Origin of the sequence: Bacillus sp. ILBB4 (genome assembly GCF_035064545.1) — a bacterium.
In the GTDB taxonomy this organism is placed as follows: Bacteria; Bacillota; Bacilli; order Bacillales; family Bacillaceae_H; genus Priestia.
Genome location: NZ_JAIQVD010000011.1, coordinates 1 through 57671, shown reverse-complemented (window position 1 = coordinate 57671; position 57671 = coordinate 1). Strand labels below are relative to the sequence as shown.

General features: G+C 32.6%; 48 protein-coding genes. 27 read left to right on the top strand and 21 right to left on the bottom strand.

Translation table 11 applies throughout. From position 1 onward, the window contains the following. Positions 1-974: 974 nt before the first annotated feature. The 5 genes from LAV82_RS27000 (at position 975) to LAV82_RS26980 (ending at position 6510) form a co-directional block, all read left to right on the top strand. On the top strand, positions 975-2135 hold the full coding sequence (locus LAV82_RS27000; RefSeq protein ID WP_499717339.1) for a S8 family peptidase: 1161 nt from the start codon (positions 975-977) through the stop codon (positions 2133-2135). 373 nt (positions 2136-2508) lie between these two features. Next, positions 2509-3195 carry a DUF1796 family putative cysteine peptidase gene (locus LAV82_RS26995; RefSeq protein ID WP_211079288.1) on the top strand — a complete coding sequence of 229 codons (687 nt, stop codon included), beginning with the start codon at positions 2509-2511 and terminating at the stop codon, positions 3193-3195. 419 nt (positions 3196-3614) lie between these two features. Further along, positions 3615-4706 carry a non-hydrolyzing UDP-N-acetylglucosamine 2-epimerase gene (gene wecB / locus LAV82_RS26990; protein WP_116299296.1) on the top strand — a complete coding sequence of 364 codons (1092 nt, stop codon included), beginning with the start codon at positions 3615-3617 and terminating at the stop codon, positions 4704-4706. Then, positions 4699-5685 (top strand): polysaccharide biosynthesis protein, encoded by a 987-nt coding sequence (locus LAV82_RS26985; protein WP_029319771.1) that lies wholly within the window; start codon positions 4699-4701, stop codon positions 5683-5685. The genes wecB and LAV82_RS26985 overlap by 8 nt, the downstream gene beginning before the upstream one ends. Then, positions 5686-6510 carry a dTDP-4-dehydrorhamnose reductase family protein gene (locus LAV82_RS26980; RefSeq protein WP_116299295.1) on the top strand — a complete coding sequence of 275 codons (825 nt, stop codon included), beginning with the start codon at positions 5686-5688 and terminating at the stop codon, positions 6508-6510. A 234-nt stretch (positions 6511-6744) separates the two neighbouring features. On the opposite strand, the gene LAV82_RS26975 is transcribed toward LAV82_RS26980, so the two are convergent. The 4 genes from LAV82_RS26975 to LAV82_RS26960 all read right to left on the bottom strand — a co-directional run bounded on the left by LAV82_RS26975 (position 6745) and on the right by LAV82_RS26960 (position 10411). Next, the gene (locus tag LAV82_RS26975) at positions 6745-6942 is read right to left on the bottom strand and encodes a hypothetical protein (RefSeq protein WP_098622091.1); all 198 of its coding nucleotides are present in this window, start codon (positions 6940-6942) and stop codon (positions 6745-6747) included. A gap of 382 nt (positions 6943-7324) precedes the next feature. After that, complete coding sequence (locus LAV82_RS26970) at positions 7325-7948, bottom strand: DUF1796 family putative cysteine peptidase (protein ID WP_098450060.1); 624 nt, start codon at positions 7946-7948, stop codon at positions 7325-7327. A 202-nt stretch (positions 7949-8150) separates the two neighbouring features. Continuing rightward, a complete protein-coding gene (locus LAV82_RS26965; protein ID WP_499717338.1) occupies positions 8151-9062 on the bottom strand; it encodes an NAD-dependent epimerase/dehydratase family protein in 912 nt (303 codons plus the stop codon). A 131-nt stretch (positions 9063-9193) separates the two neighbouring features. Continuing rightward, entirely contained in the window at positions 9194-10411 is a 1218-nt protein-coding gene (locus LAV82_RS26960) for a glycosyltransferase family 4 protein (protein WP_499717337.1), read from the bottom strand. Positions 10412-10635: 224 nt separating this feature from the next. Here LAV82_RS26960 and LAV82_RS26955 point away from each other — a divergent pair, with 224 nt between their 5' ends. The 3 genes from LAV82_RS26955 to LAV82_RS26945 all read left to right on the top strand — a co-directional run bounded on the left by LAV82_RS26955 (position 10636) and on the right by LAV82_RS26945 (position 14465). Continuing rightward, complete coding sequence (locus LAV82_RS26955; protein WP_499717336.1) at positions 10636-11550, top strand: NAD-dependent epimerase/dehydratase family protein; 915 nt, start codon at positions 10636-10638, stop codon at positions 11548-11550. Positions 11551-11909: 359 nt separating this feature from the next. Next, complete coding sequence (locus LAV82_RS26950) at positions 11910-12635, top strand: glycosyltransferase (protein WP_097813211.1); 726 nt, start codon at positions 11910-11912, stop codon at positions 12633-12635. A gap of 582 nt (positions 12636-13217) precedes the next feature. Next, entirely contained in the window at positions 13218-14465 is a 1248-nt protein-coding gene (locus LAV82_RS26945) for a glycosyltransferase family 4 protein (RefSeq protein WP_499717335.1), read from the top strand. A 43-nt stretch (positions 14466-14508) separates the two neighbouring features. Here the strand turns inward: LAV82_RS26945 and LAV82_RS26940 are convergent, their stop codons facing one another. Continuing rightward, on the bottom strand, positions 14509-15579 hold the full coding sequence (locus LAV82_RS26940; protein ID WP_499717334.1) for a glycosyltransferase family 4 protein: 1071 nt from the start codon (positions 15577-15579) through the stop codon (positions 14509-14511). A gap of 318 nt (positions 15580-15897) precedes the next feature. Here LAV82_RS26940 and LAV82_RS26935 point away from each other — a divergent pair, with 318 nt between their 5' ends. The 3 genes from LAV82_RS26935 to LAV82_RS26925 all read left to right on the top strand — a co-directional run bounded on the left by LAV82_RS26935 (position 15898) and on the right by LAV82_RS26925 (position 17699). Then, positions 15898-16620: a glycosyltransferase family 2 protein gene (locus tag LAV82_RS26935; protein WP_279774279.1), complete on the top strand. Its 723-nt coding sequence runs from the start codon at positions 15898-15900 to the stop codon at positions 16618-16620. Between the two features lie 292 nt (positions 16621-16912). Continuing rightward, positions 16913-17464 (top strand): DUF2642 domain-containing protein, encoded by a 552-nt coding sequence (locus tag LAV82_RS26930; protein ID WP_097813215.1) that lies wholly within the window; start codon positions 16913-16915, stop codon positions 17462-17464. A 16-nt stretch (positions 17465-17480) separates the two neighbouring features. Further along, the gene (locus LAV82_RS26925) at positions 17481-17699 is read left to right on the top strand and encodes a hypothetical protein (protein WP_074684250.1); all 219 of its coding nucleotides are present in this window, start codon (positions 17481-17483) and stop codon (positions 17697-17699) included. Here the strand turns inward: LAV82_RS26925 and LAV82_RS26920 are convergent. Then, positions 17696-18982, bottom strand: coding sequence for a glycosyltransferase family 2 protein (locus tag LAV82_RS26920; protein WP_499717333.1), 1287 nt, complete (start codon positions 18980-18982; stop codon positions 17696-17698). The two genes, LAV82_RS26925 and LAV82_RS26920, sit on opposite strands and share 4 nt — an antisense overlap. Before the next feature lie 377 nt (positions 18983-19359). Here LAV82_RS26920 and LAV82_RS26915 point away from each other — a divergent pair, with 377 nt between their 5' ends. Further along, positions 19360-19794 (top strand): hypothetical protein, encoded by a 435-nt coding sequence (locus LAV82_RS26915; protein WP_097813218.1) that lies wholly within the window; start codon positions 19360-19362, stop codon positions 19792-19794. A 379-nt stretch (positions 19795-20173) separates the two neighbouring features. Here the strand turns inward: LAV82_RS26915 and LAV82_RS26910 are convergent, their stop codons facing one another. From LAV82_RS26910 to LAV82_RS26900, 3 genes are all read right to left on the bottom strand, one after another. Beyond that, positions 20174-20602, bottom strand: a complete 429-nt coding sequence (locus LAV82_RS26910; protein ID WP_074684247.1) for a spore coat protein — start codon at positions 20600-20602, stop codon at positions 20174-20176. 37 nt (positions 20603-20639) lie between these two features. Next, positions 20640-21173, bottom strand: a complete 534-nt coding sequence (locus LAV82_RS26905; protein WP_074684246.1) for a spore coat protein — start codon at positions 21171-21173, stop codon at positions 20640-20642. Between the two features lie 136 nt (positions 21174-21309). Next, a complete protein-coding gene (locus LAV82_RS26900) occupies positions 21310-21534 on the bottom strand; it encodes a hypothetical protein (RefSeq protein WP_223272403.1) in 225 nt (74 codons plus the stop codon). Between the two features lie 292 nt (positions 21535-21826). Between LAV82_RS26900 and LAV82_RS26895 the strand changes: the two genes are divergently transcribed. The 6 genes from LAV82_RS26895 to LAV82_RS26870 all read left to right on the top strand — a co-directional run bounded on the left by LAV82_RS26895 (position 21827) and on the right by LAV82_RS26870 (position 27993). Further along, a complete protein-coding gene (locus LAV82_RS26895) occupies positions 21827-22645 on the top strand; it encodes a YncE family protein (protein WP_499717332.1) in 819 nt (272 codons plus the stop codon). A gap of 584 nt (positions 22646-23229) precedes the next feature. Continuing rightward, on the top strand, positions 23230-23886 hold the full coding sequence (locus LAV82_RS26890; protein ID WP_499717331.1) for a PIG-L deacetylase family protein: 657 nt from the start codon (positions 23230-23232) through the stop codon (positions 23884-23886). Beyond that, positions 23883-25169, top strand: a complete 1287-nt coding sequence (locus tag LAV82_RS26885; protein ID WP_144647161.1) for a glycosyltransferase family 4 protein — start codon at positions 23883-23885, stop codon at positions 25167-25169. Before LAV82_RS26890 ends, LAV82_RS26885 begins: the two co-directional genes overlap by 4 nt. Positions 25170-25184: 15 nt before the next feature. Then, positions 25185-26357: a carboxylate--amine ligase gene (locus LAV82_RS26880; protein WP_074684435.1), complete on the top strand. Its 1173-nt coding sequence runs from the start codon at positions 25185-25187 to the stop codon at positions 26355-26357. A gap of 20 nt (positions 26358-26377) precedes the next feature. Then, positions 26378-27436 carry a phosphotransferase gene (locus LAV82_RS26875; RefSeq protein WP_499717347.1) on the top strand — a complete coding sequence of 353 codons (1059 nt, stop codon included), beginning with the start codon at positions 26378-26380 and terminating at the stop codon, positions 27434-27436. A gap of 173 nt (positions 27437-27609) precedes the next feature. Continuing rightward, entirely contained in the window at positions 27610-27993 is a 384-nt protein-coding gene (locus LAV82_RS26870; RefSeq protein WP_499717330.1) for a hypothetical protein, read from the top strand. A gap of 686 nt (positions 27994-28679) precedes the next feature. Here LAV82_RS26870 and LAV82_RS26865 read toward each other — a convergent pair. Continuing rightward, entirely contained in the window at positions 28680-28811 is a 132-nt protein-coding gene (locus LAV82_RS26865) for a hypothetical protein (protein ID WP_016766729.1), read from the bottom strand. A gap of 519 nt (positions 28812-29330) precedes the next feature. Between LAV82_RS26865 and LAV82_RS26860 the strand changes: the two genes are divergently transcribed. Next, positions 29331-29900 (top strand): kinase, encoded by a 570-nt coding sequence (locus LAV82_RS26860; protein WP_499717329.1) that lies wholly within the window; start codon positions 29331-29333, stop codon positions 29898-29900. A gap of 94 nt (positions 29901-29994) precedes the next feature. Here LAV82_RS26860 and LAV82_RS26855 read toward each other — a convergent pair whose 3' ends face one another. The 3 genes from LAV82_RS26855 to LAV82_RS26845 form a co-directional block, all read right to left on the bottom strand. Continuing rightward, complete coding sequence (locus tag LAV82_RS26855; protein ID WP_499717328.1) at positions 29995-30492, bottom strand: hypothetical protein; 498 nt, start codon at positions 30490-30492, stop codon at positions 29995-29997. A gap of 345 nt (positions 30493-30837) precedes the next feature. Next, a complete protein-coding gene (locus LAV82_RS26850) occupies positions 30838-31323 on the bottom strand; it encodes a C1q-like domain-containing protein (protein ID WP_211079276.1) in 486 nt (161 codons plus the stop codon). Between the two features lie 444 nt (positions 31324-31767). Then, positions 31768-32244: a hypothetical protein gene (locus tag LAV82_RS26845; RefSeq protein ID WP_016766733.1), complete on the bottom strand. Its 477-nt coding sequence runs from the start codon at positions 32242-32244 to the stop codon at positions 31768-31770. A 1394-nt stretch (positions 32245-33638) separates the two neighbouring features. On the opposite strand from LAV82_RS26845, the gene LAV82_RS26840 reads away from it, so the two are divergent. Beyond that, the gene (locus LAV82_RS26840) at positions 33639-34139 is read left to right on the top strand and encodes a hypothetical protein (protein WP_098591091.1); all 501 of its coding nucleotides are present in this window, start codon (positions 33639-33641) and stop codon (positions 34137-34139) included. A 968-nt stretch (positions 34140-35107) separates the two neighbouring features. Here the strand turns inward: LAV82_RS26840 and LAV82_RS26835 are convergent. Next, positions 35108-36028 carry a beta-propeller fold lactonase family protein gene (locus LAV82_RS26835; protein ID WP_499717327.1) on the bottom strand — a complete coding sequence of 307 codons (921 nt, stop codon included), beginning with the start codon at positions 36026-36028 and terminating at the stop codon, positions 35108-35110. A 1150-nt stretch (positions 36029-37178) separates the two neighbouring features. Here LAV82_RS26835 and LAV82_RS26830 point away from each other — a divergent pair. The 3 genes from LAV82_RS26830 (at position 37179) to LAV82_RS26820 (ending at position 40803) form a co-directional block, all read left to right on the top strand. Then, the gene (locus LAV82_RS26830; RefSeq protein ID WP_098526682.1) at positions 37179-37742 is read left to right on the top strand and encodes a class I SAM-dependent methyltransferase; all 564 of its coding nucleotides are present in this window, start codon (positions 37179-37181) and stop codon (positions 37740-37742) included. Positions 37743-38255: 513 nt separating this feature from the next. Next, on the top strand, positions 38256-39599 hold the full coding sequence (locus tag LAV82_RS26825; protein WP_499717326.1) for an FAD-binding oxidoreductase: 1344 nt from the start codon (positions 38256-38258) through the stop codon (positions 39597-39599). Between the two features lie 532 nt (positions 39600-40131). Next, positions 40132-40803 carry a sulfotransferase family 2 domain-containing protein gene (locus LAV82_RS26820; protein WP_499717325.1) on the top strand — a complete coding sequence of 224 codons (672 nt, stop codon included), beginning with the start codon at positions 40132-40134 and terminating at the stop codon, positions 40801-40803. A 2346-nt stretch (positions 40804-43149) separates the two neighbouring features. Here LAV82_RS26820 and LAV82_RS26815 read toward each other — a convergent pair. Further along, a complete protein-coding gene (locus LAV82_RS26815; protein WP_223269033.1) occupies positions 43150-43947 on the bottom strand; it encodes a hypothetical protein in 798 nt (265 codons plus the stop codon). 571 nt (positions 43948-44518) lie between these two features. Here LAV82_RS26815 and LAV82_RS26810 point away from each other — a divergent pair. Next, complete coding sequence (locus LAV82_RS26810) at positions 44519-44770, top strand: hypothetical protein (RefSeq protein WP_029319701.1); 252 nt, start codon at positions 44519-44521, stop codon at positions 44768-44770. Between the two features lie 576 nt (positions 44771-45346). Here LAV82_RS26810 and LAV82_RS26805 read toward each other — a convergent pair. The 4 genes from LAV82_RS26805 to LAV82_RS26790 all read right to left on the bottom strand — a co-directional run bounded on the left by LAV82_RS26805 (position 45347) and on the right by LAV82_RS26790 (position 50236). Beyond that, complete coding sequence (locus tag LAV82_RS26805) at positions 45347-46723, bottom strand: glycosyltransferase (RefSeq protein WP_098526678.1); 1377 nt, start codon at positions 46721-46723, stop codon at positions 45347-45349. Between the two features lie 749 nt (positions 46724-47472). Next, the gene (locus LAV82_RS26800) at positions 47473-48132 is read right to left on the bottom strand and encodes a DUF1796 family putative cysteine peptidase (protein ID WP_499717324.1); all 660 of its coding nucleotides are present in this window, start codon (positions 48130-48132) and stop codon (positions 47473-47475) included. Between the two features lie 368 nt (positions 48133-48500). Next, positions 48501-49235, bottom strand: coding sequence for a hypothetical protein (locus LAV82_RS26795; protein WP_098526676.1), 735 nt, complete (start codon positions 49233-49235; stop codon positions 48501-48503). A gap of 665 nt (positions 49236-49900) precedes the next feature. Continuing rightward, on the bottom strand, positions 49901-50236 hold the full coding sequence (locus tag LAV82_RS26790; protein ID WP_098278561.1) for an SPW repeat protein: 336 nt from the start codon (positions 50234-50236) through the stop codon (positions 49901-49903). A 347-nt stretch (positions 50237-50583) separates the two neighbouring features. Between LAV82_RS26790 and LAV82_RS26785 the strand changes: the two genes are divergently transcribed. Then, a complete protein-coding gene (locus LAV82_RS26785; RefSeq protein ID WP_098526675.1) occupies positions 50584-50928 on the top strand; it encodes a hypothetical protein in 345 nt (114 codons plus the stop codon). 1132 nt (positions 50929-52060) lie between these two features. Here LAV82_RS26785 and LAV82_RS26780 read toward each other — a convergent pair. Together LAV82_RS26780 and LAV82_RS26775 are read right to left on the bottom strand one after the other, a co-directional pair. Then, positions 52061-52705, bottom strand: coding sequence for a DUF4183 domain-containing protein (locus LAV82_RS26780; RefSeq protein WP_499717323.1), 645 nt, complete (start codon positions 52703-52705; stop codon positions 52061-52063). A 227-nt stretch (positions 52706-52932) separates the two neighbouring features. Then, positions 52933-53337, bottom strand: a complete 405-nt coding sequence (locus LAV82_RS26775) for a DUF4183 domain-containing protein (protein WP_098449653.1) — start codon at positions 53335-53337, stop codon at positions 52933-52935. Positions 53338-53708: 371 nt separating this feature from the next. On the opposite strand from LAV82_RS26775, the gene LAV82_RS26770 reads away from it, so the two are divergent. Next, positions 53709-53993, top strand: a complete 285-nt coding sequence (locus LAV82_RS26770; protein WP_016766751.1) for a DUF4183 domain-containing protein — start codon at positions 53709-53711, stop codon at positions 53991-53993. Positions 53994-54552: 559 nt separating this feature from the next. Next, positions 54553-57671, top strand: a 3119-nt coding sequence (locus LAV82_RS26765; protein WP_499717322.1) for a tandem-95 repeat protein, incomplete at its 3' end; no start/stop codon positions are given.

Below are 57671 nucleotides of genomic sequence, written 5' to 3'. Positions count from 1 at the left end.
ATCTGTATAAGCAAAAAGCTCAATTATTATTTGTTTTACTAAAAATGGTTAAATAATCTAGTTCTACTCTACTTATTTAGTCTTATTAAATCATTCTAATTACATAATATTTTTTTAGAGTATTAAAACTTGTTCAAAAACTTGTATTTATATTACATATTATAAAGTGTATAATCCCAAAAGACTAAAAATCCTTATTATGGAACAAAAGAGTTGGAAATAAGTATATATTATACTGAATACACACCTTAAGATAAGAAGTACTATCTAAGAATATTATCTAATTATGAAAAAGTAAGAACCATAATTAAGGTAATTTTTAGTGACATTATAATAAATCAGGTAATTGGAATAAGTTTTCTTCCTAAACCGAAATCTTTTTTTATCACCATAATGTAATTTATATATCTTTCCTCCCAAATTATAAAAACGCACTTTTCCTATATGCTTTTATTATAAAATGTAATTTTTATACATTAATTTAAAAGAGGGCACAATCCTAATTTACTAAAAATAGCCCAGGCAAACTTGATGATTTTTTCTATAATAGTCAATGTAGCATCATTATAAATATAAAGAGGGGGATTAGCCATGAAAAAAGCAAGAAAATCTGTGGGTAATAAAACGAAAATTTTCTTAACATTAACATCAAATAATTCAGGCAAAATTGCCAAGAAGCGTTGAGACATTCAACTAAATTTTATAAGAAAAAAAACAGCTGTCTTCGTTTGAGGATAGTTGTTTTTGTTTTATTGATTTATCCACTCTTTGAGGATCAGTATTTTCACAAACCGAGGTCTACAGAACTGTAATTAAAGAATTCAGTAATACATTGCTTACGAATATATCTTTATACATATTTTAACCTGAATTTATAAATTCAATTAATGTTTTCATAAGTAATACGTTTGTCCAATCCTTTCTAACGGAACATGAATATTCTATAAGTACTCAGTTCTTTAGGAGGGAAATAGATGCTTAGTTGGCTTGTTACTGCCTCATCTCTATTCGTTATTATACTGTTATTTTATACTGTGAAATATATAGTGATACTCTTACAGTTAGATTCTTCAGAATTTACTAAGAACACTCAAATAATCGTTAAGTTTAAAGAAGATGTGTGTGAAGAAACACAGCTAAAAATTCATCATAAGCATAAATGTACAATTTTAGACCACAACAAGGAACTTGACTTTCAAGTTTTACATTCTAAAAGGGATATTAATACACTTATTAAAATTTATAATAAATTAGAAGAGGTAGAATACGCAGAACCAAATCATATGTTGAAAGCCTTCTATACACCCAATGATCCTTTTTTCGCCTATCAGTATGGCCCTCAAAAAGTACAAGCTCCTGATGCTTGGGATGTTACTACCAGTAATGGAAATATAAAAATTGCTATTATAGATACAGGAGTTCAATTAAACCATCCTGAGTTAGCTATTAAGCTTTGGCCTGGTTATAATTTTGTAGAGGGGAATTTAAATCCTAACGATGGTAATGGTCATGGAACTCACGTAGCTGGTATTGCTGGAGCTCTTACAGAAAATAGTTTAGGTATTGCAGGGATAGCTCCTTCAGCATCTATAATACCTGTTCGTGCTCTTGATAACAGCGGAAATGGAACCTTGAGTAATATTGCAAATGCAATTACTTATTCAACAAATGCAGGAGCTAAAGTAATTAATTTGAGTTTAGGCTCTTCTCAAGGATCAATTACTTTAGAGAATGCCATTAATTACGCCTGGAATCAAGGGGTGGTTATTGTAGCTGCGGCTGGAAATGAAGCTTCTAATACACTAACATATCCAGCTGCTTATCAGAACGTAATTGCTGTCGCTTCTACAGATATAAACGATCAAAAATCTGATTTTTCTAATTATGGTACTTGGGTAGAAGTATCAGCTCCTGGTTCAACTATCTTATCCACTTACACAGGAAGTTATTATGCGTATTTAAGTGGTACATCGATGGCCTGCCCCCACGTAGCTGGATTAGCAGCATTATTAGCAGCTCAAGGGAAAAATAATGTACAAATTAAAAATACTATTTTATCTACCTGTGATCCAGTACCAGGCACAGGCTTATATTGGACTTACGGAAGAATCAATGCAAACCGAGCAGTTCATTAACTCTTCTAAATTAATGAAAAAACTATTGGTATATTAAATACCACTACCAATGTGAAAAATATAACATACACTTTTAAAAGCACTGACCTTGCAGGAATATTCAGTGTTTTTATATTTTAGTGTAAATTGAATACTTTATATGAACATGAATCTAGAAATAACTAAACAAATTGCCATCTGAACGTATTTAGCTATGTACCCTAAATTTTAAAATAAGTGGGGGGATAATTTTTAGGTATTTATCCACTTTTCTTAGTTACTTAAGACCTATTAGGATTAAGTTTCTCTAAGTCTGTAGTTACTTTGTCCAAGCAAAAATAAATGATTTAGCATTTACTATAATAGAACTGTTAAAAGTAAAGGGATGATTATATTGAATTTACAGGATATTAGAGGATCTTATGATTTAATGTTAGGGTTAGGCAGCTGGTGTGGTCCCTCTCTTAATTTAAGAAGACATAATTGGAGAAGATTTTCGTTCCCTTTAGACTGGATGATATCTAATTCAATTTCTGATGTGAGTAGATTGCTAAAAAATAGATTTACTGGATTTATGGAGTTTCAAAACTTACAGCGAACTGACGGTTATGCTCATTTTCTCGATGATGGTGTAGCAATCTTTCCTGAAGAAGGAGGAACTGAACCAGTTAATGCTCATTTCATTCATGATACTTACTACAATATCATTTCTGTCCATGATTTCCCTATCATTCCAAACGTGGATTGGACTGTAATGTACCCTTCCTATAAAGAGAAACTCCATCAGCGAATAGCTAGATTTTTGGAGAAAGTCGAAAATAGTTCCTCCATTTTATTTATTAGATGGGGAGCAGCTAGTCCAGAAGAAGCTATAGAATTAAAATCTGTAATATCAGGGTTGACAAAAGGGTCGTTTAATATATTACTCCTTCAGCCGGCAGAGGGACTTAAAAACGTTATTGATATGCATTGGACGATTGATAGGGTCTGTTCTGTTCAAGTACCTATGGATGACCCAAATAATGAACTAGTATGGGATTATGTATTAAACGGAGTAAGTTTGAGTAATTATTGGGATTAGCATTTAAGATAGAGCATATCTTTTTTATGGCCATGATAATGAAGATAAAAAGAAAGAGTCATTATAAAGAAAGACAGCAGAACTTTCTAAAAAGCTTCTGCTGTCTTTCTTTATAATGATTGAATAAATAAATATCCCTTTTAAATTTTTTTATAAGCCCAATATACAACTCTTTTTAACGCTATTTTTAAAGTTTTACAAAAGAATAATAAGCTCTAAAGAAATCCTTATGTTTATACCGCCTTCCTCCCACTTCACTTAAAAAGTTTTATAAATTGGGTAGCTAAGTTTTTATTGGGAAGATTAATAGATTAGCCTATAGCAAGAAACAAGGGTGAGCATATTTTAATAAATAAGGGGGCGAATACGAAATAGAGCAGGTATTTATGCTCAAATAACATGAATAGGGCGTGTATACAATGAAAGTTATGACCATTTTGGGTACAAGACCCGAAATTATACGTTTAAGCCTCATTATCAGAAAACTAGATAATTACGCTACAGAACACATTTTGGTTCATACAGGACAAAATTTTACTGCTTCATTAAGCGAAGTTTTTTTCCAAGAATTAAATGTTCGCCAACCAGATTATGTATTGGCTAACCAACAGCTTACCCTGGGAGAACAGTTATCAAAAATGTACAAAGAGCTAGAAGGTATATTTTTGAAAGAAAAACCGGACAAAATTTTAGTATTAGGTGATACTAATAGTGGTCTAAGTGCGATTTTAGCTGAAAGAATGGGTATACCAGTTATTCATATGGAAGCTGGAAATCGTTGCTTTGACTTAGAAGTGCCTGAAGAAAAGAATCGACGAATTATTGATTCTATTTCAAGTTTCAATCTTCCTTATACTCCCCAAAGTAAAGAAAACTTACTTAGAGAGGGTATCCCCTCTAATCGAATTATTGTTTCTGGAAACCCAATTAATGAAGTTTTAACGTATTACAAATCTAGAATAGAAGATAGTAAGATTCTTAACAAATTGTCCTTAAAAGAAGGAGACTACTTTTTAGTTACAGCTCATCGTGCGGAAAATGTTGATCATGAAGATCGATTACTGGAAATTATTAAAGGGATCAACATGGTGGCCGAATATTACCAAAAAAGAGTCATATGTAGCATACATCCTCGTACAAAGTCTCGAATAGAACATAGTTCACTTGTTAACATTCACCCACTAGTAGAACTTCATAAGCCATTTGGCTTTTTTGATTTTGTAAAACTTGAAAAAAACGCTTACTGTGTCTTGACAGATAGCGGTACAGTACAAGAAGAATGCTGTTTATTTCACGTTCCTACTGTAACCATTCGTAAAACAACTGAAAGACCAGAAACAATTGAATGTGGAAGTAATATGCTTTCAGGAATAAGTGCTGATCAAATTTTAAGCTGTGTCCATGTAATGGTTAATCAATTGAAAAATTGGTACTATCCCGAAGGGTACGGTCATCTAAACGTTTCAGATAAAGTGATTAAAGTAGTATTAGGAGGAATAAAAGGTGTTTGAAAATAAAACTATTTTAGTGACAGGCGGTACAGGTTCATGGGGATACGAATTAGTTAAACAACTATTAACACATAACCCTAAAGAAATCCGCGTTTTTTCAAGAAATGAGTCCAACCAATTCACAATGAAGCAAGAGTTTGACAACCATCCTAAATTAAGTTTCATAATTGGTGATATTAAAGACAGAGAAGCAATAATGGAATCCTGTCAAGATGTGAATTATGTTTTTCACTTAGCTGCTTTAAAGCATGTTCCAGTATGCGAAGATCAGCCTATTGAGGCATTGAAAACAAATGTACATGGAACACAAAATGTAATAGATGCAGCTATAAGTTGCAATGTAGATAGAGTTGTCTATATTTCTACTGATAAAGCATCAAACCCCGCTAACTTCTATGGCTTATCAAAGGCGATGGGAGAAAGGCTAATTATTCACGCTAACACATTAAATACTAAAACTAAATTTGTTTGTATACGTGGCGGTAATGTACTAGGAACAAACGGGAGTGTTATTCATGTATTTAAAAAGCAAATTCAGGAGAAAGGGAAAATCGGCATTACGGACCCGAATATGACCCGCTTCTTTCTAACTTTAGAAGATGCAATAAAACTTGTTTTTAAGGCGACATTTGAAAGTCTGGGCGGAGAAATTTTTGTTATGAAAATGCCTACTTGCAAAATTATTGACCTAGCTAGTGTATTGATAGAGGCTTCTGGTAAAGAAACGATTGAAATTGAAACATTAGGTATACGACCTGGAGAGAAAATACACGAATTACTTTTATCTGAATATGAGAGTACGACCACTGTCACATATGATGATGAATATTTCGTTATTTTACCTCCAATCCATATTGAAGGCTTAAAAGAATATTACGCACCATACACCCTTGTAAACCTAGAAAAATATGATTCAAGTAAAGAAACAATTAGCAAAGAGGCAATTAGAGAAATGTTGCTGAAAGGCGGTTTTATTTAAATGAAATTATTGATTCTTGGTGGAAAAGGAATGGCAGGGCATGTAATCACAAGGTATTTCATGCTAAATTCAAATTATGATGTATCCTATACATCAAGAGATCCTAAGGATAAAAATGGAATTTACTTGGATATAACAAATTTTAAAAGGCTCGAGGAAACTATCGACGCTATAAAGCCAGATATTATTATCAATTGCATTGGAGTCTTAAATGAACACGCAAGTAATAATCCTATGCGTGCTTTTCAAATAAATAGCTTATTACCGCATCAATTAGCTAAATTAATTGAACGTTATCAAGGTAAGTTAATTCATATTAGCACAGATTGCGTATTTTTAGGATTAAAAGGGGATTATACAGAAAACGATTCTCCAGATGGTACATCGGTATATGCTCAATCTAAACAACTTGGTGAAATTGTTGATAATAAGCACCTAACAATCCGTACTTCAATAATAGGTCCTGAACTGAAGGAAGGTGGAATTGGTCTATTTCTTTGGTTCATGAACCAACGGGGAATAATAAAAGGGTATAAAAAAGTTTTTTGGAACGGAGTAACAACCTTAGAGTTAGCTAAGGCCATTGAATTTTTTATAGAAAATAATGTTACGGGATTATATCATCTACATTCAAAGCAAAAGTTATCAAAATTAACATTATTAGAATTGTTTAAAGAAGTTTTTGAGAAGGATGATATTGAAATAATTCCCGACGAGGAAGTAGTATTAGACCGAACAATCATTAGTACCCGCACAGACTTTTGTTACACCCCTCTAGAGTACAGAGAGATGTTAAATGAATTAAAAGAATGGATGTCTAAATAATTCCCTCTAAATAATAGAAATGATAAAGGAAGCCACACTAAAAATGATGTCCTTTTTTATCTCCACCTATTGTTTGAATGTGATTTATTTAAACATTCATTTTTAAATAATTAAATTAAAGGGGTAATAGACAGCCAATTATTTCAAAATGAAGCTAATTAGCTGTCTCTTTTTATAATACCTTATTTGTTGTGTAACTCTTATAATTATAAAAGCTAACTTAGCATAACCCATTCAAAGGGAAGAGCTAGATCTTTTAACTTGTTCAGGAATTACATACACTGTTAAACCATAACGCTCTTTTATTTCAGTTGCAATTTGATCTGCTGTTACTTTATCGTTAAATGCTCCTGTTATTAAGCGGTAACGTTGTTTTTGAGTGGAGTTATTATCATTACTATTATGAGTCTCTTCAAAGCGATTATTATCCATAATACAGCCCTCCTTACTTATAACTAAGGATAAGTTAATTTAAATACTTAGTTACAAACAGATTTATCAGTTGCTCTTTACCATAGTAAGGGCACCCTTAAAAAGCACCCTAACATCCTTAGAAGAGATGCCTTAAATGAAATTGAATAAAAATTCGTTTCAACTTGTCCAATAATCTTCATGGTAATTATATTTAGAGAAAACAATTTATACGGTATAACTGACTTAGAACAAAATAAAGAATAAATTCTATGTATTTACACTAATACCTCGGCACATATCCTCCCTTTAAGTTTAATAATTGCTCTTACTAACAGCAAAACTTCACAATTATATAAAATTACCCTTTTATAATTAGGTAAGAAAAGGCTCCTTCATGTAATTATAAAAGGGTAATATCGGCTAGTATCATCTTCCAATAATGATTGTTTGCATTCCATTTATCATGATTAGGCAGTTCAATAGCACAGACTCTTTGCAGAGACCAACTCTTTTCAACTAAATGGTCCACATCTGTATGATTAATAACAAGAATTTTAAAATCATTAGCAATCATTCCAGATAAGATAGCTTCAAGCTCAGCAGCTTCTTCAAAACTTGCTTCAGTTCTTATAAACAGGATTCTTTGACCTGTAGACAACTTCTCTAAAAAGCGCTGAATTCTTCTATCATATTTTTCTTTAACCTCAGCATAGCCACCTAAATAGGTAAGTGTATTTTTGTCTGTTTTAAAATCATGGTTAAACCCTATATTATAAATTTCATCCCACACTAATAAGTCCCATTGTGATATATATTTTATAATTCTAAGATTCTTTAGATTCAAAAAATCAGCAAATCGGTTCTGTAAGAGAACATTAACATTCTTTAAAGAAGGAGACGAGACCCAATCTAAGATTCCGGAAAACGTTCTTAAGTTGTTATCTTTAAGCTGAAGTGAAGTCAAACACAAATCCCCTAAACTGAAAATAGCGTCGTATTGCCCTTTTATACCTTCTAAATTCATACTATTTTCCCCTTAAAATAAAATTTGTACGAGTCTATATATTATATTAAATGCACAAATCCAAAAAAAGGAAGGGCTAGTAACTACTAATCTAATAAAATAAGCATTCACACAAAGGATTATGGGTGGATCATAGAGAAGCTTTAAGTCAAGTGAGTAAATCGACTAACTATTAAACAATCATATTTATAAATGCCATTGATTATTTTTTTAAAAATGCGTATGTTTCTGCTAAGCCACTAAAGATAGAAACTTGAGACTGCCACTTTAATAGCTTATGCGCTTTTTTACTATCGAGACAGCTATGTTTAATATCTCCAGGTCGTCCTTCCTTATGGCTTATATTAATTTTAGAACCGTGAATCTTCTCAAGCTCCTTTAATAGACGATTCACAGAGGTTCTCTGCGTAGTACTAGCATGAATAACCTCCTGGTGGCCCTTGTCAATAGCAGCTATATTTGCCTGAACAATGTCCTTTACGTAAATAAAATCACGGGTTTGTTCACCATCACCATGAATATTTAGCATGGTTCCTTTATTTAGTCTATCTAAGAATACTGCAACTACTCCTCCTTCACCCTTTGGGGTCTGCCTAGGTCCATATACATTTCCATAACGAAGAATTGTATAAGATAGTCCATATAAATGAGAAAATAGGCGTATATATGACTCGGCTGTTAGCTTAGATAAACCATAATAAGAAATAGGTACTGTAGGGTCCATCTCGGTAATTAAATCTTTTTGCAACTCTCCATAAACAGCTGAAGTGGATGCAAATATAAATTTATCAACAGAAGCATCTCGACAAGCCTCAAGTATATTGATAGTGCCCTTTATATTTACATCAGCATCGTACTGGGGATCATTGATGGATCTTGAAACATCCGCCTGAGCAGCCAGGTGAAACACTATATTTGGCTTTTCCTTGAGAATAATTTGTTTAGTCTGTTTGCTACATATATCTTCAACATGAAGAGTAGCAAGAGGATGTACATTCTCTTGCTTTCCTGAGATCATGCTATCAATTATATGAACTTCGAATCCTTTTATAATAAGTTCTTCCACAAGATGGGAACCAATAAAACCCGCCCCTCCAGTTACTATAGCCTTCATATACTATTCTCTCCCTCTTTAAGTTTCAATAGTATATGTCATCAAAAAGGTCACTGTGTAAGCTCCCTACCCAATACTTCGTTAAAAAGATGAATTAATTTACCTTTGCCGCACTACTAAAAGTTATAAGTTTACTCCCGGTGTGAGAGGACCTTTTCGTAAACGTTTAATACCTTATCAACTGCTTTTTTTTGCGACCAATGATTTAAGGCCCATTCTTGAGCTTTAGCCCCTAAGGAGTCCCTGTATTCTGGGTTTATTAATAAGTTATAAATATTTTCACATAGTGAGTTTGGGTCTCCAGCAGGTGAAATTATTCCTGTTGAACCGTGTTGAACCATTTCTGGTAACCCCCCTGCATCACTTACTATTACGGGTTTTCCAGCAAGTTGCGCTTCAATTACGGATAGGGGCTGATTTTCTATAAGGCTAGGAAGTACAAAGATATTAGCAAGAGATAGTAAAGAAGGAACATCATTTCTGTTGCCTAAAAAAATAACTCTTTTTCCTAACCCTAGTGCTCTGCTTTGAGCTTTTAACTCAGCTTTTTTATCCCCATCCCCCACTATCCAACATACCCACCCTTTTTTTAACTTTTTTAGTTCACTGAGGGCAGATAATAAATGATGAATTCCCTTAATCTCAACCAACCTTCCCGTATAAATAATTACTTGTTGACCAACACGTGAACGAAGACTTGGGGGGTTCTGCATTCGCTGAAGAAAAGAATTAATATCATATCCATAATGAAATACTGTAAGCTTTTGCTCTTGAACCTGAAATTCCTTTATTAAAATATTCTTAAGCCAGTTATTTGCGACCACTGTACAGTCAGCAGACATAGCACCTGTATGCTCAAGCTCATTAAAATACTTACATGCTATATCGGCAGTAGAGGATTTCAAAGTATTTTTAACGTAGTGATTTAATTCGTGGGCCACACAACCGTGTATAGTTGCTACTAATGCTGTTTTTTCAGGTTTTAGCGGGCTAATACAGGCAGTTGACACTACGTCTTGTGTATGAATTAAATCGTATTGATCTATGCATAGGTGAGTAACTCCTTCCATATAGCCCAGACGCTGCTTCTCATAAAATTTAACTACTTCATCTTTGTATAGAAGAGGTTGATTTTTCTCTTTTTGAGCTAACTTTGTGACTAATGAAAGCTCATCTTTAATAAATTCTTGATTTTTATTAACAATATGAACTGATTCATTCCCTGCTCCATGACCAAGCAAGTCTACTTCATGTCCCAATGCTTCAAGTTCTTTTTTTAACTGTTGCATATAATTCCAAACGCCACCTACATGAGGGACTTCCCAAAATGTAGCAAGTAATATTTTCATAAATTTCTCTCCTCTTTTCATAACATCAGCGCTCCCAAATCCCCTTATATATAGGTATTCATGTAGCTAATTAATGTTATAAACTACCATTTTTATTTTAAAAACAATATTTTAATACAGTAGCATAAAGGCTCTAAATGAAAGATTTGGTTTTTTTAGCATACATCTAATATTAAGCTTAATTTAATGGGAAGTTTAAATACATTGGATGGGATGTGGAACTGATGAATGCAAAACATAAATTATTAATTACCGGGGCAAGCGGCTTTACTGGACAACATTCGTGTGAATATTTTTCAAAATTAGACTTGGATATTATAGCCATAACTAACAAGAGAAACTTTTGTCATAAAAAAGTTAAAACAAAACAATGCGATTTACTTAATAAAAAGGGAATAAAAGACCTTATTAAACAAATAAAGCCTGATTATGTTCTCCATTTAGCAGGACAAAATGCGGTAGGTCGTTCATGGGAAGACCCTCTTAATTCCCTTGAAGTGAATGCAATGGGTACAGCATATCTTATTGAGGCTCTCCGACAAGAAGCACCAGCTTCTAAGACAGTTATTGTGAGTTCAGCTCTCCAATTTAATCCAACCTCTATCCCCACTTTTAACCATCCCTATGGCCTAAGCAAAACGATACAATCTATTTTTTCTCAATTTTGGGCTGCCTTATATAATATGCATATTGTTATTGCTAGACCATCAAATTTAATAGGACCGGGATTCTCTACAGGAGTCTGTTCAATTTTTGCCCAGAGGATCGTAAACATGGAAAGAGGGAAAGAAGAAAAATTCTTAAACGTGAGTAATTTAAATAATCGTCTAGATTTTTTAGATGTACGTGATGCAGTGAAAGCTTATAATTGTCTTCTCAAGAAAGGGAAGTCTGGTGACATATATGATGTTTCTTCTGGTAAGAGCCATTCCTTAGGTGAAATTATAAACATATTTAGGAAAACAACGAATATTCCATTTCAAACAAAATTAGATAATCAAAGCCCTATAGTTAATCCTGTTGATCTGCACCCTGTATCTTTATTTGAATTGGGGTGGCAACCAAAAATACCTCTGGAAACTACTATAAAGAACATTGTTGATTTTTATCGTCAACAAGTAGATGGTCTTAATAACTAGAGAAGGAAAAATGGCTACTTTATTAATTAGTCCTTTGATGATTCTTATAAAATCTCTTGTTTGAAATTAATTAAGATTTACTTTAATCGAACCTTTTTCCTTATTCCCACTCGAGGTTGGCATATGAAAGGTGTTTTTTAGAGAGTTTTCATATCATTTAACAAGTTCTTTGCATATTCTAATTAAGGAATTAAATAAGGTAATTTCAGACTAATGGATTCCTTGATATTCCGTAAAGTATATAACTTATAAATTCCATTGCTTAAATTAAAGCTATCATTTTATAAAATTTTGGATTAAGTATGGATAATAAGCAAGTCATATACCCTGAACACAATTTATTTTTTGGAGGGTAAATAATGGGTCCAAAAGTATCAATAATCATCCCTTTTTATAACTGTCCTTACGTAGATCAGGCAATTAAAAGTGCCTTAGATCAGACATATGAAAATATAGAGATAGTGGTAATAGACGATGGTTCTACAAGCTATACGGAAAAAATTATGCCATTTAAAGACAAGATTATTTATATAAGGAAAGAAAACGGGGGAACTGCTACTGCTCTTAACACTGGCTTATTTGTTGCTACAGGCGAGTATATTGCTTGGTTAAGTTCAGATGATTATTTTGTTCCTGCAAAAGTTTCTAAACAGATAGACTTCATGACTAAAAAGAAAATAGACGCCAGTTTTACAAATTTTGATTATATTAACAAAGATAATCAAGTTTTAGTTCCTTGGTGTACTAAACGCTTTACCAATCTTGAAGATGTATATAATGCTTTTCTAACTTATAATGCTATCAATGGCTGTACGATCCTTATAAAAAAGGAAATTTTTGATAAAATAGGGATTTTTTCTCCAGACTTTCGTTATACGCACGATTATGAAATGTGGTTCCGCATGCTTGTGAATGGCTATGAAATTCATTACTTTGATGAATCCCTTACAAAATTTCGCTCACATGAGAATTCAGGAACACGTAAATATCAATCCGAAATGCAAAAAGAGATGAAAATTATTGAATATCATTACCGTCCTCTTTTAAAAAAATATATAAAATCACTTCAGTCAGACCAGTTATAAAGTGTGTATAAGTTTATAATTCTCCATGCCCACAAATACCTATCTCAACCTTATTTAATAAGCTACTTCACTACTTGTTCGAATTATGAATCCTATCTAAATGATTAAAATTCTCCCTTACAAGTAGTGCTACCCCTTATTCTTAGTCTCTTTACACCTATACACATTTAAATTTTGTTACATACATCCCTAATCGAAATATTAAAAGAATAAGCCCCTCCATATCAATTAAAAATTTCTCACATATTATACATTAATGGAAGTCTATATAACTAAGATAAATTTATTTAATCTCATATAAATGTACTAAATCGGATACTATTTTTGGCCTAGTTTTTTAAGAAAGAAGGGAATTAATAATAAATGAAAGACAAAACTACTTCATCATTTGATAAAAATCTTACTGATTTCTTAGATGAGATAAAAACCAAATTGCATCCAGACTATAAAATTCCTGATCCTCAGGTTATAAATATAATTTTTAAATATACTCAGTAAGCTAGTCTAGCTTTCTACAATGTTGTTATAGGTTTGCACACCCAACACCAAAATATATGCAAAACAATTAAGGGATGATTATAAATGAAGATTTTATTGGTTTCCTATTATCCACTCCCCTATACAGGGGGAGTTTGGACGTTTGTATCACTACTCAAAAAATCTCTTGAAGACTTGGGGCATTCTGTCGATATACTCAGCCATACTCCTGATACAACCAAATATCGAATTATAGGGCAAGAATCAGAAATAGAAATTGATGATATTTCTCCTTATATTAAAGAAAAGATCGTAACAGAGATGCCTTCATTACCTATAAACAGCTGGATATATAATGTTGAAATATTTCGTTATAGCTTGGAACTATCAGCAGCATATTATAATCTCCAACAGTATGACATTATTCATGCACTAGATGTAACAGCAGCAAGGGCTATAAGTAGAGTAAAACCTTCACATATCCCCCTTGTTATGAGTGCACTAGGTAACCTATCAAGGGATATTTTCTTTACCCTTAAGACCATGCATCGTAAAAAAACAGATCAACAACTGCAAGATACATTTGAATATCAATACCATAAAACCCTTGAACGTCTAGGATATCAATCTAGTAATTTGATTCATAGTCCTACGCTTTGGATGCGTAATAATATTATAGATAACTTTTCTATTTCCCCGGATAAAATAATGACTTTTTCATACGGATTAGATATTAAAAATTTTCAAGAAGATTCTATGAAATGCCCTATTATTGGACCAAAAAAGGGAAAGAAAATTATCCTATTTATGGGGAGGCTCGTTTATTTAAAGGGTATTCATCATCTACTTGATGCACTTGCGCTTTTAAAAGAGGATAGAGATGATTGGGAATGCTGGATACTCGGAGAAGGAGAATTAAAAGCGGAGTTACAAGAACAATGCCAAAGTTTAGAACTTAGTAACCACGTTAGATTTTTAGGAATCTCTAATGATGTTGCTCATTTTCTCAGAGAGGCAGATATTTTTGTTCATCCTAGTATACATGATACCCAGCCTTATTCTGTCATGGAAGCTCAACTCGCAGGTTTACCGGTTCTTGTAAGCAATACGGCAGGTTTACCTGAAATGGTTGAGATCGGTAGAAGCGGATTAGTTTCCTCTGTTGGAAACATCCATGAACTATATGATCAGTTAAGATATTTACTTGAAAATGATATTCTTCGTAAACAACTGGCTGTCTGTACTAAGGAATGGGCGAAAGAGCGATGGTCTCTTGATACCATGGTTAATAATGTTCTGTCACTGTACAAACAGGCTAAAGGTTTGGAAACAGAAAATGAAAATCCAACTTAAATAAAATACCAGAGCATGTAAGGCTCTGGTATTTTATTTGTTATCATATTCCAAGGGACCTAATCATAGCAATAAAATTTGTACAGTATAATTCCGGACTAAAGTTTATCTTTACATGCTGGAGAGCATTTTTACGTATGTACTCTCTTAATTGAGAATCCATTATCAACTCTTTTGCTTCTTTAACAGCTTCATCAACATTACCTAACGTATAATATTTTCCTGTTTGATTATGAATAATTGAACTTTTTACACCATCAGAGTCTGTTGACAATACGGGACACTTACAGCTCATTGCTTCAAGAAGCGAATAAGGTGCTCCCTCTACTTTAGAGGTAGAGCATAAAAAGCCACCAGATTCACCGATCATTGAAAAATAATTTGCCATTTCATTGTTAGGGACATTTGCGTGAAGCAGAAGATTTGCCTCTAAATTTAATTCTTTAATTAAATTTTTAAATTCAGCTCTTTCTTTTGGTTCACTTATAGTAGGATCTTCAAACATATGTAATTGTATGCCTGAATTATAATTATGAACTAATTCACTGCCTATTTTTAAAAACTCTCTCCAATTCTTATTATCTTCAATTCGTCCAATCCATGCAATATGTGGAGTATGACTTTCAGGTACGGATCGGTATGAAAACTCATTAGTATCAAAACAGTTGTTAAAACTAAAAACAGGGAATGTGGGATAAAGTTCATCTAACAGCTGCATAATGTGAGGGGTTTTAGGGTTAAGGAAACCAGAAGCGTATTTAGTTACAAGAGGCACAGCATTTGTAAGGGCAGCTCTTGCGGTGCTTTTTGGGCCGTATCCTTGTATTTCTATAATCATCTTTCCCCGATAACCTAGTGATTTAAATCTAGGTAAAGCTTGGAAATCTGAAACAATCACAATGAGACTGTAATTTCCATCATCTAATATTTTTTTTATCTCCCTGTCTTCATTTGTTACAAACGTTTGAGTACCATGATCATTTATTGTCTTTTTTCTATTTTCATAATAGAGACAGTGGGCATTAATATTATGTTTCTTAAGAGCCTTACACCTTTGACGATTTAAAGTCTCTACACCACCACTTGGGACATAGAATACAAACAATATATTCATTTCTTACCCCCATTTAATAAATTAATTTAAAAACAAAAATTATAGATTGTATATTAAACCTTAAGATAATAAAGGTCACTCTAATAAATAATATGCATAGATCGAACTGCTCTTTTACTTGGCTTACTAATATTATTAAATTAAAATTTTTATCCACTTTAAATGGTTAGTTAAATTAATCTAACGAATATCTATTTCATATTTAAAATATGTTTCATATCTTAATAAATGTAATGTTATTTAATAAGGTATTGGAGATAAAATAATAATCAAATAGCATATTAATAAGTTTAATGTTATCTGAAAGGAGAATTAAATATGTTAAAAGTATCTGTTATTGTACCTTTCTTCAACTGTCCATTTATTAGTCATGCATTGGATAGTTTACTAAATCAAACCTATAATGATATTGAAATTATCGTGATAAATGACGGATCCACTCAATATAAAGAAAAAATCATTCCTTATTTAGATAAAATTATATATACAGAAAAAGAAAATGGAGGAACAGCAAGTGCTCTAAATGTGGGTATCCAGTTGGCTACAGGAGATTATATATGCTGGCTTAGTTCAGACGATATTTATTATCCCCAAAAGATTGCTCTCCAGGTAGAATTCATGATTATAAACAATGCTCTTTTTAGCCATACAAATTACTACGCTATTAATGCAAAAGGTAATATTATAACTCCTCCTATAGGATTTCACCCCTCAAGTAAGCTTGAAGTACTAAAACAAATGAGTAAGGGAAACATTATTAATGGCTGTTCTACAATGATAAATAAAAATGTGTTTACTTCTGTAGGCTTTTTTGATGAAACACTCCTTTATACTCATGACTATGATTTATGGGCGCGAATCATTCAAAAATTTGATCTTCATTATCTTTCCGAACCGCTTTTATTATCTAGAATTCATGAAAATATGGGTACTAAAAAATATGCTTCCTTTATTAAGGAAGAAAATAAAATCGTCATTAACCGCCATAAAAATACTCTGACACAATTAATCACAGAATATATGGCAAAAGAAAATCTCTAAACAACAACACCTTAGAGCTGTCAATGTCTGAAATATTAAAGGCCTATAATTTATTTTAGCTACTATGCCAAAGCAAATTGTTAAATTTATTCTTGATACTAAAAAAATTTAAATACAAACACGGAACATCTGTGATACGCCTCTCTTTTGTGTATACTCCTCGACTATCTATAAAAGATTATTCAACCCTAGCTAAAATAATTAAAATGCTGAGCACCGAAAAAATCGGATAAGCATATTATAAAACATAGACAATAATGTAAAAAAATGCAATTGAGAAAGGATGATTATATTGGCACTATCTAGTGAAGCTAAAGCAAGGTTACTCAATCTACTTGGGACATTACAAAGCTTACCCACTACAGCGACTTCTACAACTACGACTACTACTAATAATCTGTTAAATACTGCTAATTCATCAACTAATGTAACTGAGCTCCTTAGCACCTTAAATACCAATGGCCTCGTAGATACTTCTTTAATCACTAATCTGTTAAACACTACTACCACTAATGTAACTGACCTGTTAAACACTACTACCACGAGTGCTACTAACCTGTTAAACACTACAACTGCTACTGCTACTGGCCTTCTAAACACTACAACTACAGCGACTACTAACCTTTTAATTGACCTTCTAAGACTAAGACTTCTACCTAGTTTAAACGCTCTACGTAATGATTTAACAAATCGCCTTAACCAAACAGTACAATTGTCAACAGAGTATGAGACACTTACAGGAGTTTTACTTGCTGTTCTATCAGATTATGTTGTTTTAGTCGAAAGTGATGGAACGATGCACTTTGTAAATCTAAGCAAAATTGAAACAGTAGCATCACTTTAAGGAGGAGGTTTATTATATGTTTGAAAGCTTTTTAGCGGCAGAATTAACAAAACGTATTGGGACACCAGTGGAAATTGCCATGTCTGATGGTTTTGTGGAAGGAATTATTACTTCTGTTACAGGTAACCTTCTTACTATCCTTCAGACGGTTGGATATGGTTATGGTACTACAACTACTCCACTAACTATATCTATCCCTGCAATTAACTTTGTTACTTTTTCCCCAGTTGCTTAATTAAGCAACTTTAAAAAATCGCTCCAATTGGAGGGGTTTTTTTTTGTGATGCTAAATTTATGCTCCCTCACATTATAAACCGTAAAATCTTTATATAGTAAACGATTTTCTCTTAGTAAATGATTTAATATACTAACGTCTTCATACATACGACCATCCTCAAAGTCTATAATTGGAAATCCTTTATTCTCCTTTAAAGACAATGTTCGATAGATGCGAGGACCTAAAGGAAACGTATATGATAGCAATTCCATTTTATTGAGGACTTGGCTTCCTTTTCTAATACCTTTGTATTTTACTTTCCCTGGACTCACCTGTTTCCAAGCTCTTAAATTACCGTAGAGAACAGCAACATCGTCTGCTAAGCTCCTTAAATAATCTCTGATAACAAAAATCGCATCAGGGTCTAGCCAATCATCAGCGTCTAGTTCAACTATAAAATCTGTCTCAATGTATGGGAGTAATTCATTCAAGGCCCTGGCCTTTCCACCATTCTTTTTAGTTAAAAGTTTAAATCGAGGATGGTAAATCCATTTTTCTAAAATCTTATAAGACTCATCAGTAGAGCCATCATCAACTACTAATACCTGTTCTGGTGGACTATTTTGTAGGAAACATGAATTAATAGCAGTTCCTACATAGTTGGCCATATTATAATTTGACACCATTACTGCTACGGAGGGTTGTGCTATTTGGTTAGGTAGTTTTGACTGATACTTTTCTATAAATTTTATTTTTTCAATATTACTTGTAGAAGCATCTTTAGAGTACTGACTAATAATACCCCTATTCTCTAGTATAAGGTGATAATGTTTAACCAAAGATAGCCATGAAGGTAATATGGCTTCTTTAAAAGGAACTTCATTATCCTGAAAAAATATATTTTGTTTTAAGAAATACGTCTTTACAAAAAAAGGCCGTTGAAATGTTATATTTTTGATTGTACTTTGATAAGTCATCACTTGTTTTTCATTGTTTAACTCTAATTGTATCTCTGTTATGTTTGAATTTAAATAATCCTGATCGTAAAGGAATAAAACATATTCACAAGATAGCTCTTTAATATAATTATTTAATACCTTTCCTAAATCATTGTTGTTTAGTTTCACATATTCGATTTTCGCTTGCGTAGTAAAAGAATCAGCTACCTTTAACAAAAGATCAGGTATATCTATAACTATGACCCCTTTTACTCGATTGATAATAAGATTTAAAGACGTTAGGGCCTGCTGTAATGCACTTGAGTTAGAATAACTCAGTAAAATGACTTGAATATCTTTCATGATATAAAATAACCTCCATTATACAAGGTACTGATTATAAATATTCCAATAACGGGGGTATTGATACTTTTATAAGCTTATTGTCACTAATAAGACGATACTCTAATTTAATTTTTGTGTAGCAGATATCTTACCTTATGAAATTTCGTTACAATATTTGTAACGAAATTAAAAAGTAATTATTTATAAAGTTACTCATATGTAGTTTAACTTCTTTATGATATTAAATAATGCATGTAAATTTTACCCTAGGGAAGTATAACTGATTAAATTCCATTCCGTTAATTAAGGTTTGAAGTTGTACTAAACTAATTAGTTTGTCCAAGCGTAAAAACTTACTTGTCATATAATAAATAATATAGAAAGGAGGTCATTACATGACTAGATTATTAGATGCTAGAACATCCCAAAATGCTAGCATTGCTAACTCTATTTCTATTCCTATTACTATTCTCTCGCAACCAGGATTATTTGGACAAATTGGACTTAATGTTTCAGGAGCTACAGGTCCTATCCGTACTCAATTAAGCGGGACAGTTGCTTGCCAATTACCTCTACTACCTGCAGCAACAACGATTACTATTACAATAGTCAGAGGAACTGCCCTCACTGATCCTGTCATTTATTCCTCTTCAGAATCCTTAAATATAAATCTATTAGGCCCCCAACTTTTTACCTTCACAGCTTCTGATTTTAACATCCCTGCACCGGCTTCTGGCCTTTTAGTCTATACGGCATTTATTGGCTCAAATCTCCTAGGAACCGTGAGAGTGGGACCAGAGAGTTTTAATGGTATTGCTTACTCAGACTAATACCAAATAAAAATCTTGTCACTTTTCCCCTCAGATGGTGAATCTAAACACTAGAATTGTTTAATTCCCTTGTCCATTTAATAATTTCATCTATAAAATATAAAAAGCACTTTCCACAAGAAAAGTGCTTTTTTCCTATTCTCAGGAAAGTAAATAACGAATAAATTTAGCTAAATATATCCATGAGTTTAAATATGACGTAATAATCTTTAGAACTCTATATAATTCTGGTGTACTCTAAAACTATTAACTGAGGGAACCGTTTTTTAGACTATCCCTCTCTTTTTCTGCTAGTAACCTCTTAATAGATAAAAAAAATCCAAGATTATTACGATTATCTCTTTATTTTAATTTGCAGCGTTAAAAAAATAACTCATAATTATGAGCTAAGTAGAGAAACAAATATTGCGATTAACACTTGAATTGCTACTTGAATATTTAAAGCAACATCTGCATCAGTTGTATTAACTTTTACATTTATTGATCCTTCAATAACTGTTTTTTGACTATTCCGTTGTTTAGTCCCTAATAGTGCTGTCATTTCTTCAGCTACAATTTCACCCTGATTGACATTACTTGTGAGAATGGCTACAACGGCTGCAATAGCTACCTGAATAGCAACTTGTAATTGTATCGCTACTTGTGCATCTGTTGTGTTTACTTCAACACATTCAGAATCCTTAACAATAATCCATTCAAAGGATTGTTGTTCAATTGAACTTGCTGCCTCTGCATCCTGATCGATAACTGCTCCATTATGTGTTCCAGTTTTACAATGGTCTAGTGCTCTCCATTTTTGTTCACCCATACTATTTCACCTCTTTAAATTTTTAATTAAATAAGAATTAAGAACTAAGGACAGAAACAAATACTGCAATTAGAGCTTGAACTGCTACCTGAATGTTTACAGCGGCATCTACATCAGTTGTTGTAATTTTGACATCTTTTGAATTTACAATGACAATTTTTTGTTTGTTAGTTTGCTCAAGGTTAGCATGTGCTAGTAAGTCTTGAGCTATAACTTCAGAATTTGCAACATTAGCGGAAAGAATGGAAATTACTACTCCAAGAGCTACTTGGATAGCAACTTGAAGCTGCACAGCTACCTGAGTATCTGTTGTAGTAACTTCAATGTCACATGAATCCTTAATCCAAATTAATTCAGTAGATTCTTGATCAACAAATGAAAATGCATCTGCTTCTTGTTCAATAACTGCATCCTCTTTACTCTCGTCCTCAAAATGATTATCGCTTTCAAATAAATGGGAAAAATGATCATCCTCTTCTAATTCGAAACGACTTTTGTGGTCATGATCAGAATGTTTCTTTTTACTTCTTTTCTTTACTTCACGAGACTCATAGCGTTTATGAGTTGGCATGATTAACACTCCTTTCCTTATATGAAATAATATATGATTTTTTGAATGAATAAGATTGGGCTAAACCCTATGAGCCTATGTCCAATTTTAAAATAGAAAAAACGCCTAAAAAAGGCGCTTTTAAGAAGAAACGGAATTACTTTGGTTTCGTTTTTGGAGAATTGGACTTGGCCCTATCAACAAGTGAACCGGATTGCTGTTTTAATTCTTCTAATAAATCGAAGATTAGTTGCTTTTGTTCATCAGTTACTTTCCCTTTAACATTCTCTTTTGTAATACCGTGTTTTTGAAGAATGTTTAGCATCATTAATTCCATAAGTTTGTTAGGGGTTTCCCCGGGCTTTTGGTTTGAATTATTCAAGTTACCTGCTCCTTTCATGATATTTGCCATAATACTATATGTATTTACTGCACAAAAGGAAACTCCTGAGTTCGACCTTTATTTCCAAATATTATAAGTTTTAAAATGATGCCAGGGGTATATCATATCCAATATAGGGGTAAAAGTATATGTGGAGAAATTTATCTTATAATAAGGTCAAGTTATTTTTTTGAATAATAAAAAAATAATAATATCATATATTTATACATAAGATATTCCCCTTATGTTTTCAACAATTTTCTTACAGTAATTATGAAAAGAGTTGGTGAAAATGGCGAAGAAAGCAAAAAAAATAAATGTTAATTTTAGCGATAGTGGAGCTTCTAACGATCAGCTATATGTAATAGATGAGAATAATAACGTAATTTCTGTCGTTAATGCAACAACAAATAATGTAGTTTCTACTATTCCTGTAGGGCATCAGCCAATTAGCCTAAATGGGAATCCAAATAACAATCGGATTTATGTAACAAATGGGGGGAGCCAAACGGTTTCTGTAATTGACGGGGCAACTAACACTGTAATTGCTATCATTCCAGTAGGAGTTCAACCGGCCGGTGTAGGGATCAATCCATATATCAATCGAATTTATATCTCAAACAGGGGAAGTAATACCGTTTCTGTAATTGATGGGTTAACTAATACTGTAATTTCCACGATTTCAGTAGAAACTTACCCAACTGATATAGATGTCCATCCATATATCAATCGAATTTACGTAACAAATGAATTTAAGAATACCGTTTCTGTAATTGATGGGTTAACTAATACTGTAATTTCCACGATCTTAGTAGAATCTCAACCGTCTGGTATAGGTATAAATTCGGCCACTAATCGAATTTATATCTCAAATAAGGGAAGTAATACTGTTTCTGTAATTGATGCAATAACAAACACTGTAATGGCTATTATACCTGTAGGAAATCAGCCTACAGGTATAGAGGTTAATTCATCCAATAATCAGATCTATGTGACACATGAAGCAGAAAATACAATTTCTGTAATTGACGGACTAACTAATATTGTAGTTGCTACTGTTCCAGTAACATCTCCTATGGCTAACATCGATGAGGACCTTTCTTTAGAATAATCTAACCTTATAAAATTTATAAGGAGTAACAATTTAATGATTAGACAAAAATATATAAAATTGGGCATGTTAGTATAAGTATATTGATAATATTTGTATTAAAATACCATTTAATTAGGTATCACAAAATTCCTTTTTAAGCAGCGTATCTCTGGATATAGTAAGTAAATAAGAGTTAACTACTATACTATAAGATTCGCGGCAAAATTAAATTTAATTTTTATGTAAGTGGATTAAAAAGCCATAGGTTTGGAGAGCCCTGGCTTTTTTTGTGTGCTCCTAGACTAATTAAGGGATAACCAAGAAAAATTACATATTTTTCGTGTTAATTTAGTGCTTATAAAAAAGCACCTATATATATCACTTAAACCATTGTTTAAGAACGAACGTTTTTCAATTTCCTTCCCTTTTCCACTCATAATTAATTATTTGTTAGGTGAAAATTTAAAAATATACAATCGTTCTGAGTTACTGTCCTCGAGGAAATTTCTAAATTTATAACTATTAGTTCTCCGCCAATGACAGTTTCTAAAGGTACAAGTACTTCATATATTAAATATAATACGGAACCAGGAGGAAAGAAAATGAGAGATTGTATATTAGTAATTGGAGCTCATCCTGATGATGAACTATTAGGAACAGCAGGAACTTTAAAAAGATTTGTAGATGAAGGCCACCAGGTAATTTCAATCGTTGTGGCTTTAGGAAGAAAAGAAGAAGCACACCACATTCAAGAATTAGGAAATCTCGCAAACAAGCAGCTTGGTATTGATGAAGTAATATTCCTTGGGCATCCCAATTTAGAGTTAGAATCAATTCCTCTTCATTTGTTAACGAAGGAAATTGAAAAATTGATCGAAAAATATAAACCTAGTAAAATATTCACCCATCATTATGGTGATCTAAATCTTGATCATCAAATTACATTTAAGGCAGTATTAACAGCAACTAGACCTCTTCCTAATAAGGAACCAATAGAGTTAATTACATTTGAAACTGTATCTTCTAGCGAATGGAATGCCTCCACTTCTGATAACCTATTTAAACCAAATTATTTTGTTGATATCACAAGTAATATTGATGCTAAGATTAATGCACTTAAATATTATGACGTTGAAATGCGAAATTTCCCTCACCCTCGTTCTTACGAAGGAGTTAAACATCTAGGCAGAGTTCGAGGTATGACTATTGGTGTGCCATATGCAGAAGCTTTTGAAGTGATAAGAAGGGTTTGGAAATGATAAGAGATCTTATTTTCCCTTACCCTTATATCATTGAAAAAATGGATGAATACTATAAACCTAATCTCCCGCCAGTAAAAATTAGAGAAGAATATAGAACAAAGATAAGCCCTCAAAAACGTCCCTCAAAAAAGAAACTCACTATATTAATCGCTACATTTTGGGACTACCCTCATATAGGAGGATTGTCCAATTATATTACTGAGCTTAGTAAAGGTTTAAAAAAACAAGGCCATAAAGTTGATGTTATCTCCCCTAATCTATTTCCCAGTGCGACAGTAAAAAATTTACGAGAAGATATTACCCCTAAATTAAAGGAATTCTTTCTTAGACGATATGGAAGTTATGATAAAAAAATCTTATCTAATAGTCGTCTTTTATATGTATATGAACAGATGCTTCAAAAAATGGATTTAGAGAAATACGATATCTTTCATGCACAGGATATATTTACAGCAAATATTCTAGGAAGATTTAATGCAAATTACAACAAGCCTTTATTTTTCACTCCTCATGGGATGTTCACTTTCAAAAGATTAAAATTCAACTTAATGGAAAAGGGTTCTATTGAGGAAACCTATTATAAAGAGCTAGAGAGAAAAGCAATTGAGTTTGCTAGTCAGCTCATTATTCTTAGTGACTCATTTCGTGATTCGTTAACAGAATTAGGAGCAAAACACGAAAAAATGACAACAGTAATAACAGGTATTAATTATCCAGAAAAATATTACAAAAAAAAGCTGGGGCACCAAGAAAAACTTGTAATTACATGTGTCGCCAGATTAGGACCAAGAAAAGGGCACAACTATTTACTTAATGCATTATCACGTATTAAGCAATACACAAATAATGTTGAAGTATTAATAGTTGGTGATGGTGAAATGCGAGAAACTTTAGAGAAACAATTACATTCCTTAGATTTACCTATGGTGAATTTTTTAGGTTCAAGAGACGATGTACCTTATATTTTAAGCAAAACAGACATTTTTGTACTTCCAACAATTAACGATAGTTTACCGATTGCGATTATTGAAGCCATGCATAGTGGGACAGCAATAATTTCAACAAATTGCGGTGGCATTCCAGAACTTGTTAAACATGGTAAAACAGGAATTATTGTTGAACCTGGAGATACAGAAGAACTAGCACAAGCATTAAGATTTTTCATTGTTAATAAACGAGCTCGAGATAAAGCTAGTACTAATGCATTTAATTTTGCTAAGACACACTTAACCACAGATGGAATGATAAGAAAAATAGAAAGTATATATAATAAATTTTAAAGGTGGCTAAACCTTATGAAACATGAACATTGTGCAGTTGTGCTTGATTTGAGCGCAAATGGGGTTGGAATAATTCGAAGTTTATCTAAAAAAGGGATAAAAATATATGCTTTTGATACAGAGAGAGCTTATAAGATAGGAAAATCCCGTTTAGCGACTTGTAATATATGTCCCAATCCTTTAACTGAAGAAAATGAATTGCTTATGTTTTTAATCAATCTTTCCCAAAGCATAGGAAAAAAACCTATATTATATGCAGGTTCTGATGATTATATTGTTTTTATTTCAAGAAATCGCAAAGTACTGTCTAGATACTTTTTGTTCTTACTTCCAGATCACTCTTTAATTGAAGAAGTTTTAGACAAAGAGAAGGCATATGAATTGGCTTTAAAGCATAATATCGCATGTCCTAAAACATATATTGTAGAAAATGAAGACCACTTTGAAGAAGCGATTGCTAATCTTGATTTTCCTTGTATCCTCAAGCCAGTTCTTGGCCATGAATTCAGAAAAAACATTAACAAAAAAGCTATCTTAATAAATGATTTAGCCCAATTAAAAGCTGATTACCAGACCTACAGGGAATATGGAAAGCTAATTATTCAAGAAATTATTCCTGGAGATGATAATTGTTTTTATAAAGTCGCTACTTTCTATGATGACGATATGAAATTAATGGCATTATTCTCCTTACAAAAAAATCACCAATTTCCTGCAGAGTTTGGAACGGGTGCACATATTATAAGTAAGCGAGTTCCAGAGCTTTTCGATATATGTTTACCCTTCTTTGAAGAAATTGAACTTAAAGGCATTGGTATGGCTGAATTCAAAAAGGATCCTCGAGATGGTATTTACAAATTCATTGAAATAAACCCACGTTTCTGGCTAACACATAGCTTAACAGAACCTTCTGGTATTAATTTTGTCTATATGTATTATTTATATTTAACTAAACAAAATCCCGAGCCCATCTTCTATCAAATAGATGGGGTTAAATGGATATATCTAGTAAGATATTATCTGACTTTTCTTCAAAAAAGAAAAAGAAAAGAAATGAGTTTTATTGATTTTTATAAAGGTTTTCAAGGAAAAAAAGAGTTCGCCCTATTTGCATGGAATGACCCAATGCCATTTATTAGAAGTACATGTTCTCACTTGGTTAACGCTTGGAAACAACATTGGAAATAACAAAGGAAGGAATGAAAATTGTGTATGAACCTAAATTATTATACAAACTATTTACGAAATTAAAGATTTCCGAAAAGCTTTCTTATTCCATGGGCGAAAAAGTTATCATTGATCCAACTAAAATAGAGTGTCTGAAATCAACCAAAAGAAGCAGCATATATAAATTATTACTTCGAAAAAAAAGTGGTTACTATCCAATTATTTTTAAGGTCTATAGTTCAACAACTCAAAAAAATGAAGTTGAAATTAATATATATAAGAAACTCCACCCACTGCTGAAAGAATTTTTACCTCAAATTTACCTCATAGAAAGGAATTCAAATGAAGATTGGGTTTTCATGGAATTTGTTAATCAAATACGCGGTCAATTAAAATTTACCCCAAAACATTTAGACTACATTATTCCCACGGTTGCTAAACTTCATGCTCGCACATTCGAAGACAGATTCAAAAAATATAATGATGCTTGGAGTTCTTGGCTTCCAACTTATGATTCCGCATCAGCAAGAAAGGAACGAGAAAAATACATTGAAAAAACGGTCGTTTTTCTCGATGAGGCAGTTAGCGATGACAGAACAAAAGATTTAATAAAACCTTATTATAAGCCCTTAATAAAACTATATAGTAAAGGTCCGGATTTTTTCCCTGAAATACTGGAAAATGGTTCTTCTCTTACACATGGAGATCTTCACATGCAAAATATATGTAGTAAAGATGTTACCAAAGATTATCCCTGGAATATTCAGTTCATTGATTGGGAGTCAGCAAGATATGCTCCAACATGGTTTGATATGGTAGTTTTAGTAGAAATATTATTGGGATTCAGAGCAGATTGGCAAAAATACGCCGAAGAAATTCGAAATCATTGTATAGTAACTTACGTTAACGAAATGAAAAAGCATGGAATTAAATTTAAAACTGATCCAAGAGATCTTTACAAAATGGCTTATTTACAAAGAACATTAGAAAAAGGATTGCACACCCAATTACGAAGAATATTTGATAACCGCGGAGGCGAGTTACTAGGTTATCATTTGGAAAAAGTAGCAATTTGGGGTAGGGAATTAGGAATAGAGTGATATATATAAGGTAAGTTATCAATCTCTATAAATAACAATCTTTCCGGAGAGACATTTTAAAATGATTCTCCGGAAAGATTAAAAAATAGGCTGTAATGTTGAATATTTTTCCGTATAGTACAAGCAATTTTACTGGAGAAAAATAGAATATAATATGAAAGGAGGAAAGCAATATGAGTAAATCTTATAAAAACAAAAAAGAAGGCCAGCATTACGATTTAAAAGTCATCCATGACGCTAGCAAAGACAAACATGACTGTAAGTGCAAAAAAGATAAATATGAAGAAAAAGACGAGTACAAACACAAAAAAGACAAATACGAGTCTAAAGACAAAAAAGATAAATATAAAGAAAAAGACGAGTACAAGCACAAAAAAGACAAATACGAGTCTAAGGACAAAAAAGATAAATACAAAGAAAAAGACGAGTACAAACACAAAAAAGACAAATACGAGTCTAAGGACAAAAAAGATAAATACAAAGAAAAAGACGAGCACAAACACAAAAAGGATAAATGTAAATATAAAAGCACAGATTACGATACAATGTATCCGTAAATAATCCTTTTTTAATTATCAAATAAAATTCAATTAAATTTCTAAATAAATATCCCTTTTTAATCACAATTCACGATTAATAAAGGGATATTTTCCACCTAAGTGTTATACATATTCATTGATATTTGACTCACCTAATTTGTCTCAAAAATGTAAAGAAGCAATCTTTTTATAGCTTCAATAAGTTAGCAGCAATACCATATAACGTTTCCTAAAAATAGTCTTATGAAACTTTACTAGTTCCTCTAGTAACATAGCAGTTTGTAAAATAGACCCTAAGTATGTATGTCTTTAATTACAGTAATGTTTTGTGCTTTGGTAAGTTATGTAGGGATTTTTATTAGAAAATCAGTTTGTGTATAGTTAGTGTAATAGGATTACACCTAACCTTTTTATTTAAGTCGATTAAAAGATTGGTTAGTTACTCATAATATGTCTCTTGGTTTCTAAGCTTTTCTTTAGTATTCGTGAGAATCCAAACCTTAAGGATTTAATATTTTAACAATCAGTAGTATCTTTAAATTTTAAAGCAATCCCTACTGTTTTATTCCCTTTTTGTAAATAACACCTTTTATTATCAATATATTCCAGATAAAATTACATAACCATTCCTTCATTAGGCTTGAAAGAATGGTTATGTAGCTTCTATTATTAGTTACATAAAAAAAGATAGATGAATATAAATATTATCCTTTTTTCCACAGACTAATAATTCTTACCGTTGCACCAGATCCTTTGTGCTCACTTTTCTTTTTTTTCTTTTTAGAAGAAACTTCCTCTGAATTCTTTTCCTCGTCCCAGTATTCTTTGTAACCCATAATAATAGCACCTCTCTTCCAATTTTAATAATATTATATGTAAAAACAAGCAATTGGAAAGGGTACTTGTACCATATTTTCAAAAAAATTCTGATTTAAAATAACATTTGAAAAATAAATATTTAGGAAGTTCTTTAATAACACCAAATAACAAATTATAAGTCAACAGATTATCAAGACAATTAACATCAGCTAGAATTATTAATTTACACTACAAAATATATTTTCTAATTAACGGACAAGAATCCAAGCATCTTATTAATCCAAGAATAAGATATAAAATATGAGAAAATAACAAAATTCACTTCTCACTCGGAGAATATATCCTGAAGTTCAATAGAAAAAGAGTAATAAGATACTCGTCTAAATGCTAACTTAAGTAAATTAATGAATCTTTTATACATTTATAAGTAGAAGGTTCAAGTAATTAACATTTAAGTTACCTAATAGTAATAACAATGAAGAAATCACCAGCTCAGATTTTGAAAACATGATTCTTCATTTTTAGGAGGAATAGATTTGAAAGATTTTTCACCAACAATTAATTATAAACACAATAAGGTTATTCGAAAGGAAGACTTAAAAGAATATGAAATAATCGGGGACGGAGCAGATGGTATAGTTTATCAACTAACATCTGATCGGTGTATTAAATTTTTTTTTAAAGAAGAAACACAACAAAGAGAATTGGAAGCACTGCGAAGAGGCCAATCATCTCCAGTAATGCCACGTCTTTATCAATATGGCGCAAACTTTATAGTTATGGAATATATAAAAGGATTCTCACTCGCACGATACCTAAAAAAGCATGGACAGTTAACGAAGCCTCTAGTTGAGAAGATTTTAAACATGTTGGATGAACTAAAAAAATTAGGGTTCACTAGATATGATGCAGAAATACGCCATGTGTTAATCAACGAGTTAGGAGATTTAAAAGTTATCGATCATAAAAGGGCTTTTACTTCTGACCAACCTGTACCTGTTAAATTATTAAAAGGATTAAAAAAACTAGGGTTAACAGATGAGTTTTTGAAATTCGTAAGAGAAATTCGTCCATCCGTCTATGATAAATGGAAAAAATATAAGTAAAGATATTATTATTTCATTATGCAGATAGTAGTGAAAGGATAATCCATAAAAACAAAAGCTAATATTAATCTTTTAATTTTATAGGATATCCTTTTCACTTTAATGTAAAGTCCCCATAATCAATAAAGACAATCTTCCCTTTCTTTGTTAAAGCTAAATTAGGTCTTACTAAATCTTTAGGTCTTACTCCATATTGTCTAAACCTCTTTTTTAAATACTTTAATTGGTTATCATACTCTTCAGTTCTAGGTACTGAGATTGTCATTTTTTTCATTATAATCCACCCATATCCGACTTCCTTAACCGGACACAGATGTTCTTTTAACTTAGCATGACAGCACTTATATATTATAAATTCATTTTTATTACTTTTAAGTCCTAACTCTGACGTGGCAACTTTTAATACATATCCATTTTGAAGATCATAAGTGACCCGCTCGTATCCATATCCAATTATTTTATAATCTAATTTTAAGGTCCTTACTGCGGCTTTAGTCATCCACTCCGTATCTTGTGTTTTATACTGCCTCATCTTCGTTATCCACAAATTAATGGACTTTATATCTTCATCACGCAAAATAGCACTTACCACTTTTCCTCCTCTTTTCTCTAAAAGTTTGACTATATGATATATTTAAAAGATATTTCCCTCTTAAGCTAATGAAAATATTAATACATCTGCGTTGAGTTCTACATAGATCTTAAAATTGAACTTTCTCATTTAATATGAATTATTAAAAAAGGTTTAATAACTTACAAGGCAATTATATAAGGGGGAAAGGTAAAATTAACAAGCTTGAACAGTTCAAGGAAATGTATAAGTAGTATAGAAATTATTCTATTCATCAATTTAAAGACGTTTTTATATAGGGGAAAGAAGGTTTACTCGGAGATAATAGGTCAAATAAAATTAAGCTTAAACTAACATTCATATTGTTTAGGGAAATACTTTGACTGCTGAAAAAGTTGTACTGCCGTCCCCTTGTATCATGCCAGCAATGCTACTTCTCATCCCTACTACAACCTGATCTCCCGCATTTAACCAAAAGGTTTCACTTGCTGTTATAATTCCTGGTCTTTTTGCTGCAAAAGCTTCATTATCTCTTCCTTCAGTTTCTCCCTTGTTGGTTATGAGAAAAACTATATCTAAGTTATATAGGCTACTATTAAAAGGTTTAAATTTAACTGAGGATGAAAGGGAATATACTCCACTTTCTCTCGGGACAAAAGTAGAGGTATTTAGATCATATTCATTTGCCAAATCATATTGTTCAGTTTGAAAACGAACCTTGTTAGCACTGTTAGCCTGGAGAGGAATATCTACATTATTAATAGCTCTAAAAGCAGAAGCTCCTGCTCTTACATCGTTAACATACGGTCTATATACTCCCTCATAATTAGGAGGAATATAATAATTTTTCATTTCATAAACCCCGTTTCCTGTATTTTTATATAGTTTATTCCTTTATAGAAAAAGGGTTAGTATTCTTAGCCTACTATAGGCAAAAATACTAATTTGATACTCTTTTCTTAGCATTCTCTGCAATAGCAAACCCATCAAGCTATGATAAACGTTGTTACCAATATCAATTGTTAAATGTAAAAAATAGACCTCAATTGGATTCCTTCTAATTTATTATATATACAAAATTCCTTTCTTTTTGTGCTTGTCCAGTTATGCTAAATTTCTGTGAATTCAATAAATAACTTACTTTTTAACCCCCTAAGTAAGAAAAAACAAGTATGCCCTGCTTTCGAAATTCTTCTTTATCTTCATAAATACTTATGTTATAAGGAATAAATCCGTTCTTCCACTTTACTTTCGAGCAAGAGGGTATGCATATGCAAAAACCCTCTTACGTTATTGTTACGCATTGTGTTTACGTTCTTTTATCATTTGAAAAATAAACTCTTTGTTATTTTCTAAGAGCTCTTTTGTAGTTGTATTATGGTTCTTGGCATGACGAGCAAAGTTAGTTTTACTGTACCATTGGTAGCATAAAGGACAAGGTAGTTCATTTTCAACCTCATAATGAGCTGACGTCCAGCGACTAGAAAAAGTAGAAGAGCTATTTGTAGTTTTTTTTATATACGGTGTATTCTCATCTTGTATAGATTTTTGTATTCGTCCTGTAGTTGCAGCAACTTCGTTTGTAGTCATTGTGTATAGATTCTCTTCTAACTCTTCCCTGATGAGTAAATATCCAGCTTCCGACATTGATAGACCTAACTCTTCACAACGCTCTCGAAATTGCTCATATATACTTTCTGGCAATCGAATCGGTAACACTTTGCTTGCTTCTTTTGATCTTGATTGACGAGCATACTTATCTAGCTTTCCCACCTTATCACCTCGTGTATACAATTTGTATACATATTCAGCACTTCATCCTCATGTTCCTGCCATCTATTCAAATACATTTTGTATACGTCTTGTATTCGTAGATGATTTTCCAATAACTACGAATATGATAATAGAAATCAATAGATAGTTTTTCAAGAAATCACATTAAATATCATTTTATTACTTAATAAAATTTAATAATTAACTTTTATTAAGATATATTTATAACCTTCTTATTTTTATATAAATATTATAAAAGTTACTTTATATAAATTTATTTTAATTATTACTTTGTTTGTAGAAAAATCTCCTATTTGTCGTCACTTAGAGTAAATGATAAAACCATTAATTTTTTATAAATATTTTATTATTTACTTATTGAAAATTAATATTTTTTAAATTGTTTTTAAAGACATATATCAAGTCAAAAACATTTATATATAAATATAAATTTAAAAAAATTTAGAACTAATAAGTTTTTTATCATTTTATTGATGCGTTTTATAAGTGGTTATAAAGTAATCCAAGAAAAATAAAATATAATCTAGAAACAAAATTCTGTGTTTTACTGGAACCCCAATTACCTAGGAATCGTTTTTTAACGACTAAGTAATTATAAAATGCTTTTAAGGAAATAATGTATAACTACAGATAATATCCTATTTTTTATTGGTACTATTTTCTTGGGCTAACATGTTTATAAAAGCTGCACTTTTTATACATCCTTCATTCAAACGCCCTTAGAATATTATCGAATCCACGATAGATAAAAAGCTGCGTATTTGAGAGGAAACACCTTTTCAAAAACCAGAAATTTAATGGCGACAAATCAGAAAGATATGCATTGTTAGGTTCAACGTTTTGAATACCAAACCTAGAAGAACTCTTAACAGATAACAAACTCTTTATGAGAATGATGGTATTGAGTCCCTAAAACTCAAGGAAGCGTCCATCCATAAACAAAAGAAAAAAGTCACTGAACCTAGTCAGTGGCTTTTTTCTTTCAATGAAACATAATTGTCTGATGATGCTCAAAAACGCCTTTAGAAGTTTTCTAACTTCAAAATGAACACTTTCATCCCTTGTACATATTTTAAAGGTATAAACATATAGGAGTGAAAACATATGATTTTTCGTAGATGGTGGCGCTGGCAATGGTTACGGTGGTGGAGATCATGGTCGCGAAGATGATGACAGTAATGTTAATAAACGAAAGAAACAAATCCTTAGTAAACAAAGACCTATTCGTATATGGAAAAAACTATTAAAAATAATTTCAACAGCTTCTCTCTTGAGAACAAAAAATTATGTAGAGTATTCTAGACAGGCATACAAGCAAAATTAATATTTTTTTAATATAGCTATAGTATGAGTTAAATAAAGGGGGGAGTTTTTTGTCTTCATGTCGAAAGAAACACTGTTATTGTTGCTCCAATCGCACTTCGAACTCCTGTTATTGCACAACATCAAGGCCTTCAGGGTCAAGTGTATTACCCGCTTTTGGTTCTTTACGTAAAGAATCTGGACAAGTTATAGATGTTGATGAAACAAAAGTTGATTATGACTTCGTGGGTCCTTCTGCTAATGTAACATTAAGTATAGTTAATGATACAATAACAATTAATGAATCGGGGGTTTACGAAATATCTATGAGTTTAACTCTTGGAATTAATCCAACAGACCTTGCTAGGGGGTTTCTTTTTGTTAATGATGTTCCATTAAATTTTTCTGCGGTAAGTTTAACTGTAACGAGTAATACACTAGCTTTAGCCACTGTAAGTAAAACTATTCAATTAGATCTTTTAGCTAATGATGTAATTGATGTTCGAATTCATAAAGTTGGTGATTCAGTTATTGTGGGTAGTTCTTCTCTTACTATAAATCGGATTGGTTAATGAAAATTTCAAATATTTAAATTGCATTTACAATAATGTATTTTGAAATTAGCAATTAAATTGGCATATCAAGAGCTAGTTTAATAACTAGTTCTTTTTTAGATAGACTACTCCTAATGGATTTTAAGTTATATTAAAAGACATATAATAAATCGTTAGATAGTTGCCTATTTTTTATAAAATTTTATTAGTTTGCTGATACTAAGAGCCTCCTTTTTTACTCTATGCTTTTAGTATTAGCTAATTTTATTGTAACTTATACAATGCCCTTACTGGTTAAAGAGGGATATATTTTACTAGTGGAATAAGTCTGTGTTTTGTAGACACAAGGGGATTGATAATCATAGCTGTGGTTGTAGACACTATATAGATAATGAGCATGGTTCCGGTTGTAGAAAATAATCCAAAATATTTCTTGTTAACTAAATTTATATATAATAACTAAGAAAGCTACTGAACCCATTCAGTGACTCATTTTTATTTTTGAACGGGAATCCTGAAGAGGTTTCCAATCCAGTGGGAAAGCCAATGGGTTTTAAATCCTTCTTTTAGGGAGGAGGGGATTATGTACAGCTTAACCAAGCCAGTGTCGAATACCGGGATCCTCGCTAGGGAATAGTTCTTAGTTAACCTTTTACCCCTTTTATTAACAACGATTACGTAAATTAGAAAAGACTAGGGGCTACATTACTGTACAAGGAAAACGACCAGTTCTAAATTAGCTTTTTCTTTCTTCACTTATTTTCACCTCCACGATTGAAGCCTTGCACAGTTATTATTATTCTAAATAGAGAATTCATATTTGTTTAGTCCTTTTATACGGATACAAGAGAGACACCGATACTGTATCAGTCAATGCATTTTTAAAATAAATGTTTCTTCGTCAATATAGTACGCTTAATATTGTTTTCTGATTATTTCTAATAAAGCTCAGTATGTTAATTAATTCTCGTGGCTAATAAATTTCATTACATACCATTTTTAATTAATATTCTAATGGGAAAAGAGTTACTTTTGATATCAGTAGTAGAGGTCACTGTGTTCGTAGCTGTATTAATAACCGATACATTGTCACTAAACTCATTTGTAACATAAACATGGGTTCCATCCGGTGTAATAGCTATTCCAGATGGAGCATCCCCAACGAAAACAGTAGCTGTTACCGTATTTTTAGCTGTATTAATAACTGAGATATTATTACTACCCGCATTTGTAACATAAGCATACATCCCGTCTGGTGTAATGGCTATTCCAGATGGTTTATAACCAACGAAAATAGTAGAAATTACTGTATTTATAGCTGTATTAATAACCGATACATTGTCACTGAACTTATTTGTAACATAAGCATACATCCCGTCTGGTGTAATAGCTACTCCAGATGGTTTATAGCCAACGGAAATAGTAGAAATTACTGTATTTGTATTTGTATTAATGACCGATACATTATCGCTACCCGCATTTGTAACGTAAGCGTATTTTCCATCTCGTGTAAGAGCCACCTCATTAGGAGTGGTGCCAACATAAACTGTGGCGATTACTGTATTTGTAGCAATATCAATTACCAAAATCGTATTATTATCCTCATTTGTAACATAAATACGTGTTCCATCTGGTGTAATAGCTAGTCCGGATGGATTGCCTTCAGTGAAAATAGTAGCAGTCACTGCATTAGCGATCGTATCAATTACTGAGATTGTAAGATCTCCATAATTTGCAACATAAATTCGCATTCCATCTGGTGTAATAGCCAGTCTGTATGGGATACTTCTAACTAAAATGTTATAAGTCATTAAATTAGTTTCTACATCGATTATTGAAACTGTGTTATTTCCAGGATTTGCAACATAAGCGAGAACACTATAAATAATCGAAGGTGTTGTTATCAATTGAATTCTCCCTTTCTTCATTAATAAGAAAACTTACATAGCTTTATGTCCAAATTGTCGTGAAAACCTTTTATATTATAAATTAAAGTTAATTATGAAATAGTCCATACATTATTACTTTCTTTGATATTTCAAGATTGACTTTTACTGTTTTAAGTTCATATACCCTTTCAAAATCTTTTTGTTTTTCGAAATCATCTATCGCTTTGTTAATGTTAATAAGGGCCTTGTTAACATTACCTAATACTTCAAGTAAATTTTCGTTATCGGGATGTATGATGGTTATTCCCTCCCTTTTGCGTCCTTATTATATAAAATGATCAATTAATTAAAAGTGATTGGACAACTTAGAAAGATAATTATTTTTCATGTAATAAATTTACTAAATTAGGTCTAGAGGAATATTATTGCTATCATGAAGCGAGCAGTGGGTTTCCTTTTTTATGCCTCCCATAAAACCCAGATAACTAAAAATGAATAAACTATACAGCCTAACAAAAAAAAACTACTGTTCCTGAACAGTGTTTATTTCTGTTTAGACGCAGGTTTATACAGAGTAATAATGTGAACCATCTCGAGTACTTTTCTCCAATAATAGAAAATATTCAGCTTAGGCAAGTTACCTAATTGAGAATGAAAACATATAGTGTATTAAGAATAGTTTTTTTTGGTGATGGAATAATTAACTTTTAATGCTCATATTTTTGCATCATTCTAATCTTTATAAATCAAAAAGTCCCTAGAACAAACATTTCTAAGGGCTTTTTTTGATAATTGTGATTATACGAAAAGGAAAACTATCTTATGGGAGAATTAAGGTAGTTTTTTCTTGAACAGACAGACATTCAAACCTTCTGTTAGAAAATTAGGAGAATACTGAAATAGAATTGCTTAATTTATAATATGTAAAGTAGTAAGAAGGGTGTGGACGAGTGCAGATTCCATATAAGATGCCTATTTCCTGAAGAAGCCATTATGGAGTGTTACAATAAAAGATTTTGATTTTATCAATTAATTATTTTTATTAATTTTAAATGATATTCTATTAAACTGAGACTAACTCCTGTTGTAACTTCCATAAGAGAAACATTTATAAAGAAAAATAGACAATTCTTAAGAAGGCACTGACTCAAAAAAGGAGGAAATATTAATGAAGGAAAAACTTCATCTGGGTTGTGGGAAAACTATTCTAAAAGAGTGGATAAATCTAGATATCATGAAAGGACAAGGAGTGGACATTGTAGCTGACCTAGAAATGTGTTCAGAAATCCCTCTTCCTTTTGAAGACAATAGCATAGATGAATTTTATGCAAGTCACCTAATTGAACATATCCACTTTACACTCCCTCTAATGCAGGAACTTCACAGAATAGCAAAAAATGATTCAAAAGCAGTTTTTCGCCTTCAATATGGATTAAGTGATAATAAATATGTGGTGAAACCATACTTTATAGATTCTTTTGCTTGTTTTTCACAACCTTATTATTGGAGAGCAGATTATGGATACAAGGGTGATTGGAAAACGGAAAAAATCTCTTTATTTATTAGTCAAGCAGTATATAAGAAAAAATCATTTCACGAAATATACGAGGACGTGATGAGAAAGCGAAATGTTGTAAGTGAAATGGTTGTAGAATTACGAGCCATTAAACCTACAAGAGTAACGAAAAAAGAATTACAAACACGTCCTTTTATTGAATTTCTAATGGTGTAAAAGTAACTTTAAGTTGATTCTAATTGGGGTCACTCTAGACTGGGGTAGCTTTTTATCAGGTTTCATACGTATAACAAGCAATGAAAAGATAACTTCGAATTAATGAAACCGTATTTTCACCATCAAGACTACATTTTACCTTAGCTGCATATGTATAAAATGTGCGCTTTTTATACACCTTATTTTCATTCACTTGTAGAGAAATCATTGTTATATCAAGGCTGTGTAGAAAGCTGTATATTGGAAAAAAGTTACACAAAGAGAACCTTTGGTATATCAAGGTTCTCTTTTTCGTAGATTTCCGTGTTAACTAAGTTTGTATATCATATACAGTCTAAAACAGAAAAAATTATGTGTATATTGATAACCCTAATTGCCTTGAGTAGTTTACTCAAAACATTAGCTTTTATTAATATATCTTCCATTATCATCAAGTTAAATTGCATATTTTATTATTTATATTACATAAAATTTATAATTACATTTTTATTATTAAAATTAGGAGTTGAGTAGATGGGATCAATACAGTTAACAGGACTAGTAATCTTCAAAGGAGACCCTGGCTATGAAGAAGCCATTAAGAATTGGAACCCTTATGTTGATGTCTCTCCCCTTGTCTTTGTTTTCGCACAGAATTCTCAAGATGTAAGCAACGCTATTAAATGGGCTCGTGAGAATGAAGTGCCCATGCGCGTCAGAAGTGGGCGCCATGCTCTAGATAAGAACCTTTCAGTAGTAAAAGGTGGTGTTGTTATTGATGTGAGTGAAATGCAAAAAGTTTCCTTAGATAGGAAAAATGCGATTGCAACGGTTCAAACAGGAATTCACGTCGGCCCACTTGTAAAAGGATTAGCTCGAGAAGGTTTTATGGCTCCGTTTGGAGATAGCCCAACCGTTGGAATTGGAGGAATAACAATGGGTGGTGGGTTTGGAGTACTGTCACGATCGATTGGTCTTGTAAGCGATAACCTTATCGGATTGAAAATGGTAGATGCAAAAGGTAAAATTATTCAAGCAAATCAATCTAGTAATGAGGATTTACTATGGGCCTCTAAAGGTGGCGGCGGTGGTAATTTTGGATATAATACAGAATACACCTTTAAAGTTCATCAGGCCCCTAGGACAGCAACAGTCTTTAATATTATCTGGCCATGGGAACAACTAGAAACTGTATTTAGGGCTTGGCAACAATGGGCACCGTTTGTAGACGAACGATTAGGGTGTTTACTTGAGATTTATAGCAAAGTAAATGGACTGTGCCATGCAGAGGGAATCTTCTTAGGTTCAGAAAGTGAGCTAAGGAGATTATTAAAGCCTTTACTAAATGCTGGAACCCCAAAAGAAACAACTATAGAGACATTAGCTTATCCAGATGCTATAGATTTCTTAGACCCTGACGAACCGATCCCGGGTAGATCTGATCAGAGTGTTAAATTCTCTTCGGCATGGGTATTGGATCTTTGGTCGAAAGAACCTATTTCAATAATGAAACAATTTTTGGAAGAGGCCACTGGGACAGAAGCCAATTTCTTTTTTATAAATTGGGGCGGTGCTCTAAGCAGAGTACCAAGCAACGAAACAGCCTTCTTTTGGCGCGATCCATTGTTTTATACGGAATGGACTGCTAGTTGGGAAAATAAATCACAAAAAGATGCGAATCTTGCAACAGTTGAAAAAGTACGCCAACAGTTGAAACCATATGTAACAGGCTCATATGTGAATGTTCCAGATCAAAACATCAAAAAATATGGAAAAGCATATTATGGCTCAAACTATGAAAGGCTACGAAAAATAAAGGCGAAATATGATCCTGAAAATGTATTTCGTTTTCCACAAAGTATACGTCCTAAATTTTAAGTCTATCTTTTTCATTTACTATTTTATAACTATTTAGATTAAATTTGGAAGTTGGTAAGAATTAGTAATATCTATTAACGGAACATGTTATATATACAGTAACTTCCTATGATGTTGATTATGGTGCGAAAAGAAGTCACCTTTATATGGTGTGGCTCATGCTACTAGTTTAGAAGTAAAAACTCCCCCATGTAGCAGTAAGGCAATTTTTCTTGTAAATACCATAAACAGTTGTACTTGACATCTTACGGCGCCTTGAGTAGTTTGCTCAAGGTGTTAGAATTTATTCTTTAAGTTTTCAAGTTCCAAAAAGGAAAAAAGGGGAATACACTAAAATTAAGAAAATCATGTGGAAATGGTATGTGTTACTTTCAACACTTAATTAAAAAATCTTGAAATCATTGCTTGCAAGGACCTTTGATTCTATTAATTTATGACTATGCTTGTTACATAATTTCTAAAAGGGAATTTTCCTCTTTGCATTTGGAAAATAAGAATTAAAGGATTTTTAAGAGAGGAGGTAAATTTTCCAATGGGGAAAAAGCTTATTATCTTTATACACATTCCTAAAACTGGAGGAACCACATTAAATGAAATTTTCAAAAGATCTTATGCTGAGAATGAGATATATGATCATGTCCCCGTGAAAGCAATGAACGAGCATTTTAGTCAGTTAAAAGAAGAAAATAAAAAAGTAATCAAAGCAATATCTGGTCACCATTTTTATGGAATACATGACCTTTTTTCTAAACCCTATACTTACTTTACTATGATGCGTAATCCTATTGAACGTGTGATATCGTTATATTATTTTTTAAAAACATATCCGGGTTATTATGAGGAGAATATGAAAAATATGACCTTTGAAGAATACATTGATTGGGATCCACAAGCTAAGAATGGACAAATTCATCAAATTTGTGGGTTAAACTCTCAACTAAGTTTAGAAAAAGCAAAAGAAAATCTAGGAGTATTTGAATTAGTTGGAATAACAGAGTTGTTTAATGAATCACTTCTATTGCTAAAGAATAAATTTAATTGGACTAATATTGAATACGTGAAGAAGAATGTTACAAAATCCCGCCCTCGACTCAGTGAAGTACCAACTGCAATAACAAAGAAAATAGAAAAAAATAATGAGTTAGATATAGAACTATTTAAATATGTAAAATCTAATTTTATTAGGCAATTGAAAGATCTTTAAAAATAAGTTCACATATATTTATTTGGATATGCAGGAATAAAAAACAAGGAAATTCCCTATTTCTACAGCGAGCTTTTCTGCTACAAGAATTATCCCATAGGTTGATGCGTTGCTGCACCTTGAATAGTTTGCTCTAGAAATCTAATTTCATTTGTTATAGTTAGATTATTGTCTAATACGATATTATTTAAAAAGCCTGTATGATGTATTACCACCTTTTCATTTTCTTTAGCCATGTTCTTTTTTTAGAACATGGCTTTTTTACTTTCCAGAATGGAAATCATACCTTTTGAGACAAAATTATAAGTAGCGTTGCAAATTAAATACGTTGTCTGGAAGAAAGAGTATATGATTAAAATTGGAGAAGGAAATCGTCATCTTACTTCTGACATTTCAAAAGAGCTACATAAGGAATTACGTTTTTTAGCTCTTGAAAACCGCACAAACATTATGAAATAAATGAAAACGATTTTAGAAAAACATGTAAAGAAAGTAAGAATAGTAAACAAAGAAAGGGTACTTCCTCTGGATAGGAAGCACCCCATGTAGAAATTAAAGTAGTGGTAGACTTTATAATAACATGGGGTGCACTCAAAAAATAGAAGGGTCTTATCGTAGATCAAAATGAAAAACTTTAAGGGAAATTGAATACATTGGGAGGGTTGCTTGGTTAAAAAATGCAAAAGAGGAATGCAAAATTCTTGAAGAAAGAGTGCTTCCAAATCAATTTACAATCGCCAAACCGCAAGTTTTTGAGCTTGCTTTGGATAGATATTCAAGACGAGAAATGTAGTTGATACTGCCTAAAGAAGACACCACAATTAGATCACAAAGACCACATATCATACGCAAATTAGATGTATCCTCTATGAAGTAAGCTGTTGGGAAAATTCAGAATTTAGCATATGAATCACCAAAGAAATTTCTTCAATCTTGATAAACTCATGTGACCTTTGAAGGGTCTCAACATCAACAGATTATATACACTAAGTCACCTGTGAGGGGGACGCAAAAGGGACATTGCTTCAAAACAAGGGGACATAAAAGAGACATTGAGATTTTAAAGGGGGACTTGAAAGGGACGTATGCCAAAAAAAGGGGACGTAAAGGGGACATTTAACGATTTTCTTTGTACCCACGGTTTTGCTAGGCTTTGCCTAGCCCCACGCCTATGGTGGGGGCAAAAACCCCTTATGCTCTTCAAGATGTTTTTTACTTTTTTTATATTGAAGTAGAAAAACACTCAAAAAGAGAATAAAGATAGAGATTAAAGTGAGAAATGTGTGTTCGGTTGCTGTGAAGAATTTAGATGATTTAGCAAAAGGGAAAGAGCCTTCTAGATATGTTATCTTTGTGCTTTCCATATAATAAAATTTCATCTACACAAATTCGAGAGAACTTGTGTATCTCCTTTATTTAGTATGATTTAAAAACATAAAATCCTGGTTTTTATACAAAAAATCCAGGCTTGATCGTCGCAGAAACGTGTTGAATCAATAATATATAAACAATAAATTTGAAAATGACTATTTACATTTTAGCGATGTCTAAAGTTTATAATTTCCCCATGTTATTTCTGATAATTATTGTTATGTAAATCAACTTTGTATTCACTACGGAATGAACTTTTAAGTTTTAAGAACTAAAAAGCCATTTGAGAATCTAATAGTTAAGACCTTTATTTGAATGTTTTATGAATAAAAAGATGAATTAAACATATAAAGTAAAAGTAAATCAAATTATTATAAATATCATTATCGTTTTACCCCTGTGAATATAGAGAGGAAGTTAAAGAATTGATTAATGTAACCATTAATTTAATGAAAGTTATTTTGCATAGTACTATGAGAAAGAACTTGGTTTTTATGAATTGTTACTTTAGTTCAAGAGCCATTTTGTTATCCGGTTCTAAGAAGCCATAAATTATTTTGTTTACCTTGAAGGTTTTAATTATTATCAATACAGATCATGACATGAACCAATAATACAGCCCGTCTACAGCTAAAAAATAGAAAAAACTACTGGTGCCGCCCAATCAGTAGTTTTTTCTATTATACCAAATCATCTAGTAAGAGCGACCCTTTATAGTTTCTGAAGTAACTTTATATAATATATATTCCAATCAAAAAAGTTTGGGTATATCCAGATACCAGAAGTCGCTAAAGCCAAAGATTATTAAGGCTTTTATTTTTGATAACAACTAATATATTAACTGATAACGCACTAATACAATATTTTATAAAGTAAATATAATAGCATTATGAGATCTTGTAAATGATTTTATTATTCCCATTGGCTTTAATACCATTATCTAATGGCATTTTCAAATGAATGATAATCTATTTATCATTTTATTATTGCATTTTGAAATATTCTACTCATTCTAGCTTTTTTTAATTGTAAGGGATCAATAGTTGGGATGATGTTAGGAAGTATAGGAGCCATGAGATTGCCTACAAGGTTACTGTGAGCCGTATCACTATTTCCCGTTACAGGATTAATAAAAGGTCCCGTAGGATCTATAGCATTAAATTTAAATATATTATTAAAAGGTTGTTTATCAAGTTCAGTCAATAAAACATGTCCTGCTTCATGTGCAAATGTAAAAGGGGCATTTAAAGCTCTATTGCTCAATGCAATAGAGCCAAAGAGTGTAAATTCAGGTATATCATCTTTGATTCTAAAATCCTCAATTATGACTCCTCCTGCACCTATAGGGCTAGTACTACCTGAAGAAACTGCAAAATCATTCCCACTCGTATAAACAACATATATCCCAATTGGATTGCCAATCTTATGTTTAACTTTCTTAATTAAACCTTTAACCGGACCCTCCATTGCTGCTTGAAAACCTAAATTGGTCACATCTATTATTGTTTTCACTTCAAATATAGGTTGTGGAATAAAATTTATATTACACATTCCTCCCCCATTCCATATCTGATTCGCCAAATTGATGTCTCGATTAAATCTTTTTTGCCGTCCATTAAAATCACTAGGTTTAGAGCCTGCAGTAAAGATACCATAAACATTAACTTGAAGGTTATTTTGGTATTGTTGATCGGGCCCAATTTTTAATATTTGACTAGACTGGAAAACCTTATTTGTTTTTTTTTTTGACTTTCTATTATTCAATTGATGCACTTCCTTTTATATCGTTAATATAAGCTATGAAACTACGGCTAATTTGCTTGTATACTTATCCACTAATAGGGATAAAATAAAAATTTTCAAAGCTAAAATCCAGTGACATAATCTATATAATAAAAAACTACTGAACTCTAATCAGTAATTTTTTCAATCATGGTATATAAAAGTTAAATTTACTATGTTTTTCGAAACCTCATATATACATTTAACAAAGAGCGCCCATTACTTATTAATGTACAAGATGATCTTAAATATGTTTACGATAAGAACATCTACATTAACTAAAAGAGGTTAGGTTAAAAACGCAATAGTCAAAATCGCTGTTACACCCTAAATAAATGTTGTCATTCCAATTACATTTTTCCAACAACTAGGTAAATTATAGAAGATAAATTAGTAAGTGTATTTATAGCCTTACCTTACGATGAATAGTAAAGTTGTTAAACACTTAAAATCGATAATTTAGTTCACTAGTACAACTAGGCTTTTATGAACCATCTTACCGTTAATTAAGATTAATGATTATAAAATATGATATTCTCTGGTTTAAAAGGGAGATGAAAAAATGGGAGACAAAACTAAAGATGTACTTTCTATTGAAATTAAAACCACAGATGGAAGAAATTACACAATTAAAGATGAACAATCTATATATGACATAGAGGAGCAATTAATCGGTAACAAGAAGTTACATTTAGGTAGATTCCTTTCAGTTGTACCTGACAATCCATCCTTAGATAAACAGAGGAAATTTGAGCACATGTATTTTAATATCGACCAGGTTTTAAGTATTAAATACTTAAAAAAGTTTGATTGAAAGAGGTGAAGACTTTTTTGAAGTTATATCTTTCATATCATTTTTCATAGGTCATAACACATGTATAAAATGTACGCATTTTATTGATCAATTCCAATTTCACCTACCGAAGGAACATTAAATTTTCATCGATAACGATGTATCAAAATGTACATATTCTGAAAAAATAATCCTCGGTAGACGTCTACCTCCCGAAGAGTTCTTTAGAATGGCATTCTAAAACTAACTTTATATATCGTATACACTCTAAATTGAAAAAACTCCCTTAGACGGTAGGGAGTTTTTCTTTTAACTAACGAGACTTTAGATGTATTTCACTTTATTGATTGGACAATTCACTTGAAGTGAGTTAATGAATAGAGTTTATTTACTAGTTAATACAATCTTACCTTAATTCCTTTGGAAATACATTTTCCCCACATCAAAAGCCTCTTCAGTTAATCAGCGAATAAGCCTTCCATGTCTGTAAAATTCATTATGGTAACTAAAATTTTATGTTCTACAAACCTACTGTTTGAAAGTAGTTTCTTTCTGTCATATCATTTGTTTTTAATTTTAATCCTGGCTTTATAAAGACTACAAGTGATATATTTGTTCGAAGGAACTTGCAAGATAATCAAATCCCCGAGGACGTAATGTTTCAAATTGTTGATGAATTTTTATTCTTTCCTCTGATCCGCCAGGAAGTTTGTAAAGTTCTGTAACAGGCTGCTCGTTATTTAAACATTCAATAATTCTAAAAAGCATTGTTCGAAAAGCTTTTTTTAGTTCATTATATTCATTTGGAAAACGCTCATCTAGTGCATTATATTCAACTAATGTCTGATGCATATGCATAAATGATAGTTCTTTCCATTCAAGAGATAAGATAAGAACGTCTATATTTGGATGTTTTTTAACGAAACGATAATGATTACCCCATTGTTCTTTAAGTTTTTTCTTAGATATTGGATGCTCTTGATGATAAGCAACTGTAGAGGGATCTAAAACAAATTGCGCTCCGTTTTTATATAAACGATATCCAATTTCCCAATCTTCTGCCCCATAACCAACAAAGGTTTCATCGAAATATCCAGATTTGTTTAATTCTTCTTTCCTTACTGATACATTTCCACTTAAAAATGCGATATAAGGAAGTGTAAACCCCTTAAGCCTCTCCCCAAAATGTTTTAACCCACTATTAAGGAAATATCGGTTAGAAAATGATAAACTTTGAAAGCGTTCTGTATCAATATCTTCTATTGTTACAAGCGGATAAGGTTTCTTTGATTTATGTCTAGTACGTTCGTAACTTTCGTATATTTCCATATACTTAGGATCTTTTCTCACTAGATCTTTTAGGTGTGCAAATTGATCTTCATTATAATCCGGCATAATAAAAGTATAGACTCCTTCATAATGCATGGCTCCCGTGACTACAAGGTTTGTTTCTTGCAAGTGATGTTTATAGTGGTTTTGAATAAAATGAGGAGTCACTAACATTTCTCCATCCAAAAAGATTAAAACATCTCCTTCAGAATGCTTAATTCCTATATTGCGGACAAAGGAACGTCCTTTATTTTTTTTCATACGTATATATTTAAATTTGAATGGGACGTCAATTTCTTTTAAAATATCACGAGTTTTATCAGAAGAAGCATCATCTACTAAGATAACCTCATAATCAGAGTCGGGAAACGTTTGTTTTGAGAGGCCGTAAAGGGAAAGGGAGATTTGATTATATTTATTATAGGTAGGCATAATTATACTAACTTTAATTGGATGGTTATGATTATTTTTTATACTCATCTTATATAAGCTGTTGTCCAAATTATGGACTTGATTAATTTCACTTTTGGTTTCTCTTAATTTGTTTTGATTATTTTCTCCCTTTTTTCTATAATATTTTCCCTTTTTATAATATTTTCCATTGTGAGGGTTGTAATAATGACCATAAGAATCTATTTTAATCATCCTTTCCTTTTTTTTTATAATATTCAATTGGTGGAAAAATGCCTGTACAATACAAAAAATGAGTTATAAATGCTGGGGAATTGATTAAAGAATAAAGTATTTTGAAGTAATAATACTTCCATGAACCTCATCTAAAAAATTATTGTTCCAGATTAAAATGTTAAGAAATTCAAATTCATCTTTTTTATTTAACAATTTCTATGTGATTTGGGAAAAGATAATCAGAAATAAGAATTAACAATCTCTATTATCCGAAAGAGCCACCGCTGTAAGTAAGCCTTCAATTCAATACTTAAGTACTTGCCTATAGTGTTATATATCTGTGATTACCGATAAGCTTTATTATGGTGCAAGAAAAAGTCGCTTTTATATAGTGTGGCTTACGCCACTAGTTTAGACGCAAAAACTATCTCCGTCCCAAACTGCGTTTCTAACAACAGATTCATGGTTTGTATGCGGAAATACGGAAACAGAGAGTCAGTACGTGACTCAAAACATTGCTAGGAAAAGAAGATTCATAATCTTAATAATGCTGGGATGTGCCCCAAATTTTGCCCGAAGTAAAGAACCCATCTAACCTCGTCGTATCTATAAGATGCGGAACTTGGTAAGCTCCTTGTCACTTGTGTAAACGGGAAGGGGCTCATAAGATTCAACGATGTGACAGAGGGTAAAGGATAGGAGAGAAAACGAATGTCGTTATCTCGAAAGAGAACAGGAAGGTAGGAAACTATATAACTCGATGGATACTATTGTTTTCTGGGGGGCAATGTTATACCTTCTAAAACATAATTCCAAGTCCCAGGGTCATTTGGGATTCTAGGTACTTTAACTGCACATATTTTATCAAGTCCCCAATCAATTTCACTTACACCCTTGAAGCCTTCTTCTGGGCAAAGAATAAGAATATTGAACTGACCTTTAACAATTCCCTCCAAAGTCGATTGTAATTCTACAGCTTGTTCATAGGTAGCCGCCCATCTAATAAATAAAATAGATTGAGAACTTGTAATTTTTTCGAAAAATCGATCGATTCGATGGGTAAGTTTATCTTTATAGGAAACATATGTTGCACTCCAATGTTGATTTGGAATTATTGGGAAATCATGTACTGAAATAATATTGTAATGGGTATCTTCTATTAAATAAGATTTGACACCTTCAATCAAGACTCCGTCATTACTAAATGCAAATGCTCCATCTATCAATTGCATATTTTCAAGTTCCATAAAGCCATTGAATTTATTTTTAAGTAGTCTATTAACATCTGAAAGTGATAGAGCTACACTCCAATCTAATGGTCCAGCGATTGTCCTTAAATTTAACCGTTTTAATTCCATTGCCGGATTACAAGCGCTACCTAAACTAACAATTACATCATATAAGCCCTTAATTTCTTTTAGCTTCAACAGAATTCTCCTTTTTTTATGACTCACTATATAAGATGATTAATTGGATAAATTTGATTGGACAAGTTGTAAAAAAGGTGAATTATAAAAATAAGCTCCAGAGGAAAAAATACCCATTTAAAAGATTCTTTAGATATCGATAAACTCCATTATGTTGAGTAGATCTGTATATGATATACATTAAAAAAACAAGGAAAAGCACTGAACAGGTCTCAGTAGCTTTTCATGATACATGTTGTCAACTCAAAACAATGTGGATTTCCAAATGGACGCTTTAGAGCATCCTGGGTAGTTTGCTCAAGATATTAGATTCGATTAGTTCTTTTAAAAACTAACTTTGTATATCCCTTCCACTTTTAACTTCTTCATCATTGGCTAAAAAATTTATAGAAAGCACTATCGGGTAGGAAGAGGTTTTTAAGTTCATAATCCCGCATAATACACATTGAACACTCCGTAATAAAATAACTAGTTGTATTAGGATTATAAAATCCTGCCCGATGTAACCAAGCATGCATAATGGATCCTGCATCTATGCCAATATTGCCTACCTTCGATAGATCAACAATAAATGATAAAGGTACTTTGGTTCGGTTTAAAGCTGTTAAAGCCAAAGTAAGGGAATCATTATCAAGGGAGCCAGCAAAGATCTTCGCTTTGGGAGCGAGACGCAAACCGTTGTCACGTATAAGTCGGGTGAATTGATCCATAGCTATGTTCGTAGCCACTAACCCATTGGGAATACGTGGTCCAGTATACCAAGCAGGTTGTAAATTCCGTATTGCATACACATTATTGCAAGCAGCTAAATTAGAAATACCATTATTAGCTCCACCATTCCATTTTTGCCTCAGATGATGGAACCAATTAAATAGTACAAGTGAAATGGCATCTTTAATACCTTGTTCTTGTGTTAAGGTAAATTGATTATCAAGGTCAAAATAAATAAAGGAGGGTAAATTGGTAACTCCCGGAGGTGTAGGGACAGGTATTGCTATTTCTCTGAATGCAGCGGGGTACTGTGGCGTAACTAAATTTGTTTTTAAAACATCCTGTAGAATAAGTTCCATACTGATGAGGATCGGTTGAATATTGATTGGCAAAGAGATGTTCTCCTTTCATAAAAGATATTTGTACTAGTAGAATATTCACTTGAATGAAAAAAGTTTGGACATGTGAAGATAGATAGAAAGCCATTAAAATTGAGAGTTCCAATTTCTTAATAATAATGATTATTTTAACTGGATAATCTTTACTTACTGTATACGTTTAGAATAGAAAAGAACGCTGAACCTCGAGGCTGCACCCTTAGAGCGGATGTTGAAAAAATCACAGTTAGTCGACCTTGGATGGAAAAGAGGGTCAAGCTTTTTTTAGATAATAGAGGCGTGCAAAAAAAAAGGATATACTGATCAAGAGTGTTACATCAAAAGATGGGAAATGGGGAATGTTGTTTTAAGAATTTCCATGGAATCTTAATGGGGGAGGGAAAAGGCAAGGATTTACGTACCAGAAGTATTAAAAAATCAATATATTATATAAAGAGACTAAAATAATTAAATCGACAATCCCCAGTAAATTATCGTAACGAGCAACTTGTTGCACAAGGAAATGGGGATCTTAAACATGTACAACCAGATCAAAAAACAGGGAGCTATTCCCCTTAGGAAATAGCTCCCTGTTTTTTGATTTTCGCTTTTTGGATCCTTAACCACTTCATCGTTGTTAAGTAGCTTGCTAAAGTAGTTGGCTCCTATCCATTTTATCCTTAACCCACAGCCTTTGAGCCCGAATTAGATCCCAAGCTCCATAAACTAAATATAATCGTGATTAAACCAAGAATTACACTTGACCAAACTTCTCCATTTGTTAATGAATAGATGAATGGGAAAATTACAAACCAGACACCAGTAATTGTTGAAACCCAATTTTGCCAAGAATTCCAACCAGGCTTGTCATAGCCCCACAATGATACAATAACTTGAATAATTCCAAAAATAATACTTGACCATAAAGCTCCTGATTGATCTGAAAAACCAATAGCCCAAGGTGCGATAATAAACCAGATCCCAATTAATGCATTTAAATTACCCCTTATTTTCACGGTTACACCTCCCAAAGGTCTATGAAATCCCTAAAGATTTCATTACTGAATTATATGCCTAAAAATTATTAACATTAACTAAAATGAGGATACATAGTGATTTATAGTGATTTATAAAACAACACAAACAATCTGTAGAGGGCAGATTATTTGTGCTCAAATAGGGATTAGGGCTGCAGGTCTTAACTGTATTTTATATTTCTCATTTCACTTTATAATTACCTGTAAAATTACTATTTTTGTATATTAATATTTTTTAAATAGGAGAAAAATTGTCGAAATAATCATATATTTTTACTTTCTTTTATATTATTTCCTTATGTTCCATATAGAAGGGAAGGCTAAAAATGGAGGCAGAGATAAACTCTTTATGTACCCCAATCCCTGGTCAAAAAAGCAGATCGAGTCGTAACTTTTCACTTTTTCATTTACCTACGAATAAAAAAGTTAGGGTTGTAGTTGAAAGGAAGTATCAGGGTATATCATTTACTTTTGATATTATGAGTGATGATCTAAACAGTACAGATCATGTCATTTGGCATAATGTAGGAAATGGTTCAATTCTTAAAATGCCAGATCTGATTAGACAAAGTAAGGGATGGTACATCGCAAACCCTTCTATAAGTTCTACGGTAGGGTTCACAGATTTGGTTCGGGAAACATTTAAAGTAAAGTTTTATTCATTAGAATAAGCATATAAGCTAACCAAAAGTTGGTTTGTGAAATTCATGAAATAAGAGGAACAAAAAGGAAGAACACTGTGTCAGTTTTTTTCTTTTTTGTTTTCAAGCTAGTGAAGCAATATATGTATAGTAAATACCATGCTGTTAGATGTTTTTCATATAGATAACCCACCTAAAACAGGCCTATGACCATAAAGTAATTTGTATTCTTAAAGTCATCTGTCTTTCTAAAAACTAACTGAAGGAAAACTTAACTATAGGGAAAAAATTCTGAAACGAATATTTACACTAATAAAAAATATACATGTTCAGATACAAATAAAAATGATTATAATCATTAGTTCTAATCTGCTCTATCCCTAATAGTGATAATTATGTAAAAGAACATGCTCCTTAGTTGTATTAGTATGAGGTTCAGTAAGAGGTTTGATTGCATAATCCTATATTAATCATTGATTAATGAATTGTTTTTCCTCTTGTCCTAGGACACAGAAAATTTATAAATATTTTTATATAGGGAGAGTCACTGGCATCATTAGTTCCAACGGCTATGCTTCAGCTAACTTCATTATTTATTCCTTTCTCCATAAATTGGCTAATCTCAAGGATTTATAAGAAGGAAAAATAAAATATAAAAAATTCTTTTATATTCATTTAAAACCTTATATTTTCCTTTTCACTACAAACCGGTACTAAAAGAAATAACTTCTCTACTCTTTTTCTATTATTAAAAATACAATAGAGACATACCTATGGTCGCACAATGGGTCGCTTGCATAGTTAACATAATCGCAGGTAAAAAAACTTAATGATATTAATGAATACGTTAAAATAACTTAGCCTACTCAAATTTTAAGAGTAGGCTTTTTATAATTGTTATAACTTTTTCGGCTTAGAAGGAGACGGGGTTCCCTCGGGCACAAATGTAAAATAGCTAAGTTTTAAGTATAATTTTTGAAGATAATAGCTAGTTAAATCAAGAGTAGGAAGTAATAAAGGATAAAACCGACAACAAGTAAGCTAGCCCATGTTTTGAAAATTTCATTATATATATTCTATAGGACGTAAAGTGAAGTTTTATTCCCTAATATCTATTATCTTAATTAGTAAAGGCAACAGCCATAGTATATACAATTTATATTTATGAATTGATAATTATAAATTGTAGAGTAATTGGTACATCTTTTGAAGGAGATTCTTCTAAAGTTAATTTTCCTTCTTCAACTGTGTAAGTACTTTGAGGCTGCAGAATACCATTTATAAATAAGTTAATATAGGAAACTTTATTCGGTGACAATATTTTGGCATCTCCGTATTGTGGTACACCATCACTGTTTAAATATTCAAGTTTCTGTCCATCTGAAAAAGTAAAGTATAATAAGCTAGTTGTTGGTATTACTCCCTGAAGTGGTGGTCCTTGAGGTCCCGTGGCTCCTTGAGGTCCTGGTGGTCCTTGGGGTCCTGTAGCTCCTCGAGGTCCTGTAGCTCCTCGAGGTCCTGTAGCTCCTCGAGGTCCTGTAGCTCCTCGAGGTCCTGTGACTCCTTGAGGTCCTGTAGCTCCTTGAGGTCCTGTGACTCCTTGAGGTCCTGGTGGTCCTGGTTTTAGACAACAGCAAGGATGAGATTTACAGTAAGAACAAAACTTATTAATACATGAAGGATCCCTTCTAGAAAGGGAGTCCGGAAGTTTGTACTCACTGTAAATCTTTTTAGAGTAACGTTTTTTGCATTTCTTTTTTTGATAACATAATTTTTTATAATAATGATCTTTGTGCTTTATATTCATCCTATCTTTACCTCCTCCTTTCAGTTAATTTTGTTTTAATATATTCTCATACCGAATAAAAGGGGATAAATTATATACTCAGTTAATGTAATTTCGGAAATGCATAAATAAAAAGAGAAGATCACATTTGTGATCTTCTTCTTAACCAATATAGCTCTTCACCTTAATGGATAAAAGTTTCTAGATTTATACAAACAATAGTTAATATAATTATGAAATTAATGGTATTACGTACTAATAACAGTAGTAACTGCTAAAGTACTCGTTGGTGTTGAAGTGGAGGTTGCTGTGTGAGTCACTATTTCTAAAGTAACAGGTGCTCCAACCGTGACATCATCATCAAGTGCTAGATCAGTTGGTGACAAAATGTACGCACTAGTTGGTTGAACTACACCATTAACATAAACAGTAGCATAAGAATTAGAGGCAAGCGTAGGTAAGACTGTAAGAGCAGTTCCATTTTCATCAATAAAGCTTCCAGCAGGTACGGTTGTTGTTAGGCCAACAACCATTGGGGCTGTAACGATTGCAGTAAATCTAGCAGGTGTAGGAGCAACACTGGTTGCAGTGGCAACTGTAACATCTCCGGTAATAGTGCTAGTAGCTGTAAAAACCGGTTTAATAATAGGCATATAAATTCACTCCTTCATAATTAATTAGTGAAGGAATTATTAGATAGTCCTTCTTTCTATTAATAATCCAAATTTCTAAATTCGCAACTGTCAAATGTCTATAGTTCGTCCACATATTTCTTATTTCTTAATAATTAATACTTTTAGACATAAGACTTTGAATATATATTTATATATTTAGTTATTCGCCGTTTCTAAATCGGGGGAGAAGAATAATACAATAGAGATAAGACTTTTTCAAGTACCTTGCTAACAAGTTAAAATCAAAATTACAGGTAACGTATATTATAAAGTTGTTTCTTGCCTCTTTTTTATTAATAAATTCACATGAGAATGCTAAACTTAATATTTTTAGAAAGGGGTGTATATGAATGCCTATTGTAAAACCTTTTATGAATTCCCTGAAATTCAGTTCTATAGCAGGAAATGGAACAGGCACAGGTCCTGGATACACTATTCTTGCTACAGCTTTTACGACTGATACAGGTATAGCTGCTACAGCTTTTCCATCATCACCTGCATATTATAACCTTTATATTAATGGTCAAATTCAAACAGCTGATACATCGACTATTACCACTGCTGCCATTACTATTCCAGATGGTGACACACTCTCTCCAGCAACTCCAATTGTAATAGAATTTGTTGTAAACTAGTCGTATCCTATTTCTGGACTAGTTCTTCTGTAAGCAAATCAGACATTTTTCAGAAATATGTATTTCTTATTTTCAAATAAAGCAGTGATTAGACAATAGCAAGGATAGAAATTATATCACAAACAAAATACTAAAAGAGATGGAGTCTCAAGCATAACACGATCATATGATTGCTTATAATAGTTAGGTTTACATCTCTTTTTTCAACAGTATATCTTCTTTTAAATAAGTAAAATCTACCTGTCACCTTTATCCCCTTACGTTTTCTTTATTCAGGTATCAAATAAAGAGGGAGAAATTATGTAATGTGACCATCTGGATTTACATAAGAAGCTTCTAATTGCTTTATGACAAGCTACTGACTAAATTCAGTAGTTTTTTTATTTATTGTATTAAGATGAGGGTTGCGGAAATTAACCTCACTTAATTCCCACCTAATGATTGGGCTTTTTGGCGCATACATATAAACATATTCATTTATAAAGGAGGGGAGATATACACATTTTCTTACTTCTCTTATATATTGAAACGATTTATTTTATTCTAAGAGGTGAATTAATTGCCATATGTAAATCGGTTTTTAACCAATGCCAATGGAGCTATTACATTTACAGGTAACACATTTGGGTTAAATAAACAAGCTAATGCTAATGCTCCTGGAACTGCAGGGTCAATTGGAACGTTCTTTAGTGTCAACCCAACTTCTGTAGACGGCTCCTTTCCTACAGGAACTACTGCGAATTACTTACAAAATTCCTCCAGTGCTATTTTAAGACTTCCATCTACTACTACTCAAATTCTATACGCAGAATTAATATGGGGAGGAAGCTACCTTTATGGTGGAGAGGATGTTAGTTCTGCTCTAAATAATGCTGTCACTTTTATTACTCCTAGCAGAACGGTTAGTGTGCAATCAGATACGGCTACACGCTTTACCTTAACAAGTTCAAGTTTTTATTATGTGCGTAGTGCAAATGTAACAAATTTGATTTCTCAAGCAGGTACGTATTCAGTTCTAGGAGTTCCTGGAACACAAAGTACAACAGAGAACAACGCTAATGCAGCAGGATGGACACTGGCTGTAGTGTATGCTGATCCTTTACAAAAGTCTCGAAACTTATCTATTTTTGTTGGAGCAGAATTAACGAGTTCAGCTACAGGAAGTTCTACAGCAGCTGTATCTGGATTTGGCACGCCTATTACAGGAACAGTAAACGGAAGATTATTAGTAAGTGCTATTGAAGGAGATTCGGCTATAGTAGGTGACCAGCTTCAATTTGGGCCTACAACTGCGTCTTTGCAGCCTGTCTCTGGTCCTAATAATCCAATAAATAACTTTTTCGCTTCTCAGATTAATAACGACAGTGGTACATTAGATACAAGTGGACAGTTTGGCAGTTTAAATAGTACACCAGGAGGTAGCTTATCTGGTGCGAGACAGGGGTGGGATATTACCAATATTGACGTCTCAGCCCGTTTATCAAATAATCAAACTAGCGCCGTCGTACGTGGGACGACAAATGGAGATACTTATGTTATTAGTGCTTTAGCTCTTCAAGTAGATATTAATGCACCTGTTTTAAATGTATCAAAATCTGCTAATGTTACATCTGCTCGAACAGGGGATATCATTACTTATACAGTTCAAGTAAGTAATACTGGAACTGCTGCAGCCAATGTCCTAATAGCTACAGATCCATTGTCTTCAGCAACAACATTTATTCCTAATAGTTTACAAGTAGATGGTGTTACTCAGACAAACGTGGATATTCGAAATGGTCTGCCCCTTGGAACACTGAATATCAATCAAACTCGAGTTTTGACATATCAGGTTAGAGTGGTTGGCCCTCTTACATCAATCTCTTCTCTTGGTAATCAAGTTTTTATTAATTACCAATTTGAAAGTACACCAGGAAATGTATTAACTGGATCAGGTGCGTCTCCTGTTAATAGCGTAACAGCTATTAATACCCCTCCTACAGTTCCAAACTATACTATTACAAATCCCGAGGATACTGTAGCAATTGGAACAGTTATTGGCAATGATATTGATGGAAATCCATTAACATATCGTATTGGTACGAGGCCAACCAATGGAATAGTAACAGTTAATCCTAATGGACAATTTGTCTATACCCCTAATTTAAACTTTAACGGAACCGATCAATTTACGGCTATTGTAGACGATGGGCAAGGAGGAACAGCTACCTCCATAGTTACAATTATAAATACGCCTGTAAACGATAATCCTGTTACTCAAAACTATGCAGTTATCACTAATGAAGATACCCCTCTAATTGGTCAGATACAAGCTACAGATGTGGATGGTAACTCACTTACCTTTCAATTACAGTCTCCACCAACAAATGGAACAGTTACTGTAACTAACAGTGGTTCCTATATATATACCCCTAATTTAAATTTTAACGGAATCGATCAATTTACGGTGCTGGTATCAGATGGCCAGGGAGGAACGGCCGTTTCCACGGTGACAGTCACTGTTACACCGGTGAATGATCCACCAACGGTGCCAAACTACACGTTCAGTACACAAGAAGACAGCCCAGTAGTAGGTGCCATAGTAGGGACAGATGTAGACGGAAATCCTCTTAGTTATCAGTTGCAAAACAGGCCAACAAATGGAATAACTGTAGTGAATACCAATGGAACCTTTAGCTATCAGCCAAATCTAAATTTTAATGGAACCGATCAATTTACGGTGCTGGTATCAGATGGTCAGGGAGGAACGGCCGTTTCCACGGTAACCATTAATGTCATACCCGTAAATGATCCTCCAATTACGTCCAATGTCAGTTTTACCATTGCGGAAGATAGCACGTTAATCAATCGAGTTGTAGCGGTAGACCCAGATGGAGATCCATTAACCTTTAGCCTGCAAACGGCACCTGGCAACGGAGTGGCGGCAGTAAATGCCAATGGAACCTTTAGCTATCAACCGAATTTAAATTTTAACGGAACTGATCAGTTTACGGTGTTGGTATCGGATGGGCAAGGAGGAACGGCTGTTTCCACGGTGACAGTCACTGTTACGCCGGTGAATGATGCACCAACGGTGCCAAACTACACGTTCAGCACACAAGAAGATAGCCCAGTAATAGGTGCCATAGTAGGGACAGATGTAGATGGAAATCCTCTTAGTTATCAGCTGCAAGTTGCACCAACCAACGGAGTGGCGGCAGTAAATGCCAATGGAACCTTTAGCTATCAACCAAATCCGAATTTTAATGGGAGCGATCAATTTACCGTGTTGGTATCAGATGGTCAGGGAGGAACGGCCGTTTCCACGGTAACCATCAATGTCATACCCGTAAATGATCCTCCAATTACGTCCAATGTCAGCTTTACCATTGCGGAAGACAGCACGTTAATCAATCAAATCGTGGCAGTAGACCCAGATGGAAATCCGTTAACGTTTAGTTTGCAAGCTGCGCCTGGCAACGGAGTAGCCGTGGTGAATGCCAATGGAACCTTTAGCTATCAACCGAATTTAAATTTTAACGGAACTGATCAGTTTACGGTGTTGGTATCAGATGGCCAGGGAGGAACGGCTGTTTCCACGGTGACAGTCACTGTTACGCCGGTGAATGATGCACCAACGGTGCCAAACTACACGTTCAGTACACAAGAAGACAGCCCAGTAGTAGGTGCCATAGTAGG

Excerpts from the sequence above, each read along its gene's own strand:
- LAV82_RS27000 (WP_499717339.1), top strand. The coding sequence starts at position 975 with ATGCTTAGTTGGCTTGTTACTGCCTCATCTCTATTCGTTATTATACTG.
- wecB (WP_116299296.1), top strand. The coding sequence starts at position 3,615 with ATGAAAGTTATGACCATTTTGGGTACAAGACCCGAAATTATACGTTTA.
- LAV82_RS26980 (WP_116299295.1), top strand. The coding sequence starts at position 5,686 with ATGAAATTATTGATTCTTGGTGGAAAAGGAATGGCAGGGCATGTAATC.
- LAV82_RS26975 (WP_098622091.1), bottom strand. The coding sequence starts at position 6,942 with ATGGATAATAATCGCTTTGAAGAGACTCATAATAGTAATGATAATAAC.
- LAV82_RS26970 (WP_098450060.1), bottom strand. The coding sequence starts at position 7,948 with ATGAATTTAGAAGGTATAAAAGGGCAATACGACGCTATTTTCAGTTTA.
- LAV82_RS26965 (WP_499717338.1), bottom strand. The coding sequence starts at position 9,062 with ATGAAGGCTATAGTAACTGGAGGGGCGGGTTTTATTGGTTCCCATCTT.
- LAV82_RS26960 (WP_499717337.1), bottom strand. The coding sequence starts at position 10,411 with ATGAAAATATTACTTGCTACATTTTGGGAAGTCCCTCATGTAGGTGGC.
- LAV82_RS26955 (WP_499717336.1), top strand. The coding sequence starts at position 10,636 with ATGAATGCAAAACATAAATTATTAATTACCGGGGCAAGCGGCTTTACT.
- LAV82_RS26950 (WP_097813211.1), top strand. The coding sequence starts at position 11,910 with ATGGGTCCAAAAGTATCAATAATCATCCCTTTTTATAACTGTCCTTAC.
- LAV82_RS26945 (WP_499717335.1), top strand. The coding sequence starts at position 13,218 with ATGAAGATTTTATTGGTTTCCTATTATCCACTCCCCTATACAGGGGGA.
- LAV82_RS26940 (WP_499717334.1), bottom strand. The coding sequence starts at position 15,579 with ATGAATATATTGTTTGTATTCTATGTCCCAAGTGGTGGTGTAGAGACT.
- LAV82_RS26935 (WP_279774279.1), top strand. The coding sequence starts at position 15,898 with ATGTTAAAAGTATCTGTTATTGTACCTTTCTTCAACTGTCCATTTATT.
- LAV82_RS26925 (WP_074684250.1), top strand. The coding sequence starts at position 17,481 with ATGTTTGAAAGCTTTTTAGCGGCAGAATTAACAAAACGTATTGGGACA.
- LAV82_RS26920 (WP_499717333.1), bottom strand. The coding sequence starts at position 18,982 with ATGAAAGATATTCAAGTCATTTTACTGAGTTATTCTAACTCAAGTGCA.
- LAV82_RS26915 (WP_097813218.1), top strand. The coding sequence starts at position 19,360 with ATGACTAGATTATTAGATGCTAGAACATCCCAAAATGCTAGCATTGCT.
- LAV82_RS26910 (WP_074684247.1), bottom strand. The coding sequence starts at position 20,602 with ATGGGTGAACAAAAATGGAGAGCACTAGACCATTGTAAAACTGGAACA.
- LAV82_RS26905 (WP_074684246.1), bottom strand. The coding sequence starts at position 21,173 with ATGCCAACTCATAAACGCTATGAGTCTCGTGAAGTAAAGAAAAGAAGT.
- LAV82_RS26895 (WP_499717332.1), top strand. The coding sequence starts at position 21,827 with ATGGCGAAGAAAGCAAAAAAAATAAATGTTAATTTTAGCGATAGTGGA.
- LAV82_RS26890 (WP_499717331.1), top strand. The coding sequence starts at position 23,230 with ATGAGAGATTGTATATTAGTAATTGGAGCTCATCCTGATGATGAACTA.
- LAV82_RS26885 (WP_144647161.1), top strand. The coding sequence starts at position 23,883 with ATGATAAGAGATCTTATTTTCCCTTACCCTTATATCATTGAAAAAATG.
- LAV82_RS26880 (WP_074684435.1), top strand. The coding sequence starts at position 25,185 with ATGAAACATGAACATTGTGCAGTTGTGCTTGATTTGAGCGCAAATGGG.
- LAV82_RS26870 (WP_499717330.1), top strand. The coding sequence starts at position 27,610 with ATGAGTAAATCTTATAAAAACAAAAAAGAAGGCCAGCATTACGATTTA.
- LAV82_RS26865 (WP_016766729.1), bottom strand. The coding sequence starts at position 28,811 with ATGGGTTACAAAGAATACTGGGACGAGGAAAAGAATTCAGAGGAAGTT.
- LAV82_RS26850 (WP_211079276.1), bottom strand. The coding sequence starts at position 31,323 with ATGAAAAATTATTATATTCCTCCTAATTATGAGGGAGTATATAGACCG.
- LAV82_RS26830 (WP_098526682.1), top strand. The coding sequence starts at position 37,179 with ATGAAGGAAAAACTTCATCTGGGTTGTGGGAAAACTATTCTAAAAGAG.
- LAV82_RS26825 (WP_499717326.1), top strand. The coding sequence starts at position 38,256 with ATGGGATCAATACAGTTAACAGGACTAGTAATCTTCAAAGGAGACCCT.
- LAV82_RS26820 (WP_499717325.1), top strand. The coding sequence starts at position 40,132 with ATGGGGAAAAAGCTTATTATCTTTATACACATTCCTAAAACTGGAGGA.
- LAV82_RS26810 (WP_029319701.1), top strand. The coding sequence starts at position 44,519 with ATGGGAGACAAAACTAAAGATGTACTTTCTATTGAAATTAAAACCACA.
- LAV82_RS26805 (WP_098526678.1), bottom strand. The coding sequence starts at position 46,723 with ATGATTAAAATAGATTCTTATGGTCATTATTACAACCCTCACAATGGA.
- LAV82_RS26785 (WP_098526675.1), top strand. The coding sequence starts at position 50,584 with ATGGAGGCAGAGATAAACTCTTTATGTACCCCAATCCCTGGTCAAAAA.
- LAV82_RS26780 (WP_499717323.1), bottom strand. The coding sequence starts at position 52,705 with ATGAATATAAAGCACAAAGATCATTATTATAAAAAATTATGTTATCAA.
- LAV82_RS26775 (WP_098449653.1), bottom strand. The coding sequence starts at position 53,337 with ATGCCTATTATTAAACCGGTTTTTACAGCTACTAGCACTATTACCGGA.
- LAV82_RS26770 (WP_016766751.1), top strand. The coding sequence starts at position 53,709 with ATGCCTATTGTAAAACCTTTTATGAATTCCCTGAAATTCAGTTCTATA.